Consider the following 55,619-nt stretch of genomic DNA (forward strand, 5'->3'; position numbering starts at 1 on the left):
GTCGTTGACGGCGACCAGGCGGGAATAGCTGCCGTGCTCCTCGAATTTGTTTCCGGTCTTCACCTTGACGATCTTGGTCATGAATTGAGGGTCTTTCGACGAAAGGTTGGCGGATGGCGGATCATGTCCGCCGGACGGGCCTGACGGCGGCTCAGCGCAGGGCCGGCTCCTCCCACAGGTTGAGCTTGACGCCGATGCCGCGCGCCACGGCATTGCGGTACACGATCGTTCCCCACGCGACGTCCTCGACAGCCATCCCGCCGACCGAGAGGATGATGATCTCGTCGTCGTTTCGTCGTCCGCTCGCCTGTTTCGCGACGATCTTGCCAAGGTCTTCGAGATCGTCGCGCGCGATCCTGCCCTCGTCGACCAGATCGAGGAAACGAACGCCGACGGCGGGGACGAAGCGGTGCGCGGGTTTGGGCAGTTCCTCGTGATAGGCGTCGTAGAGCGACGGATTATCGAGGACCTTGCGGATATCCGGGGCCTCCATGTCGCGATCGATGTCGCAGGGCGCGGGCATCGACAGGAACGTGCCGGGGCGGATCCAATCACGTTTCACGACCGGATAGAGCGATGGATCGCCGGTCGCGACGGAAGCGCAAAAGGTGACGATATCGGAATCGCGGACGACCGCCTCGTCGCTGTCCACCACCTCGACACGGCTGATCTGCGGATAGGTCTCGGCGAGCCAGGCGAGGAAAGCCTCGACGTTCCGGCGCCCCCTGCCCTTCAGCTTGACCGTATCGATATGGGGACACGTCGCGACGAAGGCCGCGAGCGAGGTTCGGGCCATCACGCCCGGCCCGACGATGCCGACCACGCGCGAATCCTTGCGGGCGAGATGCCGGGCGCCGACCCCTGGGACGGCGCCGGTGCGATAGGCCGAGAGCAGATTCGCCGACATGAACGCGAGCGGCGCGCCGGTGTCCGCGTCGTTGAGCACGAAGGTCAGGATCGAGCGCGGCAGGCCCTTGTCGCGATTCTCGATGTTCGAGCCGTACCATTTCATCCCGGCGGTGCGGAAACGGCCGCCCAGATAGGCCGGCATCGCCATGAACCGGCGGTCCGTGGTCGATCTCGGCATATCCGGGAAGGGCGACGAGTCGGGGAACATGACGATCGCGCCATGCGAATTGTTGTTCGCGCCGGCCATCCGGTAATCGCCGTGATAGAGCAGCGCGAACATCTCCTCCATGGCGTCGACGCAGGCCGCCATGTCGGTGACGCCCGCCCGGATCATGTCGGGCTCGGAGAGGTACAGAAAATCGATCCTGGTGGATGCTGTCATGTCAGTCGCGATACCCGCTAGATGATGGCGATCGAGCGCGGCGCGGGATGCGATGCCGCCGGTCCGACCGCCTCCGCCAACCGGCTTTGCCGGGGAAGCCATCCACCGAGCATCACGAAATCCCCACGCCCCGGAACGGGTCTTGCCCGTCACGATCGAACCATTGCACTTTGGCTTGGAAGGTGGTTGGGCGTAGATTGCAGAGTGGGATATTGGCTTTGCAAAGTCGGCCAATGCGAGGACCACGATGGCCGGAGGCTTGGATTCATCATGCAAGACGCCGTGAACGCGGGTGAGCAGGCGAGCATCCGTCTGCTGTTTCTGACGGCCCTGATCGACGCGCTGCCCGAAGCCGGCGCGCGGATCGATCCGCTGCTGCGCGAACACGGCTTCTCGCGCGCGCAACTGGCCAGCCCTTACGAGCGAGCGCCGCTGCACCGCTATGTCGCGCTGCTGGAGCATGCCGCCCTGAAGTTCGATCGGCCGTATCTGGGGCTCGACATGGGGATGGGTTTCGGCCTGGCCGAACTGGGTCCGTTCCATGCGCTGCTGACGGCGGCGGACACGTTGCGGACCGCGCTCGATTCGCTCGCCCGGTTCCAGACCCGCTGGCAAAGCCGGACGCTGCTGGATGCCGAGATCGGCCCCGAGACGACCATTTTCAGCTATCGCATCGAGGATCAGCGGATCTGGCCGCGCCGTCAGGATGCCGAATTCGCCATCATCGGCATGGTGACACTGATCAAGCAGCTTGCCCGCAACACCTGGTTTCCGGTCGAGGTTCGTTTCGAACATTCGATCGCCGGTCGCGAGGATCGCCTTGCCCGCTGTTTTCGCGCCCCGGTGGCCGGCAACCATGTGGCCAACCAGATCGTCGTCAGGAACGACGATCTCGATCGTCCGCTGGCCGGCGCGGCGCGATCGGAGGACCGGAAGCGCAAGGACATCCTCGAATGTCATCTGCTCGATCTTCTGCGGCCGGATCAGGAGCCGGCAAAAAGCCTTGCGGCGCAGGCGCTCGACCTCATCGCGCGCCGCCTCGGCCGCGCGCATGTCGATTGCGATTCCATCGCGGCGGAACTCAACCTGTCCGGCCGGTCGCTGCGCCGCCGGCTGCTCGAGGAAGGAACGTCCTTCCGCAATCTTTTGCAGGAGGCGCGTCAGGGCCGCGCGCGCGCCATGTTGCAGGCGTCCGACGTGCCCCTCTCGGTCGCGGCGGAACGGCTCGGCTATTCGGACAGCGCGACATTCTCCCGCGCGTTCAAGGACTGGACGGGAGTGTCGCCGGGCCGGTTCGCGCGCAAGACTGACTGAGACCGCCTGCCCGGCGCGATCCCGCGGCGATGGGATCGCAGAAAGCGGTTCGCGAAGCTAGAAGATGAAGCTCCGCTTGACGAACCAATAGGTGCCGATCGAGATCAGGAAGGCCGCGCAAAGGTCGACGGTAAGCCGGCGTGGAAGCGTCAAATGGAAGCGGCGCAAGGCCATCACCGTCAGCGTGAGCAGCGTCACCACGCTCAACTGCCCGATCTCGACACCGATGTTGAAGCCCGCCAGCAGCTTGGCCAGCTGCGCCGTGGGGATCGGTTCGCTGAGCAGATCGGCGGCGAATCCGAAACCGTGGATGAGGCCGAACACCAGCGTCACCACCAGACGCAGCCGCGCGGCGTCGCGCACGTGACCGGACACCATCAGGTAGTTTGACGCGAAGAGGCCGGCGCCGAGCAGCAGGAGCGGCGGCAACAGGCCGAATCCCGCGACCCGGAACGCCGCCATCGCCAGCAATGGCGCGGCGGTGCTCAGGGCCAGAAGGCCGGGCCGATGCGTCACCACGGATATGTTCTCGATGCCTATAAGCGCGATGGTGAGCGCGACGAGCGCGTCGATGAATTCCGCATGCGGACGAATGACGCCCGTCACCGCGAGCGCGAGCGTCAGGCTGTGGCCGAGCGTGAAGCCGGTGATGACGAAAGCGAGATCCTTGAACCGCTTCGAGATCAGCACGAGCCCCAGCAGGAACGACATATGGTCGACGCCCGTGAAGATGTGCATGATGCCCATTTCCACGAAGGTGAGGAATCCCGCGCCGGCAACCTTGCCCCGGGATTCGTCCATATCGATCGTGTGATCGTCCGAGTTCAGCACATATTCCGCGAAGTCCCCGCTGGCGGATTGGACCTCGGCAAGATTCACATGGGTGGGCACGACATCGTAGAAGGCGTTCGAACTCAGGACGATCCCGTTCGACGTCGGGCAATTGTAGAGGAACTCGACACGTCGATAGCCGGTTGCGGCGGCGACCGGCTTCGGCTTGTTCGCCAGCGGGCACTGCTTGCCCGCCGCGCTCGCCCCGACGCGCGGCAGCAGATAGGCGACGAGCGCCGGGTCGTTCGGCGGCCGGTGATCCGGCGTCAGCCGCCGCGCCTCGACATCGGATACGGAGAATGTGAGATGGACCGAGCTTCCGTCGACCAGCCAGTTGGAGTGGGACTCGCTGCGCGTATGGGCCAGGCCGGCGCTCGGCAGGCCGGCCAGGAACGCGATCAGCAGCAGTTGGAGCAACCGCCTCATTGGAGCGCCGACGCGATGCGGATGTCGGCCCGCTTGCGCAGGAAGCGCTCGTTGCCGGCCTGGAGCCGCTTCACCTTGTCGTCGAGGAAGTCGTGCAACACCAGATCCTTGGAATGATCGAACGATGCCGGCACCGGCGGCTGATTGTGCACCATGACGAGGATGTGGGTGCCGTCGGGCATCGCCACCGGGTCCGAGACCTGATGATCGCGCATCGACCTGGCGATCGCGAACAGGCGATCGCCCAGATGGACGCGCGCGGCGAAATAGAATTCCTCGCCGTCGTCCGTGCGGCCGCTCGACTTGAGCTTCAGCGAAGCGGGGCTGGCCCCTCCCCGCAGCTTCGCCACCAGCGCGGCCGGGTCGCCTCCGCCGGCGGGCACGATGAACTCCTGGACGGTCATCAGGCCCTGATTGGCGTAATTCGCCAGATGGGCGTCATACCAGGCGCGCAGTTCCTGATCGGTCGGCCGGGAGGTCATCGCATCCTGTGCCACCTGCCCTTCGGTGGAGGTGACCAGCGCCGCGCGGACATCGATGTCGTCGTTGGGCGCTCCCAGCTCCACGCCGCGCTGGACGTACAGCTCCTCCCGGATCATCTGGTCGAGGACCTTGGCTTTCTGCGCGCGCGTCGCGGAGCCTAGCCCGGCGTTGAAGCTGGACTGCAACTGCGCGTTGAAATCGGCCATCAGGATCGGAACACCGTTGACCAGCGCGGCATCTTCCGGCGGCACGCGGGCGGTGCGCGTGCCCTGCGCGGTAAACAATCCGATGCCTGCGATAATCAGCCCGATGAGCGCGCCGGCGCCGCACAATATCAACGATCGCCGGTTGGCGCGTCGTTCTTGCTCCGTCGATACGGGCGGGACGTCATTGGACACGGCTTGCCTCTTCGCAGTCATTGCACGGATGGCGATCGCCGGGCGAGATCGGCGACATAGACGGCTACGTCGCGCAACTCGGCCGGGCTGAGCTTGCGCTCGAATGCCGGGCTGATACCGGCCCGCCCGCGCGAAATGGATCGATAGATGTCATCATGGCTGCCGCCGTACAGCCATGTCGAATCGCTCAGGGTCGGCGAGCCCGTGGAGGAATCGCCCGAGGCATCGAACTGGTGGCAGTCCCAGCATCCGGCGGTCGAACGGAACAGCTTGTCCCCGCGATCGGCGGCCGCCTGATCCGTCTGGCGGCCGGTGAACGACAATAGACGCTGCGTCAGGTCCTCGATCTGCCGCGGCGACTGTGGCGGCAACGGCTCCAGCTTGTACGGGTGCGCGGAGGCATAGGCCGGCATGGATGCGAGGTTTCGCCCACGCCTGTTGCTGGAGCGGATGCCGAACCGCGCGATATCCTCGATCTCCGCGACCTTCCCCGAGCCGTAAAGGAAATCGTCGTCGGTCAGGTCCGGAACGCCAAGGGACTGGTCCGGCTTGCCATCGGGTCCATGGCAGGAGGCGCAGTTGGCGCGATACACCGCCGCTCCACGATCGAGCGCGAATGCCTTCAGGCGTGGATCGCGCATGATCGCCTCGGGATCGCTCCGGACGATTTCCGCCTGGATGCCACTGCGATGCGCTTCCACGGCAACCGTCAGCAGGAGGATGGCGGCCGCCGCCAGCGCCAACAGGGCATAAGGGTGGCGAAGCCGGTTCAGCATGGCGGATGCTTTCCGTCCGACCGTTCATGCGTCCCGTCTCGCGCGGACCGGGGGACGCGGCAGGGCCGGGCGACGATCAGGCCGGGCACCAGGCCGGTCCCGGCATGTCGCCGATGAGGAATGTGAAACGGTCGCACTGCTGCACCACCGGCCTGTCGTGAGTTGCTCAGGAGAAGGCGGAGATCGTGAACCCGATCCAGCGGCCGAAGCAGATCACGAGGATCCAGAAGCCGAGCGAGGCAAAACCGGCGATCTTCGCCGACATCGGCGGAGCCAGGGCGTCATCCCAATCGACGATCCTGCGATACGCCGTGAGATGGAACACCGCCATATTGATCCCGGCGGCCAGCATCGCCAGCATTTTATATTGGAACTGCGTGTTGTGGGAATATTGGACCGCGTTGGACGTGAACAGGAGGCTTCCGGTCACCACCGCGAGCGCGAATGCTCCCCATGTGAACGGCAGCAGGTCGATGATGAGCTGTCGCGCGCCGCGCCGGTGCGCCGGAAGTCCGACCAGGCGCAGGTCGACGATGCTGATCGTTCCGAACACCGTGGTTATGGCGAGGACGTGAAGCGATTCGATCCAGGGGAAGGTCGCATTGTTCTCGCGAATGGCCTGAGCGAGCGGCGAATCGTACAGCAGTTGGAAAACACTATCCAGGGTCACGGGCATCCCCCCTTATGAAGGCTAAGACGTTGGTTCGACGGGAGCGGATCAGGTGTAGGCGATCCAGCGGCCGCAGAAGATGATCGCCACCCAGATTATCAGCGACACCCATGCCAGCGGCTTGACGGCGGCGGACCAGGCGGCGTGCTCCACCCGGAACTCCGGATTGAGGATCGGCCGGCGGAACAGCATGGTCAGGACGAAGGCGGTCAGGACCAGCGTCATCTTGGTCCAGAAGACGGTGTTCGCCAGGGTACGGGCCGGCTCCGCGAGAACGAGGGTGGCGCCGGACGAGAGGAGGACGATAAGGGCGCCCCACATCCAGGGAAGATATCGGCGGACCACCGTGGCCGGCGTCTCGTCGGTCGCAAGAACACCGGCGAGACGAAGATCGGTCACCAGCGCCGAGCCGATGAGAACCCCGATCGCGAGAATGTGGATGCACTGGACCGACGGGATGATCCAGTCGACTTCCCGCAGCGCCGTGCTGACCTGGGTGTCATAGAGCCATTCTCCTACGCCTTGATGGGACATCCTGTTGCTACTCCTGTTGGCTGGCGCGATCGAAATCCACGGCACCGTCGCCGGGGCGACGCTGAAAATGGAAATGGCGCGATCGCCTTGACGTGCGCCTTGCCGTCGGCGCGGTCGTCATCGAGCCATTGAGTAGTCGGGGGACCGCTCCATGAACATTTTGAAACGGTTTGATACGGCAACAAACCCCGTAATGATTGCACGCATCCGGCCTGTCCGATCCGTTGCGCGGGACGGGAGATGGGCGGTCTTGCCGACCGCTCGCCCGTGAGCGTGACGGTCCGCCACGCCCCGGCGGCGGCGCTTCCAAACCGTTCCGAAACCGTAATCGCCTTTCGTTTCGCGACGCTTCGAGATCATCGAGCGCGCTTCCTTCCCGAAATCAGGCGTACCCCATGTGTCACAAGCGACTGCCGTTCGCGATCCTCGCGTCGACCGCCCTGATCGCCCTGCCCGGCCAGGCCCTCGGCCAGGCATCGGCCGACGTGGCGCAGCCTCCCTCGTCTCGACGCGCGCATGTCGATGATACGGCGAAGGAAGGGATGAGCACGAGCCCGGCACGCGAGGGCCAGCGGGACGTCATCGTCACCGCCTCCCGGCTGGACCTTCTCGGTCAGGCGACGACCGCGAGCCAGGGCGTCATCACCCGCAGCGAGGTCGAGCTTCGCCCGATCTACCGGGTCGGCCAGTTGTTCGAGAGCATTCCGGGGCTGGTGGTGACCGTCCATTCGGGCGAGGGCAAGGCCAACCAGTATCTGATCCGTGGCTACAATCTCGACCACGGCACCGATTTCTCCAATTTCATCGACGACATGCCGGTCAACCGGCCGACCAACACGCACGGCCAGGGTTATTCCGACCTGAACTTCCTGATGCCGCAGGTGGTGGCGCGGATCGACTATACCAAAGGCCCCTATTACGCGGCGGTCGGTGATTTCGGCGCGGTCGCCTCGTCGCATGTCTCGATCGCGAACGATATCCCCGATCAGGTGAGCGCCACGATCGGAACCGAAGGCTATCAGGAGGTCTTCGCGGGCGGCACCTACCGGCTGGGCGAATCCCGGCGCGTGATGGCGGCGGCCGACCTCAGCCATTATGACGGCCCCTGGCATCCGAAGCAGGATTTCCGGAAGATCAACATGATCCTGCGGTACAGCGAGGGATCGGCGTCGGACGGCGCATCGCTGACGGCGATGTATTATCAGAGCAGCGGCGGCCTCATCACCGATCAGCCCGAACGCGCGATCGAGCAGGGGCTGATCGGCCGCTTCGGCACGCTCGATCCGACCGACCACAGCCAGTCCCTGCGCTACAGCCTCTCGGGCCATATCGCGAAGCCGCTCGGCGCGGGGCAATGGTCGGCAAGCCTGTACGGCATCCGCAGCACGATGACGCTGTGGAACAACTTCACGCATTACCTCGACGATCCGGTCAACGGCGATCAGGAAGGGCAGAGCGAAGCCCGCACGACGCTGGGCGGGGTCACCGAATATCGCCAGCCCAACGATATCGGGGCGATCCACATCGACACGGTGATCGGGCTGCAAGGCCGGTACGACACCGTCTTCGTGGGACGGCAGCATACGCTTCACCGCACGACGGTGCTCGATTATTGCTCGCTCGATCAGGCCGACGGCTCGGTCACCACCTATCCCGCGGTCGGCTCCTATTGCAACGCGGACCGGGTGCATCTGCTCGATCTCGCGCCATATGCCCAGACGACGATCCGGTGGACGCCTTGGCTGCGCACCGTCGCGGGATTCCGGGAGGAATTCTACCACGCCAGCGACGTGAGCCACGTCACCGGCACATCGGGTCGCGGTCACCAATGGCTGGCCCAGCCGAAAGCCAGCCTGATTCTGGGGCCGTGGTCCAGAACCGAGCTTTATTTCAGCGCGGGACGCGGTTTCCACTCGGACGATGTGCGCGGCGTCTTCGGCACCGTGCCCGAGGAGGGCATCCCCCTCGCCGGCGGCAAGACGCCGCTGCTCGCCGCCACCTCAGGCTATGAGATCGGCTTGCGGACCGACATCATCCCCAGGCTCATGTTGCAGCTCGCGGCTTTCCAGCAGGATTTCCAGTCGGAGCTTACCTACAATGCCGATACCGGGCAGGATGAGGCCGGCGCGCCGAGCCGCCGCAAGGGAATCGAGATTTCGGGCCAGTATCGCCCCCGGACGTGGCTCGAGCTGAACGCGGACCTCGCCTTCTCCCGTCCCCGCTACCGGACCAGCGATCTGGCCGCCTTCGGGTTGACCGAACCCTATATCGCCGACGCGCCGAATTTCATCTATTCCGCCGGTATTCTCGTTGACAAGCTCGGCCCCTGGTCGGGCGGCCTGCAATGGCGGCGGCTCGGAACGCATTCGCTCGTCGACGGAAGCAAATATCCCTTGGATAACGGCTATAGCGAATGGAACCTCGACGTGGGCTACCGGCTGCCCCACGGCTTCAAGTTCCAAATCTCGATCTACAATCTCTTCGATTCCCGCGATGCGGCCGCCGATTATTATTACACCACGCGCCTGCCCGGCGAGCCGGCGGAGGGCATCGCGGGCTTCCAGACGCATCCGCTCGAACCCCGCTCCGCGCGGTTTACGCTGACCAAATATCTGTGACGCCGCGGTTCGTGGCGGGGTCGTCGCGCGGCATCTAGCCGAAGGTGAAGCTGAACGCCTGCACCCCGGAGTCGAGGAACTCGATCGCGAAGGTGCGATCGGCGATCGGCCCTTTCTGCCGCACGAGCTGGTAGAGGCGCTGGGCTGTTACCGTGCCGTTTCCGGCCGCGTCGGTATCCGTGCCATGATCGGCGCCCGGCGCCTTGCCGTCGACGGTGACGCGAAAGCGGATCGGGCGGCCGTCGGCGCCCGGACCCAGCACCAGATGAAGGTCGCGCGCATGGAAGCGGTAAAGGATGCGGCCGCCGGCCCGGTTCAGTGTCGCGTGTTCCTGACCCACCGTCCAGTCGCCGGCCAGCCCCCATTGGTTGAGGCTCACCGGATCGGCGTCATAGCTCGCTGGCGCGTCGCGGACGGTTTCCGGGCGGGAGACCGACCGCTCCGCTCGCCCATAGCCGATATAGGTCTCGGGCGAGCGCACGTTCCGGCCGGAGGCGGCTTCGACGCCGGCGCCGCTCACCGCGACCATCCCGCCCGGCACGGGCAAGCCGCCATGCGCCTCGGCGAGCAGTCGCTGGATCACCCGCTCGGAGCCGGCATAGTCGCCTTCGCCGAAATGGTGGTGGCGGATACGGCCCTGGGCGTCGATGAAATAATGCGCCGGCCAGTAATGGTTGTTGAAAGCCCGCCAGATCGCATAATCGTTGTCGATCGCCACCGGATAGCGGATGCCGAGATCGGCGACGGCCTTGCGGACATTGGCGATGTCCTTCTCGAAGGCGAATTCGGGCGCGTGCACGCCGATCACGACCAGCCCGTCCTTGCCGTATTTGTCGGCCCAGGCCTTCACATAAGGCAAGGCGCGCAGGCAATTGATGCAGCTATAGGTCCAGAAATCGACCACCACGACCTTGCCCCTTAGCGCCTCGCGGGTAAGCGGCGGTGAATTGAGCCAGGCCACGGCGCCGTCGAGCGGGGGCATCGGCCCCTCGTCGGCCAGGCTTTCATTCTCCTGCCGGGCCGGGCCGGCCATGTGGAAGCGATCGAGCAGCGCCTGCTCGACCTTGTTGGTGCCCGCGACCGAGGCGCGTGACAGGAAGCCGGTATCGGCGCCGAGCGCGATCGCGGCGACCGCCAGCAGCACCAGCGCGCCGATCGCGCGCCGCACCCATTCGCCGACGCCCAGCGAGCGCTTCATCGCCTTGAACAGCCCGCCGCCGACCAGCAGCGCCAGCGCCAGCGAGGTGGCGGCCCCCAGGGCATAGGCGAGCAGCAGCAGGCTGGTGCCGACGCTCGCGCCCTGGAGCGCGGCGGCGGTCAGGACAAGGCCGAGGATCGGGCCGGCGCACGGCGCCCAGAGCAGGCCGGTCGCGATGCCGAGCAGCAGCGAGGGCCACAGCCCCGATCCTTGCGCATCCGCTTGCTGCGACAGCCGGGCGCCAAGGCCGACCAGCGGCCGCATCAGCCGATCGGCGAAGGCCGGAAACAGCAGCGTCAGCCCGAACAGCGCGAGCAGCGCCAGCGCCGCGACTCGGCCGTACTGGTTGGCCTCCACCGCCCAGCCGCCGCCGGCCGCCGCCAGCGTCGCGACGATCATGAACATCAGCGCCATGCCCACCAGCATGGGCAGCCCGTTGCTCAGGAACGGGCGATCCGCCCGCGCGAAGACGAAGGGCAGCACGGGCAGGATGCACGGGCTGACGATGGTCAGCGCGCCGCCCAGATAGGTCAGGAGGTAAAGAAGCACGGCATGCGCCCGCTGCAAGGGAAGGTCGCACCGCTTTACGCCAGGATGCCGCCGCGAGTCACAACTTTATGCATCCGGGCGGGCGGCGGGCTACCGCCCATGAGCGCCGGAAGCACGGAAAGCCGCCATTTGCGGGCGGCCGGAGCCGGATGGCGCTACGGACCGGCGGATGACCGGAATCCACTCCAGCCTGGCGCGGGAGGTCCGAACGGTTTCATGCGCGCCGCTCCCCGTCGCGACATAATCGTTCCAGGCGATGAGAAAGCCCGCGCCGCTCGCGCGAATGGCGGGGGTGGACGCGCGGCCCTCGCTGTTTCCGAGCTGCCGTGGAGCGCCGAGCGCGCGGCCGGTCTCGTCGAAAAGCTCCGCGAAGACTTCCCTGCGGCCATATGGGTCGTCGCTCCACGCAAGTCCGAGCGTCGAACCGTTCCAGGCAAGATAGGCGCCGATCGATTCACCCCTGTCATGCGTGATCCGAACGGGCTTCGGGCCATTGGCGGCGCCGAGCGCATCGAGAGGCGCGACCTGGAGATAGACCTCGCGATTGCCATCCTTCTCGTCGAACCAGGTCAGGGCGGCCGTACCGTCCCGGCTCAACTGGAGGTCCGGATAGAGCGAAGCCTTTCCGTCGTCGGTGCTGAGCCGGACGCGGCGGACCGTGTCGCCCGTCACCACCAGCATCCGAAGCTCGTGCGCCTTCGTGCCCAGCGCCGCGTCATAGGTGATGATGAAGCTGTGGCCCGCGGTGGCCGCGTTGAGGTTCCAGGTGTCGCGATTCGCCTCGCCGATCATCCGCGCCGGCGCCACGGCCCCGCCGTCCGGCGAGAAGACTTGATACCAGACCCCGGCGCGATTGTCCGGACCGGGCGGGCCGGCCTGTTCGATCCACGCCACATGGATGGCGCCGCCGATCACCCGGACCACCGGGTTTCGCGACACCGCGCCGGCGGTTCCCAGCCGGACCCGCCACAGCAGGCGGCCGCGCGGATCCATCGCGGCCAGCCGGGCCGACAATGCCCCGGATGCCGGGTCCTTCTCATACCATGCCAGCACGAGCCGGCGGCCGGCAAGGATCAGGTCCGGCTCATAGGCCAGCCGCTTTCCGTCGCTCACGCGCATTGGCGCGCCGGTCAGTTGCGCGTGGCCGCCGACCCGCTGGACAAAGATCGCCGAGCCGGCGCCGGTGCCGCCATGCCACGCCGTGAAGGATTCGGCCGGCGATACGGCGAGGCTCAATTCATAGGCCCGCATCCCCTGCCCCGGCGGCGACGTCGGCGAGCAGCCGCCGAGCGGCAGCAGCAGCAAGGAAATCGCCCGGTGAAGCGCGGCGGCCCTCAAGCCGTCGCCGTCCGCTCGCGCCAACGCCACGCGGCGAGAAGCAGCGCGAGCAGCGCCGCGCTCCACAAGGCATCGACCAGCGACAGGGCCGAGCGGAACGACGCGCGCGCGGCCGGCGTCCTGATCGAGCGATCCTCCTCCTGCATGAGCAGGCCCTTGAGCGCCCCAGGCGTGGTTTCGGCCTTGTCGCCGGTCCGGGATTGCCGGCTCACGGCGGGCACGTCGCGCGGCGCGCTTCCGGTCCGCCGGGCGTCGGGTTTCGAAACCGTCATCCTGCCCGCGGCGCGTTCGGCGTCCTCGCGCGCGTCGTTGCGCCTTGCGAAGCCTTCCAGCTCGGCGGCGGCGGCGGCGATCGAACGTCCCATCGCCTTTTCCATCGACGCCCGGGCCCTGGCGATCACCGGCGCGGGCACGCCGCTCCTCGCCGCCTGCTCCATCACATAGCGAAGCAGCCGGGCATTCCCGCACGAGACATCGGTGCAGTTGACGCCATGCGCCGCGACGCTTTCGAGATATTCCCGCACCAGCGTCGCGCGGGTCCGCGCGTCCGCCTTCCAGTAATCCTTGCGGATCGTCTCGATCATCCGGGCGGTGATGTCCTGATAGGCGAAGGGGGACTTCCGCTCGAAGAACTGCTTCATGCCGAGCCGCTGGCTGTCCTCGACATAGGTCTCGTATGTCTGCTGCCACATCCTGTCGTCGATCGAATCCGGGACGGTCGCCTTCCAGCCCCACAGATATTCGACGAACTCGCGCATCGCCCCGGCGCCGGCATAACCCTCCTTCTGCATGCCCCTGATCCACGTCGGATTGACATAGCGGGATCGGAACTCGCGGCCGATGAACTCGTCGAGCGTCCGCATCGCGGGCTTGCCGGGATCGCGGCTGTCGGCGATCAGCGTCTCGGGGGTCTTCCCGTCGACATTGCGGATCGCGGCGGCGAGGCCGCCCAGGTACATGAACATGTCGTCGTTATCGAGCGCGCCGTAGAGAGCGGTCGAGCTGGAATGGACGGCCGTATCGGTGCCCGACAGCGCCATGCGGAACACGTCGGGCATGGGTTGTCCCCAATAGCCGTTGCCATAGCCGTTGCCCATCTTGCGGATATAGTCGTTCGCGAAGCCCGCCTCGCTGTCCCATGACCCGCTCCGGGCGACGATCGCCGAGGTGTTGAGGTCATAGTGGCCGGGCGGCTCGTCGAAGATGCGGACGCCGGCCATGCGGTCGGCCTCCCGCGCGTCCACCCCTTTCGCGACCAGCGCGGCCTTCGTCGCCAGATAATGCTGGCGCACCTGATTGTCCGCCTCGTCGAGCGCCTTCACCTTCTGCACCGCCTCGTCCATCAGGCGCGTGAGGTTGCTGAAAAGCCCTTCCGCGGCGGAGGCGATCACGATGTCGACGCGCGGCCGCCCCAGCCGTTCGCGCGGGATCACCTCGACACCCGTCACCTTGCCGCGCGCGTCCCAGATCGGTTTGGTGCCGAGCAGGTAGAAGATCTGCGATTCCAGCACGCCTTCGTGGCGCATGGTCTCGTCGCCCCAGATCACGAACGACACCTTTGCGGGATAGCGGCCATGCCTACGCCTGAAATCCCGCAGCATGTCCTCGGCCATGCGGGAGCCCATATCCCATGCCGCCGGCTTGGGGATCTTGTCGGGATCGATGCCGTAGAAATTGGCGCCGGTCGGATAGGCGTCGGGATTGCGGACCGGCTCGCCGCCCATGCCCGCCGGCACGAACCGGCCGCCGAGGGCCTTCATGAGGCCATCCAGCTCGCGCGGGCCGGATGCGACGATGCGCCGGGTCATTTCGTCGCCCAGGATCTTGCGCTGGTCCGGCAGCCGGGAGCGGTCGACGTTCACGATCGCCGAGACCGTGCTGGCGATCGCGTCCGGCTGCGGCACGCGGCCGAAGGCGTGCAGGCCGAAGGGGATGGTCTGGCCCTTCAGCTCGAGCAGATATTCCTCGACCCGGTGCAGTTGCTCGTCGGTCCAGTCGTGGGCGGGGTCGAGGCCGAGGTCCTTGGCGATGCCCATCTTGACGGCCGCCTCGCGCGCCTGCCTGGCATAGATCGCGGCCAGTTCCGGGTTCTTGGTTTCGTTCTGGCCATGGTCGTCGATCAGCTCGCCGATCTTCGCCAGGTCCTCGGTCAGGCCGCCCGCCACGAACGGCGGCACCATATGGTCGATGAGCGTGGCCATGCCGCGCCGCCGCGCGACCAGTCCCTCGCCGACGACATCGACGTTGTAGACATAGGCGTCGGGCAGATCGCCGATCAGGGCGTCCGGGGCGTCCTCCTCGCCGAGGCCGGCGTCGCGCCCGTCCAGCCACTCCAGCGTGCCGTGCGTGCCGAGATGGACCACCGCGTCCGCCTTGTAGCCGTTGCGCAGCCAGGCGTAGCCGGCGACATATTGGTGATGGGGCGCAAGGTCCCTGGCATGGTACAGTTTTTCCAGATCCTCGCCCCAGGCGCGCGCGGGCTGCGGCATCAGGACGATCTTGCCATGGCGCACGACCGGGATGATGTAGCTGACCCGCCCGTCCCTGCGCTCGGTCATGAGCCTGCTGTCCTCGGGCTTGCCCCAGTCCTTGAGGATCTTGTCGCGCAGCGGCGGCGCCAGCGCGTCGAGCCACTTGTGATAATCCTCCACCGGAACGCGCACCGCATCCCCCCGCGCCAGCATCTCCTCCAGCTCGCCCGGCGCGTCGCCGCCGACATTGCGCGCCTTGGTCGTGATCTCGGCGAGCACCTCGTCGGCGGTCGGCAGCCTGTCCCCGACGTCATAGCCGTCCGCCTTCATCCGGGTGAGAATGTTGACGAGCGATTCCGCGACATTGAGGTAGCTGGCGGAGATGCCCGCCTTTCCGGGGGGAAAGTTGTAATAGAGGATCGCGATGCGTTTTTCGCCATTGGGCTTGCGCGCGAGCGCCGCGTAGCGGAGCGCCCGCGCGACCGCCATCGAGACGCGCGACTGGATGGGGCTGGTGATAACCGAATTGAGGCTGGTCGCCGGATCGGCGATCTTCTCCTTCGTGCCGACCACGGTGGGCGCGATCGTCCCGGCGAGTTCAGGCGCGGCCAGGTTGAATGTCCCCTCGAAGGCGGAGAGGCCCTGCGGCGACGACCGCCACTCCTTCTCGCTGCGCCCGTAGAGCGTGATGAGGTTAATGACCGGGATGCCGACCTGTTCAAGAATGCCGGATGATTGCGTGTCGTTGAACTGGAAGAACAGGCCGAGGCCAGCATCGGCGCGGACGTCCTTGCCTTCGCCGAGGAGCTTCCGGAACGCTACCGCGCCCGGATAGCCGAAAACCGGCACGGCCTCCGCACCCTGCCGTTCGACCTCTGCGATCAGGGCATCGAGCAGCTTGGTGTCGCCGGTATAATAAGTGGCCTTGAAGAAGCCGATCGCGATGCGCGGCGCGCCGGGCCTGAGCTTGCCGTGCCGCGCCCGCCACGCCTCGAATGAATCCCAGTTGGGGAAGATTTTGTTGGTGTAGTAATAGCCGAAATCGAGGGATGGTTGCGGGTCCGGCAGCGTGAAGCCGGGGATGCCGGCACGGGCGAGGGCGAGCTCCATGAGCGCGAGCTGGTTCTGCGGCCCGCCATGCTCCCAATAGGCGCGGGCGCGCTTGTCCCAGACGATCCCCTGCGCCGCATAGGCCTCCTCGCCCTGCAACCCCTGGCCGACGCCGAGGACGGTGCCCCGCGCCCTGACCGCCGCGACGAGATCGACCTTCCGTTCGGCCCGGTAGCGGCGCATGAGCTGTTCGTTCATCACGTCGTAGATCAGGACGTCGCTCGCGCCGATCCGCTCCGGCGCCGTCTCGTCGAAGGTGGTTTCGGTCAGCAGCTGAAGGTCGACCAGCCCCTTGAGGTCCGGCCGCTCCGCCATCAGCCGGTGGTAGGCGGCGAGCGTGCCGGGGATGTTCCCATCGGAAAAGACATAGGCGAGGCGAACCCGGTGGAGGCCGGCCGGCACGGGCAAGGGCGCGGCCCCGCCGGCCTGCGCGCAGGCGGCCGACGGCCACAGCGCCAGCGCGAGGAGGAGCGCGCTAACGAGACGGAGCAGCCGCACTGGCCGGTGTTCCGCTTTTGCCGCCGGCCGCGTCCGGCACGTAGATGATCTGGCCGTTGGCGAGCCGGTAGGCCGCCCCGAGCCGCTCGCCGTTGCCCGTGCCGGTCGCGCCCGAGAGCTTGTAGGCCTTGATGGCCTGGCCCTTCTTGATGATGATCTCCTGCCGCCCCCGCGCGTCGGTCTTGACCATCGTGACCTCGCTCTGGCCGTTCATGAGGTCGCCCATGTTATAGACCGAGAACAGGGTTATCATGAGGCCGACGATGAACACGATCGAGGCGTCGAAAAGGTTGGCGACGCCCGCCAGCGGGTCTTCCTCCGCCGGTTCGTCGGGCGGCGCGAGCTTGATGAAGCGGCCCATCAGCGCCCCTCCATCTCGGCCACGACGACTTCGGCGAGATAGCGCTGCTCGCGGATCGACGCGCTGACCCAGCTCTGCCGGAGCGCGACGAGACCATAGGCGACGGTGCCGGTCGCGAGGCCGATGATGGTGCTGGTGAAGGCGACCACCATCTGCCCGGCCATCGCGGCGAGATTGCCGCCGGCCATCGCCGCGAGCGAGCTTCCCATCGGAATGAGCGTGCCGATTAGGCCGAGGCTGGGGCCGAGCTTCACCAGCGCGCGCGGGCCATCGAGGCTGTGGCGGAGCCGCTCCTCCGCCTCGGCGACGACATTCTCCAGGCCGCCGTGACGCAGCGCGCCGGCACGATCCAGCTCGCGGATCGCCGCGAGCAGCCGCGCCAGATTGCCCGGCAGCGCGGCGTCGCGCGCGTCGTCTGCCGCGCCGTCCAGCACGCGGCCCTGCTGGAGCCAGCGCTTCAGATCGAAGCCGGCGCGTTCGCGGCGCCGGGCGACGGCCTCGACGAGATAGCTTCCGACATAGAAAAGCGTCAGCGCGACGCAGATCCACAGCATCAGGATGACGGGCAGCCGCAGCACCTGCCCCAGCGCGAACAGCCCGTTTTCAAGGATATCCATGAACTTCATCGTCTGATCCAAAACCCCTTGATGACGCCGGCCGCGAGCGCGAGGGCGAGAATGGCGAGCGCCCAGAGCGGCGGCGCGAGCGCGTGAGGCGGCCCGGCGGCGCGGTTGAGCATGGTGGCCGATCGCCAGCCATAAGCGGCGTCTCCCGCCAGGCCGAATGCCGGCGCGGCGAGCGCGGCCACCACCAGGACGTGCTCGCGAAAGGCGACGCGTCCTCCCGGCGCGCGCGCCGGCGCCAGCCCCGCGCCGAGGAGCGCGACGAGGCCCAGCGCGCCGGCCACCCGATAATCGAGGCCGCCGGCGACCTGCAACGCGGCGGCAAGCGCCGCGCACGCCCCGGCGATGAGCGGGCCGGCGCGCGGCATCGGCCCCGCGATCAGCCGCCAGAACGCGGCGATGCCGATCAGCACCCCGACCCAATTGGGCTGCGGCGTCACCAAACATGCGGGCCAGAGGAGCAGCATATAGGCGGCCACGGCCAGCGCCGGCCCGGCGGGCGCGGGCCGCGCCGCCGCCATGTGCGCCGCGGCCGCCAGCATGGCGAGCAGCCAGATCAGCGACACCGACAGCGCGGGATTCACCACGCGCCTTCCTGCCCGCCGGGCGATCCCCGCCCCCGCTCGCGCGGCCCCGCGCGCGCATCGGGCCGATGCCGGATCGGGCCGGCGGCGATCAAAAGCGCGCCTTCACGCCGCCCGACACCAGCCGGCCGGGCGCGACATAGGACCAGACCTCCTCGTAGCGCTCGTCGAAGAGGTTGTCGGCGCGGACGAACAGCGTGAACTTCTCGCCGAGCCGGTATTCGGCATTGACGTTGACCACCGTATAGGGCGCCAGCCGCTCGAGCACCTGATAGGGCGGCGCGGGCGGAAAGGCATTGTCGAACTGGGAGCCGTTGTACCGCACGTTCAGGTTGAGGCGCAGCCGGTCGCCGGGCGCGCTCCAGTTGACGTTCGCGCTGGCGATGTTCCGGGCGCGGCGAACGGTTTGCGTGGGCGGCACGCCGTCGGTGCTGTCGAGATAGGTGTAGGCGGCGTCGATGGCCAGCCCGTCCGCCAGATGGATGTTGGCGAAAGCCTCCACGCCTTTCTGGTGCGCCCTGCCGGCGAGGTTGACCGGGGTCGAAACCGGAAAGCCCATTGACGAGATCTTGTCGGTGAGGACATTCGAGAAATAGGTGGCGCCGATCAGGATCGCCTTGCCGAGCAGCTTCTGCTCGATGCCGGCCTCCCAGCCTTCCGACTTTTCCGGTCGCAGGCCCGGATTGGCGAGGAACGTGCCGGAATAGCCGAACAGCTCGAACTGCGTCGGATACTGGATGCCGCTTCCGGCGGCGGCGCGCAGCCGCGTGCCGGTCGGGAAGCTGTGCGTCGCCTGCACCCTGTAGCTCGTGAAGCTCTTGAAGCGGTTGTTGCTGTCGTTGCGCACGGAAGCGCTGAAGGCGGTGTCCTCGTCGACGACGAGATCATAGACGCCGACGAGGCCGATCGTGTCGAGATCATGCCGGGCCGCGTCGTAAACCTGCTCGAACGTCTCGTGCTGGTAATCGACCGATGCCGTCAGCTTGTGCTTTATGTGATCGTCGCCGAACGCGATCGCCGTGACGAAGGCGGTTTTCACGCGCGTGCCCCGCGACGTGTAGGGCGACCCGAAGGAATAGGACGAGCTTCGCGCGTCCAGCCCCTCGACCGAGAGGTTGTTCGACCAGCGTCCGCCCAGCGCGTCGACCTGCAGCGCGAGCCGCCCGACGAGATTTTCGGCGGTGGCGTAATTGCCCGGCGTGTCGATCAGCGCGCCGTCGCTGTCGCTGCCGCTGTTGAAGTCGCTCCGGTTCCTGTTCCAGCGAACCACGCCGAACAGCCGGACGGTGTCGCTGAACGCATAATGCGCCTTGCCCGACAGGGTGTAGTTCCAATAGCCCAGGTCGCGGGTGCCGGTCCTGGTGTCGGTCGTCCCGTCACTGTCGTACGCGGTGAAGCTCGCGATATAGTCCGCCTTTCCGCTCGATCCGCCGGCCTGGAGATTGCCGGAGAAGGTGTTGAACGAGCCATATTCCAGCCGCGCGCGCACGCCCGGCGAGGTCCTGCCGTCCGGGGTGAAATACTGGATCACGCCGCCGATCGCCTGCGATCCGTAAAGCGCGCTCTGCTGGCCGCGCAGCACCTCGACCCGCGCGCCGTCCTCGCCGAGCATCGTGGAGAAATCGGCCTCGCGCGAGACCGGGCTGGCGAGATCGATGCCGTCGACGAGGACCAGCGTGTGATTCGCCTCCGCGCCGCGCAGCCGGACCTGGGTGGTGCAGCCGAGGCAGCCCGAGCGGCTGACCTCGACGCCGGGCACGTCGCGCAGCACGTCGGCGAGCTGGCGCGTCCCGCGCTGCTCGAGATCGTCCGCGCTGAGGGTGGTGATCGAGCCGCCGATCAGGTCGCGCGGCACGCCCTCACCGATGATCGACGCCGTTACGACGACATCGTCCGTGCCTGCCCCCTCGGGAGATTGCGCCAGCGCCGCGGAAGGCGCCATCAGGCCCAATATACAAAGATAACCCGCTCCAGCTCTCGTCATTCCGCCTTCGTCCCCTCGCTATCGCAGCGCGTTTTTCGCGTCGGGGGATGCTGGCGAATCGTTTGAATGCTATCCGGTTATTTACCGTTTCTGTAACCTTCGGGGAGGTTACCGCCCCGCCACGACGCCTGATGACGAGCCGGACCGTCGCGGCCGCGCGATCGGGAGCGAAAGGGGACGGGTGGGTATCGTTCGCAACTGTAACCCGCCTGTCCGCGCGGGCCGCCGCCCGCCAGGCCCCGGCTCATGCTCCGCCCCCATCGCGGGGCGCGTCGCACGGATCAAGCCGCCGGTATCGCCGCGTCCGCTCCCTTTGGGCCGGCGGCGCGGCGCCGTCGTCCGGCCTCCGCCCGGCGCGCGCCAGCCGAGGGCGCGGCGGACCGCTCCACCGCCGCCCGCAACGCCTCGTAGCTTTCGCGCAGCGCCTCGGCATAGGCCTGCGGATCGGGCATCATGTCGCGGTCGCTGGTGAAGCTGATCGCGATCGTGTCGCCGTAGCTGTAGACGGGATTGATCAGCCCCATGCCGTCGAACACCGGGCCGCTGCCGTACATGCCGACCATTCTCGCGCCGCAGAAATAGAGCGGCACGCGGCTGCCCGGCACGTTGGTGACGACGCAATTATACGCCGGCGCATGGGCGTTCGCCGCCCCCAGCCGCGTGTAGAGCCGCGCGCCCAGCCCGGCCAGCGCGCTGGGCATGAGCTGCGAATAATCCGACAGGGTCTTGGCCCCGACGGCGTTGGTCATCGCCTTCGAATTGGCCGCCTCGTCATGCACGAAGCGCAGCCGTTCCAGCGCATCCTTGATCTGCGTGCCGAGGCCGACCGTCATGGCGGAGACGAGGTTGCCCATCGCGGCCTTCTCCCCTTCCTGCCGGATCGAGATCGGGGCCATCGCGGTGAGCGTTTCCTTCGGCAGCTCGCCCTTCGCCTGGAGATAGCGGCGCAGCCCCCCGCCGACGATCGACAGCACCACGTCATTGACGGTCGCGTCGGGCACCGCCTCCTTCATGGCGCGGATCTCCCTGAGCGGGAAAGACACCGCATCCCACACGCGATGCGCGCCGACCTTGCCGTTGAAGCGCGTCCTGGGCGCGGGCCGGGTGCTGCGCAGCGAGACGTCGCCCTTCCCCACCTGCGCCGCGAGCCGCCCCATGCCGGGCAGCGAGCGGCCGATCGTCTCCATCACCCGCATCGGCTGGACGAGGCTGTTGAAATAGCTGCGCGCGAGCAGGTCCGCGACGTGCGGCATGTTCTCCGCCTCCCACGGATCGTCGCCCGGCGGCGGCGCGACGTCCGCCGAGATCGAATGGACGGCGGCCGACATCTCGACGCCGGACATGCCGTCGATCGCCGCGTGATGCACCTTGCAGACCAGCGCGAAGCATCCCGGCGGCAGGCCGGCGATATTGTCCAGCCCCTCGATCACGGTGAATTCCCAGAGCGGCTTGGTCAGGTCCATCGGCCGCGAGTGGAGCCGCGCCGCCTGGATGCAGAGCTGGCGCCAGTCGCCCGGCCTGGGCAGGGCGATGTGGCGGACGTGGAATTCCAGATCGAATTCCGGGTCCTCGATCCAATAGGGATGGTCGAGATCGAACGGCACCCGCACCAGCCGCTGCCGGAACGAGCGCGCGCCGCGCAATCGCGCCTCGATGAAGGCGAGGATATCCTTGAACCGCACGAACCCGCCCGGCGCGGTGGACGGATCATAGATCGCGACCGAGCCGATGTGCATCGGCGTGTGCGGCGTTTCCAGATATACGAACGAGGCGTCCATCGCGGATAGTTGCTGCATCCGTCCCTCTCCCTCGGGCGACGGGCGCTGCGTCGCCACCCCGCGATGCTGGACCGCCCGCCCCGGCGGCGCAAGCGATAAAGCGGGCCGGCACAATGGGCCTGACATGCGGATTCGGCACGCCAGCCGGAAATTTCCGTGCCGGCATGTCACATATCGGCTCGCTGCCTCGTCAAGCCTTCGTAACCCCGACGAAAGGAACGCGACCATGACCGCCCGCCTCGATCCCTATGCCGCCGCGCCTGCGTTGCTGAAGGCATGGCTGGACTTTTCCAATCAGGTCACCGCGAGCGGCTTGGAAAAGCCGCTGCTCGAGCTGGTGAAGATCCGCGCGTCGCAGATCAACGGCTGCGCCAACTGCCTCAACATGCACACCTATGAAGCGCGGCAGGCTGGCGAGACCGAGCAGCGCATCGCGGTGCTGGCGGCATGGCACGAGGCCCCCTGCTACACCGACCGCGAGCGCGCCGCCCTCGCCTGGACCGATCATCTGACGCTGGTTGCCGACCGGCGCGCGCCGCAGCATGTCTATGACGCGCTGGATGCGCAGTTCGGCAAGGAGGAACAGGTCCACCTGACCATGATGATCAACGTCATCAACGGCTGGAACCGGCTGGCGGTCGGCTTCGACCTGTACGCGCCGGAACTGGGCTGGAGGCAATGAGCGACGCCGCCGCCACTTTCGACGCGCTGCGGCCGCCGCTGCTGCGCGTCGCCTATCGCATGCTCGGGTCGATGGCCGATGCGGAGGACGTGGTGCAGGACGCATGGCTGCGCTGGGCGGACGCCGACCGGCAAGCGGTGCGCGTGCCGGAGGCGTTCCTCCGCCGCGTCGTCACCCGATTGTGCCTCGATCAGCTCAAGTCCGCGCGGATGCGGCGCGAGGCATATGTCGGCCCGTGGCTGCCCGATCCGGTGGTGGAGCCGGACGCGGTGGAGGACGTCACCCTGCCGCTGATGCTGGCGCTGGAGCGGCTCTCCCCGCTCGAACGCGCGGCGTTCCTGCTCCACGACGTGTTCGGCGAGAGCTTCGACGATGTCGCGGAAAGCCTCGGGCGCGATTCCGCGGCGTGCCGCCAGCTCGCCGCCCGCGCCCGCGAACATGTCCGCGCCGGAAAGCCGCGCTTCCCGGTCGAGCGCGCGCACGGGCTGGAGATCGCGCGGGCCTTCTTCGCCGCCTCGCGCGGCGGGGTGATCGGCCGGCTGGGCGAGATGCTGGCGGAGGATGTCAGCCTCTATTCGGACGGCGGCGGCAAGCGCCCGGCGGCGGCCCGCGTCATGCTCGGCTGGGGCGAGGTTACGCGCACCTTCGCCGCGATCGCCCGCCTCGCGCGGGGGCGGACGGGCGAGCTGGTCCGCTATGCCTATGTCAACGGCCTGCCCGGCTTCATCACGCGCGAGCCGGACGGCATCCTCCAGACCACCGCGCTGCTGATCGAGAACGACCGGGTCAGGGCGATCTACGTGATGCGCAACCCCGACAAGCTGCGCCATCTGGAAGAGCGGCTGAATTAGGTGCAAGCCATGCCGATGACGACCCACGGATGCGGCTCCCAGTTGAGCGTGGCGCGGCTTCTGCCGGCCGCGCGGCGCGTGGCGACGCCGTGGAAGAACGGCGGCGGCAGCACGTCGGAGGTGATCGCCTGCCCGGCGGGGGCCGACATGGAATCCTTCCTGTGGCGGCTCAGCATCGCCGAGGTCGGGACGAGCGGCCCGTTCTCGCACTTCGCGGGAATCGACCGCACGCTCGCGATCGTCGCGGGCGAGCTGGAGCTGGCGATCGAGGGGAATCCCGCACCGGTCCAGCTGGATCGCCACTCGCCGCCATTCCCCTTTTCCGGCGAGGCGCCCGTCATCGGGACGCCGGTGGCGGGGCCGGTCACGGACCTGAACGCGATGGTGCGGCGCGGTCGATTCCGCGCGGAGATGACGCCCCTGTCCGGCGGCGAATCGCTGGAAGCCGATGGCGGCACGATCGTGATCGTGGCCCTCGCCACCGTGGAATTGTCGCATGACGGGCGGACATGGCGGCTCGACCGGCTCGACGCTTTCTTCGCCTCCGCCGGTACGATCCGGATCGGCCGGGCCGGCGGATCGGAGCGCCTCGGCCATGCGGTCCGCTTCATCGCCACGGATTGAGCCGAAACCGGCACGCCTCACGCGCGTTCCTCGACGATCGACCCGGGCTGCCGTTGCGCGTCAGCCGTCACGCGAGAGGAATGCGGATGAGTCTGACGGATCGTCTCAAGCGGCTCGGCCCCGGTCTGGTCACTGGCGCCGCCGACGACGATCCGAGCGGCATCGCCACCTATTCGCAGGCCGGCGCGCAATTCGGCACCGGGCTGATGTGGACCATGACGCTGGCCTATCCGCTGATGGTCGCGGTCCAGCTCGCCAGCGCGCGGGTCGGGCGCGTCACCGGCGACGGGCTGGCGCGCGGCCTGAAGCAGGTGATGCCGCGCTGGCTGGTGATCGCGCTGATCGCGCTGCTGTTCGTCGCGAACACGATCAACATCGGCGCCGATCTCGCGGCGATGGGCGAGGCCTCCGCGCTGGTCGTCGGCGGCGGCTCGCACGTCTTCACGATCGGCTTCGCGCTGCTCTCGCTGATCCTGCAAATGTATGTACCCTATCATCGCTACTCATCGTGGCTGAAGTGGCTCACGCTGGTGCTGCTCGCCTATGTGGCGCTGCTGCTGATCGTGAAGGTGGACTGGGTTGCCGCCGCGCACGGGATGGTGATCCCCTCGATCACCGGCCGTGGCGCGGTCACCACGATCGTCGCGATCTTCGGCACCACGATCAGCCCGTACCTGTTCTTCTGGCAGGCGGCGCAGGAGGTGGAGGAGTTGGACCAGGTCGAGGAACGCGAGCCGCTGACCGAGAAGCGCGCGCAGGCGGACGACGCGCTCCGGCGCATCCGGTGGGACACGCTGGCGGGGATGGCGGTGTCGAACATCGTCGCGCTCGCCATCATCCTCGGCACGGCGACGACATTGCACGCCGCCGGCAAGACCGACATCCAGAGCGCGTCGGACGCGGCGCAGGCGCTGAAGCCGCTCGCCGGCAGCCTCGCCTTCATCACCTTCAGCCTCGGGATCATCGGCACCGGGCTGCTCGCCGTGCCGGTGCTCGCGGGATCGTCCGGCTATGCGGTGTGCGAGATCGGCGGCTGGCGCGCCAGCCTGGAGCACAAGCCGCGCCGCGCGATCATCTTCTATTCGGTGATCGCGCTCGGCATGGCGCTCGGCGTCGCGATCGACTGGTCGCCGATCAACCCGATGAAGGCGCTGTTCTGGAGCGCGGTCATCAACGGGGTGGCGGCGGTGCCGATCATGGTGGGCCTGATGCTGGTCGTTTCGCGGCGCGACATCATGAAGGAATTCGTCGCTCCGCCATCGCTGCGCTTCTTCGGCTGGCTGGCGACGCTGGTGATGGGCGTGGCGGCGATCGCGATGATCGCCCTGCCGGACTGACACGGGGCGACCGCATGACGTGGCTGCACCAGATCATCGGCCCCGACGACGGCACCGCCTCGATCGCGCAATTCTGCGCCCGCGCCGCGATCCTGTTCGCCTATGGCCTGCTGTGCATCAGGATCGCCGGGCGGCGCACCTTCTCCGACCTCAGCCCGCTCGACATCATCGTGTCGATCGTCGTGGGATCGAACATCAGCCGCACGATGACCGGGCGCGCGCCGTTCGTGCCGACGCTCGCCGCGACGCTCGTGCTGGTGCTGCTGCACCGGCTGGTGGTGATGCGACGGTGCGGTCGAACCTCCTGTCGCTGTTCGCCAAGGGCCGGCCGGCGGTGCTGATTCGCGACGGCAAGGTCTTTCGCAAGGCGATGCTGCGGCACGGGATCAGCGAGCAGGACCTGATGGAGGGGCTGCGCATGGAACAGGTCGACAAGATCGGCGATGTCGCGCTCGCCACGATGGAGCGCGGCGGGAAGATCAGCGTCGTTCCGAAGGAAGGCTGAGCGCTACACTCCGTAGCCCGCGCCGCGCGCGGCGATACGCAAATCCTCCCGGAAACGCGCCTCCGCCTCGTCGCGCCGGTCGTGCAGGCGGAGCAGGTAGCTGGGGTGAATCGTGGCGAGCAGCTTGCGCCCGTTCCACGACAGCAAGGCGCCGCGATCGTTTTTCAGCGAGACACCATCGAGCGCGCGCAGCGCCGTGCGGCCCAATGCGACCACGACCCTCGGCTTCACCAGCCGCACCTCCTCCTTCAGCCACCAGCGATAGCGGGCGATGTCGCCGGCGTTCGGCGTCTGATGGAGGCGGCGCTTGCCGCGCAGGGTGAACTTGAACCTCTTGACCGCATTGGTCACGAAGGTCGTCATCCGGTCGACGCCGATCGCGGCGAGATTCTCGTCCAGCAGATGCCCGGCCGGGCCGACGAAAGGATGCCCCGTCAGATCCTCCTGATTGCCGGGCTGCTCGCCGATCAGCATCAGCGGCGCACCCACCTCCCCCTCGCCGGGGACGAAAATGTCGCTGAAGCCGGGCGCGCGCAGCGCGTCGTCGGCCGCCTCGCTTCGGTAAAGCTCGGGCAGCGTAGAGAAAAGCTCGGGCAGCGTAGAGAAATGTCGTTCGGCCACGCTATCATCCCCGATCGCTGAAACCTCGCCTCGCGGCAGAACGATCAGCGGGGACGGAAGCTCCCTTCAGGCCGCCGTGAGGCGCGGGCCGGCCCTCACGGCCATCAGCCAGCGCACCGCGACGATCGCCACCACCGCCACCACCGCGCCGAGGATCATGTCGATCAGATAGTGCGTCCCCTCCACCGGCGTCGACAGCAGCATCGCCGCGTTCACCGCGACCAGCGGCGCGCGCAGCTCGCGGTGCGGCCAGGCGGCGCGGATGTAGAGCACCGCCGCGACCGTGTGGAAGCTCGGCGCGGACACCAGCCCACGAAGCTGCGCGAGATCGACATAATGCACCTGATGCGCGCGCAGCGCCGGGATCAGCGCCGCCTGCCACTCCTCGCTCTCGGGCAGATATGGCAGCGGACCGCGCCACAGATACGAGAGCGGCCCCACCGCCGTCATCAGCGGATAGAGCGCCAGCGTCAGCACCGCCGCCAGCCAGAAGGTCATCAGGAAGCGGTGCGCCGCCGCCCTGTCGCCCTTCCAGGCATACCAGCCGAGCAGGATCGCCGGGCTCAGATAGATGGTGCGATAGGCTGCCAGCCCGAGCCATTGCAGCGCGCGATGATCCGCGACGAGGCGATACCAGGCGAGCCAGTCGAACCCCAGCGCCTCGTCGATGCGTTGCAGCGCCGCGTCGTGCATCCCGCCGGTTAGCGCGGCGATCGGATAGCTCGCGGTCGCGCCGAGCAGCGAGACCACCGTGAACAGCCCGAAGAACTCCGCGCAATCGGCCAGCGCCCGCCCGTGGCGCGGCATCAGGCGCGGCGCCCACCGCCCCAGCGCCAGCACCACCAGCGCCGCGAGATAATAAGGCGCCGCGCCGCGCGACAGCGGGTCGATGCGCAGCCCCGCCAGGTGCATCAGCACGGAGAGCGTCGCGATACTGGCGAGCAGCCCGGCGAAGATCGTCCAGCCATAGCCGCGCGACCGCGACGCGGCTGGCGCGCCTCCTTCGGGCTGGACGACGGCGATTGTTGCTGCGGCGGAGCGGGATGACGTCAAGAGCGCGACCTTCAAAGAGGCCATTCGCCTCGCTTGTTTTTCCTTACGCGCGCCTGACTGACGCGTCGCGCGCGCGTTGTCATCCACCAAAATCGCGACGAAACGAAATTGCGCGCGGAGTGTGTGAATCGTGCATTAGCGGGCGATCCCGCGCGGCCGGAGCGATTAGCGCGGCCAACCAGCCACTTACAATAATGTCCGGCGACGGCATCGCAGGTGGGTGATGCGATCGTCGCGGTTGACTCCGCCGCGCGACCGTCGCAGGGGCGACACCGTTCCGGCGTATCCCCGCCGGGCGATCGGGAAACAACAGACGAAATGCCGAGCGACAGTAGTCGATTGAACGCGCCATCGGGGGCGCCCGCCCGGGCCTGATCGCATCAGTCTCGCCCGCGGGTGCCGCCGGTGGCGCCCGAACGAGGTGAGACATGGACTTCGTACCACAGACCACGCGCGGCCTGCTGAGCCTGTCGCGTCAATGGCGCGGCCGCGTCGCGCCGAGTTGGGCCGACGCGGTGGCCTTCCTGCTGCTGGCCGGCGCCGCCGTGCTGGTGATCCAGGGCGCCGAGGGGATGGCCGCGCCGCTCGCCCGGCTCGACATCGCGCCGGTCACGCTCGATCCGGCCAACCTGCCGGGCTATGCGCTGCGCACCACGCTACGGATGTTCGCCGCGCTGGCGGCGAGCCTCGTCTTCACCTTCGTCGTCGCGACGCTGGCCGCCAAGAGCCGGCGGGCGGAGATGGTGATCGTCCCCGCGCTCGACATCCTGCAATCGGTGCCGATTCTCGGCTTCCTCACCTTCACCGTCACCTTCTTCATGGGGCTGTTCCCGGCGCGGCAGCTCGGCGTGGAGCTGGCGGCGATCTTCGCGATCTTCACCAGCCAGGCGTGGAACATGGCGTTCAGCTTCTATCAGTCGCTGCGCTCGGTGCCCGGCGACCTAGAGGAGGTGGCACAGGGCTTCGCGCTGTCGCCGTGGCGGCGCTTCATCCGGCTGGAGCTGCCCTTCGCGACCCCCGCTTTGGTGTGGAACGCGATGATGTCGATGTCCGGCGGCTGGTTCTTCGTCGTCGCGTCGGAGGCGATCAGCGTCGGCAATACGCGGATCATGCTGCCGGGGATCGGATCGTATCTCGCGCTCGCGATCGAGCATCAGGATTTCCGCCATGTCGGCTGGGCGGTGGCGGCGATGGCGGTGGTGATCCTGCTCTACGACCAGCTCGTGTTCCGCCCGGTGGTGGTATGGGCGGACCGCTTCCGCTTCGAGCAGACCGCCAGCGCGCACCGCCCGCGCTCATGGGCCTACGACCTGTTCCGCCGCACCCGCCTGCTGCCAGTGATCTTCTCGCCGCTCACCGGCCTCGGCCGCGCGCTGATGGCGCTCGACCGGCGGCCGGCCCCGCGCCTGCGCAAGTCGCCGCGCGCGGCGGGCGGCGGGTGGCTGTGGACGGCGCTGGTCGCGGCGGCGGTCGGCTGGGCGGTGTGGCTGATCGTCACCTATGTCTCGCGCCACCTGGCGTTGGGCGACGTGCTGGGCGCCTTCGGCCTCGGCCTCGTCACGATGCTGCGCGTGCTGGTGCTGATCGCGCTCGCCAGCGTGATCTGGGTGCCGATCGGCGTGTGGATCGGCCTGCGCCCGCGATGGGCGGAGCGGCTCCAGCCGGTCGCGCAATTCCTCGCCGCCTTCCCGGCCAACGTGCTGTTCCCGTTCGCGGTGATCGCGATCGTCCATTGGCGGCTCAGCCCGGACATCTGGCTGTCGCCGCTGATGGTGCTGGGGACGCAATGGTACATCTTGTTCAACGTCATCGCGGGCGCGAGCGCGATCCCCAACGACCTGCGCGAGGCTGCGGGCATGTTCGGCGTGAAGGGCTGGCAATGGTGGCGCAGCCTCGCGATCCCCGGCATCTTCCCTTATTACGTCACCGGCGCGCTCACCGCCTCGGGCGGGTCGTGGAACGCCAGCATCGTCGCGGAGCTGGTGACATGGGGCGATCGCAAGCTGGAGGCGACCGGCCTCGGCGCCTATATCGCGCAGGCGACCGCCGACGGCGATTTTCCGCGCGTGACGCTGGGGATCGCGGTGATGTCAATCTTCGTCATCGGTTTCAACCGGCTGCTGTGGCGGCCGCTCTATGCCTTCGCCGACCGCCGCCTGCGGCTCGGCTGACCTGAGGAGACGCATCCATGGCCACCCTCGCCCGCCTTCCCGCCGCCGCCCCGCTCGTCACCGTCGCGGGCGTGCGCCACCATTACGGCAAGGGCGCCGGCGACCTGCTGGTGCTCGACAACGTGGACCTCGCGCTCAACGAGGGCGAAGTGGTCGGGCTGCTCGGCCGCTCCGGCTCGGGCAAGTCGACGCTGCTACGCTCGATCGCCGGGCTGATCGCGCCGAGCGAGGGCGAGATCCGCTTCGAGCCGCAAGTCGACGGCAGCGAGCCGACCGTCAGCATGGTGTTCCAGACCTTCGCGCTGTTCCCGTGGCTCACCGTGCTCCAGAACGTCGAGCTTGGGCTGGAGGCGCAACGCGTCCCCGCCGAGGAGCGCCGCACCCGCGCGCTGGCGGCGATCGACCTGATCGGCCTCGACGGCTTCGAGAACGCCTTCCCCAAGGAGCTGTCCGGCGGGATGCGCCAGCGCGTCGGACTCGCCCGCGCGATCGTGGTCAATCCCTCACTGCTGCTGATGGACGAGCCGTTCTCAGCGCTCGACGTGCTGACGGCGGAGACGCTGCGCACCGACCTGCTCGACCTGTGGTCGGAAGGGCGGATGCCGATCAAGTCGATCCTGATCGTCACCCACAATATCGAGGAAGCGGTGCTGATGTGCGACCGCATCCTCGTCTTCGCTTCCAATCCGGGACGCATCGCCGCCGAGATCAGGGTGGACCTGCCGCAGCCGCGCGACCGGCTCGATCCGGCATTCCGCGCCCTGGTGGAGGACATCTACGCTCGCATGACCGCGCGCCCGGCCCCCGCGCGCGACGGTCATTTCCCCGGCACGGGCATCTCGATGGCGCTGCCGGTCGTCTCGACCAATGCGCTCGCCGGGCTGATCGAGGAGGTGGACGCCACGCCGTTCGACGGACGCGCGGCGATGGCCGATCTCGCCGACCAGCTCCAGCTGGAGATCGACGACCTGTTCCCGATGGCCGAAACGCTGCAACTGATGCGCTTCGCCGACCTTTCCGGCGGCGACCTTCTGCTCACGCCGTCCGCACGGCGTTACGCGCAGGCCGATGTCGACGGGCGCAAGGCGATCTTCGCGCAGGCGCTGATCCAGCACGTTCCGCTCGCCCAGCATATCCGCCGCGTCCTCGACGAACGGCCGAGCCACACCGCCCCCGCGCGCCGTTTCCGCGACGAGCTGGAGGATCATATGTCCCCCGATTATGCCGACGAGACGCTGCGTTCGGTGACGCACTGGTGCCGCTATGCCGAGCTGTTCGCCTATGACGAGGATGCCGACGAGTTCAGCCTCGACAATCCGATCTGACGCCGCGCGCGATTGGCACCGAATCGGCTATATCGTGTCGTATTCGGGCCGGCGACCACCAGTTATGGTGTTCCCTCTGGAAAAATACGGCGAGCCGAACCATTTTCCGATTGGACGCGGACGCCGCCCGCGTTAAGCTCCATCCGGCCGGCGGAGTCAGGGGAACAGCCTCTGCCGGATCGGGGGACAGGTCATTGGCGAGACGATACAACCGATGACATGGCATGTCGCCATCATGTACGTGGTAGCAACGGTGTTCGCGCTGATCGGCGCGGGCCTGCTGCTCGCGCTGACGCGGCCGAGCGGACCGGCGAAGGTCTATGTCTTTCGCATGGCCGGCATCATGGCGCTCGCGGCGGGCGCGGTGCTGGCGATGAGCGCGACCGCGATATGGCGCGGGGGGCTGGAATGATGGAAGGTTTCATTCTTGGCGCTACGACAGTCATCGCTTGTGCAGGCTCCGGTCTCATCTTCGCACCGGCGCGGGTTTTCCAAAGTATCGGATTGCAGGCTCCAAATAGCCCGCAAGATCGACTCATCTATCGTATCGGCGGCTCCGTCTTACTCGGGCTTGCCGGCATCCTCTTGATTCAGCTTCTCCGGGAGTAAATTCGATGCCCCTTCTCCAGGCCTCCAAGCAATACAAGCCGTTCGAATACCCATGGGCGTTCGAATATTGGAAGCGCCAGCAGCAGCTCCACTGGTTGCCGGAGGAAGTGCCGCTGGGCGAGGATTGCCGTGACTGGGCGCAGAAGCTCACCGATCACGAGCGCAACCTGCTGACGCAGATCTTCCGCTTTTTCACGCAGGCCGATGTCGAGGTGCAGGATTGCTACCACGAGAAATACGGCCGCGTGTTCAAGCCGACCGAGATCAAGATGATGCTGACCGCGTTCAGCAACATGGAGACGGTGCATATCGCCGCCTACAGCCATCTGCTCGACACGATCGGCATGCCGGAAAGCGAATATGGCGCCTTCCTCCAATATGCGGAGATGAAGGACAAGCACGACTATCTCCAGCGGTTCGGCGTCGATAACGACGAGGATATCGCCCGGACGCTGGCGATGTTCGGCGGCTTCACCGAGGGCGTGCAGCTTTTCGCCAGCTTCGCGATGCTGATGAACTTCCCGCGCTTCAACAAGATGAAGGGCATGGGGCAGATCATCACCTGGTCGATCCGTGACGAGAGCCTGCATTGCGAGGGGATCATCAAGCTGTTCCACACCTTCGTGAAGGAGCGCGGCTGCCTCACCAAGGCGGTGAAGGACGATATCGCCGACCAGTGCCAGACGACGATCAGGCTGGAGGACAATTTCATCGACCTCGCGTTCGAGATGGGGCCGGTCAACGGGATGACTGCGAAGGAGATCAAGAAGTATATCCGCTACATCGCCGACTGGCGGCTGGGCCAGTTGGGGATGAAGCCGATCTACATGATCGACGAGCATCCGCTACCGTGGCTCACCCCGCTGCTGAACGGCGTCGAGCACGCCAATTTCTTCGAGACGCGCGCGACGGAATATTCGAAGGCGGCCACGCGCGGCCAATGGTCCGACGTGTGGGATTCGTTCGACAAGCGCCAGAAGGCGCGGGCGGGCACCGCAGCGAACGAGGATGCCGGCGAGAGCGAGCGCGACATGTTCTCGGCCGCCGGCGTCGCGGCGGAATAAACCCGCGCCGATGCGGCCGGTCTTGCCCGGCCGCATCGGTGCCCGCCCTTACAATTCCTTGAACGCAGCATTCCCCTCGAACCCCAGCCGCGTGATCCCGGCGCGTTTCACCACCGCCAGCACCTCTACGAACGGACCGTATCGGGAGTCCGCGTCGCTACGGATCACGAGCGAGGCTTGCGGATCGGCGCGCACCGCCGTCAACCGCGCCGCCAGCGTCTTCGCGTCAACCGCCACCCCATCGAGCAGCGTCGCTCCGTCGCGCAGCAATTCGAGGCGGTGAACCGTCACCGGCCGGCCGCGATCCGGCGCGGGCTGCGGCATTTCCATCGGCACCTGGTTCATCATCGGCGGGATGGTGATGACGAACATAATCAGCAGCACCAGCATCACATCGATCAGCGGGGTCGTGTTGATGCCGCTGATCGGCGCGTCATCGGCAAAGGCGGAGGCGGCAGGACGAAACCGGCGCACGACTCACTCTCCCGTTATGTGATGTAATACCATCACGCATTGAGCATCGCGTCAAGCCGCCTGTCGAAACCGCCCGGTAACCGATATTCTCCACGCACCCTTAACCATGCCGCGCCTATGATGCCGCCATGCTCCCCTCCCCGCGCCTCTTTCGCAGCCGGTGGTTCGCGCTCCTCTGGGCGGGCGGGATCATCTGGTTCGCGATCGATGTCGCCAGTTCGGCGCCGAGCGATACGCCCGCGAACAATACGGCCGCGTCGGCGAACCTGACCGACGCGACCGGCGCTCCGGTCGATCAGCACGATTTGACCTTGCTGGCGAACGTGCTCAGGAACTGACGGAAAGGGAGGAGCGAAACCGTCGCGGCCCCGCTCCTCCCACCATGCCCGCGCGTTACGCTACGTGCGCGGAAACCTGCATGACCTTACAAGCCTCCCCGAACGCGCGCGAGCAGTTTTTGTTGCATCGCAAAATAACATATCGGGCGATTTTCCCGCCGTCCGATTCGGCCTAGCCGCGCGTGCGGGTCGGCGCGTGGAAATCGGGCGGGCGCGATGCGATCCAGCGGAGGAAAGCGGCAAGTTCCGGCGCCTCGCGCAGCGCCGCCATCCCCTCGAACCGGGCCAGATCGGCATTGCTCCAGCGCGCGCGGATCGCGCGGTGGCAGATAGGGTGGAGCGCGGTGACTTCGCGGCCGCCCTCGCTGCGCGGCACAATATGATGCCACTCGACACGGGCGCCGAGCCGACGCCCGCATAACAGGCAGATCGCCGGCGCCACAGGCGTCGATGCGATCGCCACGGCAAGCATCGCCTTGCGCTTCACCCGTCCGGTCATGACCGCGGGCTAGCCCGGCCCGCTCCGGCCTGCACCCGTGAACCGCGACGCCGGGCGGGCGGCACCCTAGCTCGAGACGAACGGCCGCAGCGCCGCCGGCTCGTAGCACCCGCACGCGACGAAGCCGGTGTTGCGGAAGCCCGGCTTGCCATATCGGAAAGGGCGATTGTCGGGATCGAGCGTGATGCCGCCGGCCGCGCGCAGCACCGCGTCCCCGGCGGCCGTGTCCCATTCCATCGTCGGGCCGGTGCGCGGATAGACGTCCGCCTCCCCGCTCGCCACCAGCACGAACTTCAGGCTGGAGCCGACCGACACGCAATCGCAGATGCCCCCCGCGTCGAGCCACGCGGCGGTCGCCGGATCGGCATGGCTGCGCGAGGCGACCGCGCACGGGGGAATGTGCACCGCGCGCACCGCGATCGGCTTCACATCGCCACGCTCCGCGCCCGGCGCGCGATCGGCGCGATATGCCCGTCCCGCCACCGCATCGCCCCAATAGAGCGCCTTCCGCGCCGGGGCATAGACCACGCCCATCGTCGGCGCGCCTTGCTCGATCAGGCCGATGTTGACGGTGAAATCGTCGCCGCGTCGGATGAATTCCTTGGTGCCGTCCAGCGGATCGACGAGGAAGAACGCACCGTCCACGTCGGGCACGCGGCCGGCGGCGGCCTCCTCCTCCGCGACGATCGGAATATGCGGCGCGACCTCGCGCAGGCCGGCGAGGATCGCCGCCTCCGCCGCGTGATCGGCGGCGGTGACGGGGGATTCGTCGGGCTTAATCGTGACGGCGGCGCCCTCAACGAAATGCCGCCATACGATGTCGCCACCCGCCTCGGCCAGCGCGACCAGGGCGTCCATCAGCGTCGCGCGGTGCAGTTCATTCGGCATCTCGACCATCGTTCCCCGCGGCTATCGCCGTCATACATTGGCGGCCGAAGAATCCTTTGAAGATTGCGCGAGCGTTGAAAAGAAAAAAAGGCCACCGCCGGGCCTTCCGGTGGCGGCCTTCGATGACTTGGCATGGGATATCAGGCGAACCGGGCAACCGCCTTTTCGCGGCGACGCAAGCTGGCGCCTACCAGCCCGAAGCCCAGAATCATCATCGCCCAGGTCGCCGGCTCCGGAACTCCCGCGAATGTCGCCGCGCCGAGGAACAGGTTCGGCCCCCAATAACCATCGGTTACGTCATTCACGACCGAAGTATTGAAGGAGGGCATCGCGCCAGAAGTGGTCGAGAACCAGCGATTGTCGTTATACTGGATATTCGGATCGACCGTGAAGCCGGTGTCGTTCCAGGTATAGTTGTTGGTGTCGCTGACGCCCGAGATAAGATAGTCGCCCGGCGCAAGGGTCAGTTCGGGGACGGTGACGAACCGGAAATGCCCCTGAAGCGCATAGGTGTTGTCGACCGTCACCTGCGCGAGCAACGTTCCCGTCGTCAGGCATCCGGCAGTATCGCATTTGTAGAGCGCGACCGGGTTGGCGTCCACATTGCCGGTATTCGGATCAGCGTACCAGCCCAGCCCGCTCACGGTCACGGCATTGAGCACCGTGAAACTGTTGGCGAAATTCCAGCTACCGTTGGTGTAGCTGTTGCTGGCGCTGGTGAATTCCCACGCGGCACTCGCATAAGCTGGTGACGCGGCAACCGCGGCGGTCGCCGCGGCAATAGCAAGAAACCTCTTCATTTCGTTACCCCTGTCTGAATGAACGAAACGCTCGGCTTGCCCGAGTCGCGCAGACCCGAATGAAAATTACCAGAAAATTAATGATGGCAGAACCAACGCGCTTTCAAAGTTTTCGATCGTCCCGGTCCGGGACAAAATGTTCGGCAATCTCTTTGGCTGGACGGCACGCATGTCCGATGGTTTAGTGCGCGGAAGTTGCAGGAGAGGCACCATGTACAGCCATATGATGATCGGCTCGAACGATCTGGATCGTTCGCGCAAATTCTACGACGCGCTGTTCGGCGCGATCGGCGGAAAAGCCGCGATCCAGGACGAGAAAGGCCGCCTGATCTATCTCCACAACGGCGGGATCTTCATGGTCACCAAGCCGATCGACGGCCAGCCGGCGAGCCATGCCAACGGCGGAACGATCGGCTTCGCGATGAGCGACCCGGCGCAGGCCGACGCATGGCACAAGGCGGGCGTGGAGAATGGCGGGACGGCGATCGAGGATGCTCCCGGCGTCCGCAGCGGCAACGGGATGAGCATGTACCTCGCCTATCTGCGCGACCCGGACGGCAACAAGCTGTGCGCGCTGCACCGGATGCCGGCCTGATTCGGGCAAGGCCCCTTCCCGCCGACCGGGAAGGGGCCTTGTTCATGCCGCCCGGACCGCGCGTTCCGGCGTGAACTCCACCTCCAGCCGGCGCACGGCGTGGACGAAATTGTTCGGCGCGATATCCATCTCGCCCGTCCAGCGGATATCGGGGAAACGCGCGAAGAGCTGGCGATAGGCTTCCTCGAGCTGGAGCTGCGCGGTCATCCGCCCGATGCAGATGTGCGGGCCGTAGCCGAAGGCGATGTTCTTCTCGGCATTGGCGCGCGCGATGTCGAAACGGTCGGGATTGGGGAACATCGCCGCATCGCGATTGGCCGCGCCGTAGTACATGATGACCTTCTCGCCCTCCGCGATGCGCTGGCCGCCGACCTCGGTGTCGCGCGTCGCGGTGCGGCGCATGTAGATGACGGGGGAGACGACGCGGGTGATCTCATGCACCGCATTGGTCAGCAGGTTGCCGTCGGCCTGTAGCCGCACCTTCTGGTCCGGGTTCTCGGTGAACAATTTCATCGCGCCGGAGAGCGAGTTGCGCGTCGTGTCGTTGCCGGCGAACACAATCAGCAGCCACGCGCCGTCGAGATACGGATCGGGCAAAGGCTCGCCGTCGACCATCGCGTTGGCGATCGCGCTCATCAGGTCCGGCCGCGGATCGGCGCGGCGCCTGGCGAGCATGTAGCGGCCGTAATCGAACATCTCGGCGACGTTCTTGTTGAACAGTTCGATGAAGGCGGCGATCTCGGGGCTTGGTTCGGACAGTTTGTCGAGCTGGTCGATCTGCTCGACCGCCACCTGCTGCGCCATTTCGAGGAAATGGACCCACGCCATGAAGCGTTCGCGGTCCGCCAGCGGCACGCCGAGCATCTCGCACAGGGTGAAGATCGGCAGCCGCTGGCTGAACTTCTCCACCATGTCGCACTTGCCCAGCGGCGCCATCGCGTCGAGCAGCCGCGTCACCTCCGCCGAGACGCGATCGCGCAGGCCCTTGATGTAGGTGGCGGTGAAATAGGGCATATGCTCCTTGCGGAGCTGGCGATGCGGCAGGGCATCGAGGTTTATCATCGAATTGGTCGAGGCGGAGAACAGCGTCGGATGCCGCGTCTCCTCCGGCCCGAGCGCCATCAGGATGCCGCCCTTTTCGGAGCTGAACGTCTCCGGATCGCCGTTGACGCGCTTCACGTCGTCGAAGCGGGTGACGGCCCAGAAGCCCACGCCGTCGCGGCGCATCGGATGCCACATCACCGGCGCCTCGGCGCGCATCCGGGCATAATCGCCCCACGGCTGCCCCTTGGTGAAGGCCTGGATATCGCCCAGGTCCACGCCCTCCAGCGTGGGATAGACCGGCGGGAAGGTCGGCCCCGGCCGCCCCTCGATGATATGATCGCTGACCAGCCGCATCGTCATGCTCCTTCGTGCGCGAAGCGACGCGCGACCCAATCGAGGATCACGCGGCTCACTTCGTCGGGCTTTTCCTGCTGCGTCCAATGGCCCGATCCGGCGATCATATGCCGGTCGAGATCGGGGACGTATTTCTCCATCCCCTCCGCCATCGACGGCGGGAGGACGTGATCGCATTCGGCGGTTATCATCAGCGCGGGGCAGGTCACGCGGTCGGCGATGCCGGCGGAACGCTTCCAGTTGCGCGTGAAGTTGCGATACCAGTTGATCCCGCCGGTGAAGCCGGTGCGGGCGAAGGTATCGACGAAGGCACGGCGCTCCCCGTCGCTGAGCAATTGATGCTCGTCGCCCGCCGGGTCATATGCCTCCAACATCAGGCCCAGCGGGAAATTCCGCTGCTCCGCCGGCAGCGCGGCGAACTCGGCCGGCGTCATCGTCGGGCGGCGCATGAAGAAGCGAAAGGTCTTGTCGACGTCCCTGGCCAACGCGGCGTCCGCCTCGCCCGGTTTCTGGAACCAGACGATATACATGTCCTCGCCCAGCGCCATGCGCATCAGCGCGATCGGATCGGCGGAGGCGCGCGGGATGAACGGCGTGTTGAGGCCGATCACCCCCGCGACGCGATCCGGGTGACGCAGCGCCATCTGCCACACGACAAGGCCACCCCAATCGTGCCCGCAGAAGATCGCCCGCTCGATCCCCTTGGCGTCGAGCAGCCCGGCGAGATCGGCGCAAAGCTGCTCCATGTCGTAGCTCTCGACCGCCTCCGGCCGATCGGTCAGGCCGTAGCCGCGCTGGTCCGGCGCGAGCGCGCGATGACCGGCCTCCGCGAAGGCGGCGAGCTGGTGCCGCCACGAATAGGCCAGTTCCGGAAAGCCGTGGCAGAACACCACCGGCATCCCCTCCCCCGCCACGTCGTAGCAGGCCATGCGGATGCCGTTGGTCTCGACAAAAGTTAGCGGGGGCATCCCCGGCAACGCCTCGTCGCTCATGGCCGCACCACCACCTTGCATTGCGCCTCCGGATCGCCGAGCGCGCGGAAGGCTTCCGCCACGCCGTCCAGCCCGACCTCCGAGGTGATCGCCGGCAGCACGTCGATCGTCCCCTCGGCGATATGGTGGAGCGTGGCGGCGAATTCCTCCGGCGTGTAGCCGAGCACGAATTTCAGCTCGAGGCTCTTGTTGATGCACAGGAACGGCTCGATCGCGTCGGTCTGCATGCAGACGCCGACGATGAGGATCTGCGCGCCGACCGGGACCGCCTCGATCAGCGACTGGATCACGCCGGGCACGCCGACGCACTCGAACACGATCGCGCGCTTGCCCTGCCGGCCGCTCATCGCCAGCACCGATCGTTCGGTGCGCGAGTGCGGCACGCCCAGCTCGCTCCAGCGGGCATGGGGATTCTCCGCCGCTGGGTCGATCACGATATCCGCGCCGAACCCCTCCGCCACCCTGCGCCGGGCGGGCGAATAGTCCGATGCGATCACAGGCCCCAGCCCGCGCGCCTTGAGCGCCGCGATCACCGCCAGCCCCACGGGTCCGCAACCGACGACGAGGTTCACCGTATCCGGCCCGGCGTCGCTTTCCGCGACGGCGTGTTCGCCGACCGCGAACGGCTCGGTCATCGCCGCCTGCACGTCGCTCAGCCCGTTGGGCACGGGCAGCAGCATCTGCTCGGTCAGCACCATCGCCTCCGCGAAACCGCCGGGGAAGAGATTGGAATAGCCGACCGTCTCGAACCCGGCCGGCGAGGCGATCACCGGCACCGTCACGACGCGGGTGCCGGGCTTCAGCCGCCGATCGGTGCCCGGCCCGTGATCGAGTATCTCGGCGCAGAATTCATGGCCGAACACGATATCGCGCGCGGGGTCGATCAGCGCCGGCTCGCCGGTGCGGCGGCCAAGCTCGACCATCTTCTCCATCGAATGCACCGCGTGCAGGTCGGAACCGCAGATCCCGCAGCACAGGGTACGCGCCAGCACCTGCCCGGCGCCGGGCACCGGCTCAGGCAGATCGTCCAGCACCAGCGCCGGGCCGCGGCGGACGACGGCCTTCATTCCGCCGCGTCCGTCTTCTTGTCGAGGCCCATCGCGGCGAGGATTTCGGGACGGATATTCTCCGTCCCCTTCCGCTGGATATGCTGCGCGACGCGCGCGCCGACCGCCGCCTGCGCCTCGCCGATGAAGCGCGGGCGATTGTCGCGCGCCCAGGCCAGCGAGGCGTCGCGATTCCCGTTGGCGTCCTGGAACTTCGGCATCACGTAGCGGGCGATCAGTTCATAGGATTTCTTCTTCGCGTCCCATTCCGCCCAATTGGTGTCGAGCGTCAGGAACGCGCCGAACCCGCCCGACTGCTGCCGGAGCCGCTCGATCTGCGCGATCGCGTCATCCGGGGTGCCGACCACCGCCATGCCGTTGTTGACCAAGGCGTCGATCGGATCGCCCTCGGTCGGCGCGAGCGGCAGCGCGGCGACCTCGCGAAAATAATAGAGCCAGTCATCGATCCCGAAGCGCACCTGCGCCCGCGCCTCCTCGCGCGTCGCGGCGACGTGCATCGGGCCGACCAGCCGCCAGCCGTCGCGGTTCATGATGCGGCCGCTCTCCTTCGCGACCTCCTCCGCGATCGCCCAATTGGAGGCGAGCGCGTTGAACCCGCCCGCCTGGGTCGCGCCGATCGAGAGGATGCCGACGCCATGCCGCCCCGCCGCCTGCGCGCCGGTCGGCGAGACCTGGCTGGCCACCGCGATCTCCACCGAGGGCCTGCTATAGGGCATCATCTGGAGCCGCGCCTCGGCCAGCTCGAACCAGTCGGTCTTCTTCGTCACCGTCTCGCCGCGCAGCAGCGGGACGAGCGCGTCGAGCGCCTCGTCCATCCGGTCGCGCTGCTTCGCCACCGGGATGCCCATCATGAAGGCGTCGGAGGGCAAGGCGCCCGGCCCGACGCCGAACATCACCCGCCCGCGCGTCATGTGATCGAGCTGGTTGATGCGGTCCGCCAGCATCAGCGGATGGTGGTAGGGCAGCGAGGAGACGCCGGTGCCGAGCCGGATGCGCCTCGTGCGCTCGGCGGCGAAGGCGATGAACAATTCGGGGCTGGCGATCAGTTCATAGCCGGCGGAATGATGCTCGCCGATCCACGCCTCGTCATAGCCGAGCTTGTCGAGATGGACGACCAGATCGAGATCGCGCTCCAGCGCCTGCGTGGGATTTTCGCGCAACGGATGGAACGGCGCGATGAACGTGCCGAATCGCAGCTTCTGGCCCATGAGCCCGTCTCTCCTTGCTACGTAACTTTTGTTTTGCGGCGCAGGCTATGGGAGAGCGGCGGGAGAATCCAGCCCTATTCGGAGCGGCGCTTGCGACGCCGGAAACTGCCCCGCGCCACCCATGCGCCAAGCGCGAGCAGCAGGATCGGGGCGAGCCACAGCGGCAGGGTCGCGCCGGAGAGCGGAGGATCGTAGGTGATATAGTCGCCGTAGCGCGCGATCAGCCATTCGCGGATCGCGCGCGGCTTTTCCCCGGCGGCGATGCGCTGGCGGATCAGCGCGCGCATGTCCCCGGCCATGTCGGCGTCGCTGTCGGCGACCGACTGGCCCTGGCAGACGACGCAGCGGATCGTCTCCATCAGCGCCTTGGCCTCCGCCTCCTGCGCGGGATCGCGTAGCTGGGTATAGGCGAGCGCCGCCGGAGGCAGCCCCGAATCCGCCGCCACCGGCGCGGCGGCGGCGAGCAGCGCGAGGATCGCCGCGCGCTTCATCGCGCGTTCCGCCACGCCCGATAGATCGCATCCACGTCGTCGGCGCGGATGTCGCCGACGTGCTGCTTCACGATCTTACCCGCGCCGTCGACGACGAACGTCTCCGGCACGCCGGACGAGCCGAGCGAAAGCTGCACCACGCTCACCCTGTCGTCGCCGATCGCACGATAGGGGTCGCCGTAGTGCGCGAGGAAGCCGCCGACCGCCGGCCCGGTGTCGCGGATCGCGATGGCGTCGATCGGCACGCCCATCGCCTTCAGCCGCATCAGTTGCGGCGCCTCGGCGATGCACGGGATGCACCAGCTCGCGAAGACATTGAGCAGGCGTGGCTGGCCGGTGCGCAAGTCGGCGGCGGACAGCCCCGGCTTGCCCGGCACCAGCGGGGCGAGATCGAAATCCGGCACCGGCTGCCCGACCATCGCCGAATAGACGGTGCGGTCGGACGGCTTCATCAATTCACGCGCGGCGAAGGCCAGCACCACCAGCAGCAGCGCGAGCGGCAGCCAGAGCAGCCAGCGCCTCACTGGCCGGCGCTCCATTGGCCAGCATCCCACTGGAACGCCGCCTCATGCACGCGCCGCGCCGCGCGCCGCTCGCGCAGGATGTGCCCGAGCATCGACAGCGCCCCGCCCAGCGCGACCAGCGCGCCACCGAACCAGATCAGCGTCACCAGCGGCTTCCACCACAGGCGAAGCTGCCACCGCCCGGCGTCGTCCGGCTGGCCGAGCACGGTGTAGAGTTGGCCGTCGAGCACCGTCTGGATCGCGCTCTCGCTGGTGCTGGTCGGCGGATTGGAGAAGAAGCGCGATTGCGGGCGAAGGTAGAAGGTCTCGCCATCCTCGCCGCGCTTCACCGCCAGCCGCGCCTCCAGCGCCGACCAGTTCGGGCCGATCAGCGGATTCACGCCCTCGAAGGTGACGCTGTACGGCCCGACCCTCACCGGCTCGCCGACGCGGGCCGCGACCAGCCGCTCCTGCGTCCAGGCGGTCGAGGCGGCCATGCCGGCTAGGCTCACCGCGATGCCGAGATGCGCGATGACCATGCCGTAGAGGAACAACGGGGCGCGGCGCAGGTCCCGCTTCCGCAAGGGCGCGACGCTCGCCACCGCCAGCCCGGCCGCGAGCGACAGGCCGGCAAGCTGCATCCAGCCGATCCCGCCGGACAGCACCGCCACGCCGGCGGCGGTGAACAGCGCGGCGGCGATCGGCCACATCAGCCGCTCCAGCACCGCCTGCGCCTCGTCGCGGCGCCAGCGCAGCAGCGGCCCAGCCGCCATCAGCGCCACCAGCACCAGCGCGATTGGCCCGGCGGTCTTGTCGAAGAACGGCGCGCCAACCGAAAGCTGCGTCCCCATCGTCGCCGCGACGATCGGGTAGAAGGTGCCGATCAGCACGATGCCGAGGATCACCGAGAGCAGAAGGTTGTTGGCCACCAGCCCGCCCTCGCGACTCAACAACTCGAAGGTGTTGCCCGCCCGCACCGTGCCGACGCGCGTCGCGAACAGGATGAGCGCGCCGCCGATATAGATCGCCAGCAGCGCGAGGATGAACGCCCCGCGCTCCGGATCGACGGCGAAGGCGTGGACGCTGGTGAGGATGCCCGAGCGGACGAGAAACGTGCCGATCATCGACATCGAGAAGGCGACCACCGCCAGCATCACCGTCCAGGCGCGCAGCCCGTCGCGCGTCGCCAGCACCGTCACCGAATGGAGCAGGGCGGTCGCGGCCAGCCACGGCATCAGCGAGGCGTTCTCCACCGGGTCCCAGAACCACCAGCCGCCCCAGCCCAGCTCGTAATAGGCCCAGTAGCTGCCCGCCGTGATGCCGATCGTCAGGAAAATCCACGCGCCCAGCACCCACGGCCGCATCGCCCGCGCGAAGGCCGGGCCGACGTCACGCGTCACGAGCGCACCGATCGCGAAGGAGAAGGCCACCGACAGGCCGACATAGCCGATGTAGAGCGTCGGCGGGTGGAAGGCGAGGCCGGGGTCCTGCAATAGCGGGTTCAGCCCCTGCCCGTCCGCCGGCGCGGGATCGAGCCGCGCGAACGGATTGGAGACGAACAGCAGGAAGGCATAGAAGCCCAGCGCGATCGCCGCCTGCCCGCCGAGCGTCGCGGTCAGCGTGCGCTCGTCCAGCCGGCGCTCGAGCAGCGCTACCGCGCCGCCGGCCAGCCCGAGGATCGTCACCCACAGCAGCATCGAGCCTTCGTGGTTCCCCCACGCGCCCGCGAACTTGTAGAGCATCGGCTTGGCCGAATGGCTGTTCTCCGCGACCAGCGCGACCGACATGTCGGAGACGCAGAACACGGCGATCAGCGCCGCCATCGCCAGCGCCGCCATCGCTCCCTGCACCACCGCGACGGGGCGCACGGCGGCGAGCAAGGCCGCATCCTTCCGGCGCACCGCCAGCCCCGCCAGCGCCAGTTGCAGCGCGGCGAGCGCGGCGGCGAACCACAAGGCGGCAAGCCCTGCCTCGGCGGTCATTCGGGCCGCCTCCCCGCGGTCGTGTCGAGCGTCACCTGATCTCACTCATCCCGTGGCGGGCGCGCCCGCTTGTCCGCGCCGCTCTTGCGGCACGAACCGGCGCGACACAAGGCCGCGACGATGCGACCGATGCGGAAGGCCGGTCCAGCCCGGCGACGCCCGCGATCAATCCTGCGGCTGCGGGCTGGTGCCTTCCTGCTGGGCGCGCTTGATCGCCTGACGCTCAAGATACCATTGCCGCGCGTTCATCTGCGCGCAGCCGGTCTGCCCGCCGGAGCCGACCGCCGAGCAGGTATCGGGCAGGCCGCCGGCCGTGCGGCCGACCTCGTCCACATTCTGCGCGCGATTGACCCAGCTCTGGTTCTTCGCCGGAACCTCGGGCGGGCGGCGCAATTCCTTCGGCACGCGGAACTGCTCGTTCGGGTCGAGACGGTTGCACACCACCACCTCGTCGGAGGTGGACGGCGGGCATTTCTCGTTCCCCGTCAGCGTCACGCTGCGGATGCGGTGCGGCGGCTTGCCGGTTTCGGCCTGCGTCTCCTGATGCACGGTTTCGGCCGGCGGCGGGGAAGCCTGCTGCGTCGCCTGCGCCGCCAGCGCGGCCGCCGGCAAGGCGGCGAGCGCGACCGTTATCAGGGGGCGGAACATGGCCTTGTCTCCTCGGTATATGGTCAACGTCATCCACGCCGCTTGTATCCCGGCTGAACGCGCGACCCGATTACTTCATGTTTCCGCAGCGCAACAGTCGTTGCGATGCGGACGGAATGGAGTAAGGCGGCCGCGATGATCCTTGTCGTCGACAATTATGACAGCTTCACCTGGAATCTGGTCCATTACTTGATGGAGCTGGGCGCCGGCGTCGAGGTGGTGCGCAACGACGCGCTGACGGTGGCGGAGGCGCTGGCGACGGGCGCGGACGGCTTCCTGATCTCGCCCGGCCCATGCACGCCGAACGAGGCGGGGATCAGCCTCGATCTGGTCGCCGCCTGCGCGGAAGCGGGCCGGCCGCTGCTTGGCGTGTGCCTCGGCCATCAGTCGATCGGCCAGCATTTCGGCGGTCGGGTGGTGCGCGGCGGGCTGATGCACGGCAAGACCTCGCCGGTGACGCATGACGGGACGGGCGTGTTCGCCGGCCTCCCCTCGCCGTTCACCGCGACGCGCTATCATTCGCTGATCGTCGAGGATGTGCCGGAGGTGCTGGCGGTCAACGCCACCGCGCCGGACGGATCGGTGATGGGCGTGCGGCACCGCGCGCTGCCGATCCACGGCGTGCAATTCCACCCCGAGAGCATCGCCACCGAGCATGGCCACGCGCTGCTCGCCAATTTCCTGAAGCTGACGGGCACGGCATGACGGCTTTCTCGCCGCTGCCCGATCCCGCCGCACCGCTCGGCCGCGAGGATGCGGCGCGGGCCTTCGCCGACATCCTCGACGGCCGCGCCGGCGACGAGGCGATCGCGCAATTCCTGATCGCGCTCAGCGATCGCGGCGAGACCGCCACCGAAATCGCCGAGGCCGCCCGCGCGCTGCGCGACCGCATGATCCCGATCCAGGCCCCCGCCGACGCGATCGACGTATGCGGCACGGGGGGCGACGGGCACCATACGCTCAATGTCTCCACCGCCGTCAGCCTCGTGGTGGCGGCGTGCGGCGTGCCGGTCGCCAAGCACGGCAACCGCGCCGCCTCGTCCAAGGCTGGCGCGGCCGACACGCTGGAGGCGCTGGGACTCGACATGGAGCGGGCCGGCGCGATGGCGGAGGAGACGCTGGGCGAGCTGGGCATCTGCTTCCTGTTCGCCGCGACCCATCATCCGGCGGTGAGACGGATCACCCCGATCCGCCGCCGCATCGGCAAGCGCACGATCTTCAACCTGATGGGGCCGCTGGCCAATCCGGCGCGGGTCTCGCGGCAGCTCATCGGCATCGCGCGGCCCGATTATGCGCCGGTCTATGCCGCCGCACTGGCCGAACTGGGCGCGGAGGCGGCGCTGGTCGTCTCCGGCGAGGAAGGGCTGGACGAGGTTTCCGGCGCCGGCCCGACGATCGCGGTGTCCGTGGGCAAGGTCGCGCTGCCCGATCGGATCGCGCCGGAGGACGCGGGGCTGCCGCGCCACCCGATCGCGGCGATCCACGGTGGCGACCCGGCCTATAACGCCGATGCGCTGCGCCGCCTGCTGCGCGGCGAGCATGGCGCCTATCGCGACGCGGTGCTGCTCAATGCCGCCGCCGCGCTGGCGCTGAGCGGGGACGCGCTGCCGGCTGGCGCGGCGCGCGCCGCCGAAGCGATCGATTCGGGCGCGGCCGATGCGTTGCTCGATCGCTGGATCGCGTGGAAATGACCAATATTCTCGACCGGATCCTCGCCACCAAGCGCGAGGAAGTGCGCGAGCGAAGCGCCCGCGCCTCGCTCGCCGATCTCGATGCGCGCGCGCGCGAGCAGACGCCGCCGCGCGGCTTCCGCACGGCGCTGGATCGCGCGCCGGGCTATGGCCTCGTCGCGGAGATCAAGAAGGCCAGCCCGTCCAAGGGCCTGATCCGCGCCGATTTCGATCCGCCGGCCCATGCCCGCGCCTATCAGGCGGGCGGCGCGTCGTGCCTGTCGGTGCTTACCGACGCGCAATATTTCCAGGGGTCGGAGGATTATCTGGTCGCCGCGCGCGCCGCCTGCGACCTGCCGGTGCTGCGCAAGGACTTCATGGTCGATCCGTGGCAGGCGGCGGAGGCGCGGGCGATCGGCGCGGATGCGATCCTGCTCATCATGGCGGCGCTCGACGACGTGGCGCTGGCCGAGATCGAGGCGGCCGCGATCGAGCGCGGGATGGACGTGCTGGTCGAGGTCCACGATGCCGACGAGCTGGAGCGCGCGCTGAAGCTCAAGTCGCGACTGATCGGGGTGAACAACCGCGATCTCAGGGACTTCACGGTCGATTTTGCGCGCACTTATGAACTGGTCGGCCGCGCGCCGGCGGGCTGCACCTTCGTCGCCGAGAGCGGACTGAACAGCCGCGCCGATCTCGACGAGATGGCGGCGCGCGGCGTGCGCTGCTTCCTGATCGGCGAATCGCTGATGCGCCAGCCCGACATGGAGGCGGCGACGCGGGCGCTGATCGGATGACGCGCCTCACCCATATCGACGAAGCGGGCGCGGCGCGCATGGTCGACGTGGGCGACAAGGCGGTGACGCGGCGCGAGGCGATCGCGACCGGACGGATCGCGATGCAGCCGGAGACGGCGGCCGCGATCCGCGACGGCGCGGTGGCGAAGGGAGACGTGCTGGCGGTGGCGCGCGTCGCCGGGATCATGGCGGCGAAACGGACGAGCGAGTTGATCCCGCTCTGCCACCCCCTGCCCCTCACCCGCGTAACGCTCGACCTGTCGGTCGGCGAGGATCACGTCGAGGCGAGCGCCACCGTCGCGACGGACGGCAAGACCGGCGTGGAGATGGAGGCGCTGACCGCCGTTTCGGTGGCGCTGCTGACGATCTACGACATGACGAAGGCGCTCGATCGCGCGATGCGGATCGAGGGGGTGCGGCTGCTGGAGAAACGCGGCGGCCGGTCGGGAGAATGGCGGGCTGGCGACGGCGCCGCTTCCTGAGCGCTCCTCATCACCCCGGCGCAAGCCGGATCTCGTGCCTCAAGCGTGCCGCTCGTCGATAGCGATGCCAGCTTTCGCTGGCATGACGGTTTCCCTCAGCCCTCTCGCGCCGCCTCCAGCACCGCCGCCGCATGGCCGGGCACCTTCACCTTGCGCCATGCGCGGACCAGCTTCCCGTCCTTCCCGAACAGGAAGGTCGCGCGCTCGATGCCCATGTATTTGCGGCCGTAGAGCGATTTCTCCACCCACACGCCGAACGCCTCGCAGGCCGCGCCATCCTCGTCGCTCGCCAGTGGCACCTTCAGGTCGTATTTGGCGATGAAGTTGGCGTGCCGCTTCGGGCTGTCCTTCGACACGCCCAGCACCGTCACGCCGGCCCCGGCGAAATCGCCGGCGAGCGCGGAGAAGTCCTGCGCCTCGCGCGTGCAGCCGCTCGTATCGTCCTTCGGATAGAAATAGACCACCAGCGGACGCGGCAGCGCGGTGAGCTTCACCGGCGCGCCGTTCGGGTCAACCAGCGTCAGGTCGGGAATCGTGTCCATCAATCACTCCTAGCCACGCGGCGCGCACCTCCTGCCGCGCCGCGTCCAGCCCGGCAAGCACCGCCGCCCAATCCTTCACGCCGAGCGCCCGCGCCACCAAGGCGCGCGTCGCCGCCGCTTCCGGCTCCCGCGCGTCGGGCGCAACCAGCCGCAGCGTGACGAGCAGGCGCGTCAGCAATTCATAAGCCGCGCCGATACCCGCCGGCAGCAGCGGCCCGAGCAGGGCGATGGCGCGCGCCAATCCCGGATCGAAGCCGGTGCGATGTTCGAGCTGGAGCGTATGCACCGCGAACTCCAGATCGACGAGGCCGCCCGGCAGCAGCTTCGCGTCGAGCGGGCCGGCGGGCTGCTTGTGCGCGGCCATCTCGGCCCGCATCTTCGCGGCATCGGCCACGATATCGTGCCGCTTGCGCGCGCCGGCGAGCACCGCGTCGATCTCCGCGCGGAGCGCGGCGCGGGCGGGGGGAGAGCCGAACACCGGCCGGGCGCGGGTCAGCGCCATATGCTCCCACGTCCAGGCGTCCTCGCGCTGATAGCGGGCGAAGGAATCCATGCTCACCACCAGCGGCCCCTGCGCGCCGGACGGCCTCAGCCGGGTGTCGACCGAATAGAGCGGCCCGGCGGCGGTGGCGACCGACAGCGCCGCCGTCACCCGCTGCGCCAGCCGGTTATAGTAGAGCGTCGCGCCGAGCGGCTTCGGCCCGTCCGATTCCGCCGCGAAATCGCCGGTGAACAGATAGATCAGGTCGAGGTCCGAGGCATGGGTCAGCGCCCCGCCACCGAGCCGGCCGAGCGCGAGGATGACGAACTCGCTGTCCGGCACGCGGCCGTGGGCGCGGACGAACTCGTCGATCGTGGCATGGGTGAGCGCCTCGATCGCCGCCTCCGCGACGCGGGCATAACCGGCGGAGACGTCCAGCGGATCGGCCGAACCGGCGACGATCTGCGTGCCCAGTGCGAACCTTTTGTCGCCGACCACGCGGCGGACGTGATCGAGCTGCGCCTGATAGTCCGCGCCGCGCTCCCATGCCTCCATCTCCGCGACCAGCTCGGCGAGATCGCCGACCGGCGCCAGCGCGGTGGCATCGATCAGCCCGTCGAGCAGATCGGGGCGGCGCGCCAGTTCGTCGGCCAGCGTCGGCGCGTGGCTGAGCACCGCCGCGAGCAGGCTGGCGAGCGCCGGCCGCGCCTCCAGCAGACGAAAGACGTTGATCGCGCTGGGCAGTCGTTCGAGCAGCAGGTCGAGTCGTTGCAGCGCGGCCCGCGGCACCGGCGCGTCGGCGAAGGCGGCGACGATGCCGGGCAGCACCGCCTCCAGCGCGGCCTTCGCCGCCGGGCTGCGCAGCGCGGGATAGCGACCAGAGCGCCACAATGCGATCCGTGTCGCCGCGCCATCCGCATCGGCAAAGCCGGCGGCGGCGAGTTGCTCGACCAGCCGCTCGTGGTCGATGGAAAGCGCGGTGTCGGGCGGCGCGGCGAGCCGGTCGAACACCGTCGCGACGCGCTCGACATGCGGGCGCAGGTGATCGAGCAGCGCCGCGCCATCCGCCCGTCCGTCGAGCCGCGCGACGCGATCGAGCGCCTCGCCCGCCGGGAGATGATGCGTCTGCCGGTCGTCGATCATCTGCACGCGATGCTCGATCGTCCGCAGCGCGACATAGGCGTCGGTCAGCGCGCGCGCGTCGTCCGGGTCGACGCGCCCCGCCGCCGCGAGCGCGGCAAGCGCCGCGCGGGTATCGCCGACGCGTAGCGCCGGATCGCGGCCGCCGTGGATGAGCTGGTGAATCTGCGCGAAGAACTCCACCTCACGGATGCCGCCGCGCCCGCGCTTCAGGTCATAGCCGGCGCCGAACGCCTGACCCTGCGAATGATGGTCGCGGATGCGACGCGTGATGTCGACGATCTCCCCGATCGCGCCGAAATCGAGGCTGCGCCGCCATACGAACGGCCGGATCGCCTCCAGGAAACGCGCGCCGAGCGCCATATCGCCGGCACAGACGCGCGCGCGGATGAAGGCGGCGCGCTCCCACGGCAGCGCCTGCGATTCGTAATAGCCGATCGCCGCCTCGACCGGGATGACGATCGGGGTCACTTCCGGCGACGGGCGCAGCCGCAGGTCGATGCGCAGGACATAGCCGTCGCCGTCGAGCGCCTGGAGCAGTTCCACCACCCGGCGCCCGATCCGCACCGCCGCCTCGGCGGGGTCCTCGCGCGGCTTGGTCGGCAGGGTGAGCGGGTCGAACAACAGGATCGGGTCGATATCCGACGAATAATTCAGCTCCCGGCTGCCCTGCTTGCCGAGCGCGATCGCGGTGAAGCCGGCAGGCTCCGCGCCGGGAGTGCGCTCCTCGATCGCCGCGCGGATCGCGCGATCGAGCGCGGCGTCGGCGAAGTCGGAGAGCGCGTGGGTGACGCCGGTCAGATCCAGCGCGCCGGAAAGGTCACCGATCGCCGCCGCCAGCGCCAGCCGTCGCCGCGCGAGCCGCAATTCGCGCGCCGCCGGCCCGTCGCCGATCGTCGCCGCTTTGGCCAACGGCAGCGCGCCGCCTTCCAGCGCGGCGGCAAGGCCCGGCTCGCGATCGAGCAGCATCGACAGGAACGGCGCGTTGGCGCGCGCGCGCGCGACGGCGTCATGCGCGGTGGACTGTGAGGTGTCTGCGTCGGAACGGGCAAGGTCGGTCATGGCGGCGCCTACCTGCCGAGAAACTTCATCCGCGTTCAACCGTTTTCGTCGCTATGGAATATCCAGGTTCGTTTCGTGACGCCGACAATCCCGCTATCCAGATGGTGGCGAGGCCGCGCGCGAGCGATCCGATCGGCGAATCCCTGCGCGAGGCGTTCCGCGTTGTGGGCAAGGATGACGCGATAGGCGACCTGCTCATGCAACTGGAGCGAATCGCCTGACCGCGATCAGCGGTCGCGGCTGAGTTCGTCCACCTCGTGCATGATGGCGTCCAGCGTCGATCCGCCACTTTCGCCCTTGTGCCCGGTGCGCGAGGTCATCTCGTTGCCGCTCATAAGCGCCTCAAGCGCGACCCGGCCGCGCGCGACGCGGCTCTTGATCGTGCCGACCGCCACGCCGCAGATTTCCGCCGCCTCCTCATAGGCGAAGCCGCCGGCGCCGACGAGGATCAGCGCCTCGCGCTGCGGCTGCGGCAGGTGCATCAGGGCGCGCTGCATGTCGGCCAGTTCGACGTGCTTGTCCTGTCCGGCGGGCGCGGCGAGCAGCCGGTCGGCGACCAGATCGTCCCACTCGCCCTTGAAGCGCGCGCGGCGCATCTGGGAGAGATAGAGGTTGCGCAGGATGATGAACGTCCAGGCGCGCATGTTCGTGCCCGCCTGGAACCGCTTGCGCGCGGCCCACGCCTTCAGCAGCGTCTCCTGCACCAGATCGTCGGCGAGGTCGCGATTGCCGGAAAGCGAGCGCCCGAAGGCGCGGAGGTGCGGAATCACCTGCGCAAGCTGCGCCTTGAACTCGGGATCGGGGAGCGCCGTGTGCCCGGCCGGCAATTCGGCGCCCGCACCATCTTTACGCGATGGATCATGCGTCATGCTGTCGCGATCATTCCCCGGCCTCGGCCGGATAGCAGCCCGGCCAGTTTCAACAAGATACGGCTTATGAACGGGTTTTTCCACCCGCGTCGAAGCTGCGCTTCCGGTGCCGCCTAGAGTCGCGCAAGCACGAGGATCGCGAAGATCGCCACCACGAGGATGAGCGAAAAACCGAGGATATACCGCGTCATATGCGGTGTGGCCCCGGCCCTTGCCTCCTCCGTGCTGCGATGAATCTGTTCATGTTCGTCTGTCATTCCACCCCAACGAACAAGAACCGTTTTGGCTCCGTATCAACCGTTCAGCCCGCCGGCACGGTCGCCTGATCGAAGAACAGGGCCTGGCTGATCGCCGCCTTCACCGTCGAGCGCTGGAACGGCTTGGTGATGAGGAAGGTCGGCTCGGGACGCTCGCCGGTGAGCAGCCGTTCCGGGAAGGCGGTGATGAAGATCACCGGCACGCGGAACTCGGCGAGGATATCCTTCACCGCGTCGATGCCGGAGCTGTCGTCGGCAAGCTGGATGTCGGCCAGCACCAGTCCGGGGCGATCCTCCATCGCCAGCGCCACCGCCTCGTCGCGCGTCACCGCCACGCCGGTCACGTCATGGCCGAGGTCGCGGACGATCGTCTCGACGTCCATCGCGATGATCGGCTCATCCTCGATGATCAGCACGCGCGCGCGCGTCTGCTTCTCGATCTCGGCCATCGCCTCTTCGACCAGTTCCTCCACCTTGTCGGCGGAAACCCCGATCAGATAGGCCGTGTCCTCCGGCGTGAAGCCCTCCATCGCGGTGAGCAGCAGCGCCTGCCGCGACAGCGGCGTCATCCGCGCCAGCCGCGCGCGCGCCACCATCTCCTGCTCGTCAGCGTCGCCCGGATCGCGCGAATCATCGATATTCGACGACGACCAGATCACCTGGAACGTGCGGTACAGCCCGAGTCGCGGATCGACGTCGCGCGGGAATTCCTCCGGCGCCGCGACGATCGCCTCCAGCGTGGCACGGACATATTTATCGCCCTGCGACTGGCTGCCCGTGAGCGCGCGGCCATAGCGCCGGAGAAAGGGAAGATGCGGCGCGAGCTGTTGACCGAGCGACATGGGCAATGAATTCTCCGTACCAGACGAGGAAGGTTCAGGCGCCTCCCCCAACGATTTCAAACGCTTTAACCCGGCAACGCATTTCCGGCACGGCAACTTTGCACCCGCCCGACGATTTTGTCGCCGGTGGTGGAACCAACGAGCGTCTCTTTGGTTTCATTGATCTCCCCGGTTGCCATGAGCGACGGGGGCCTTGCGGTTTTTGCCAACCGCGTCTTTTAGGTATCCCGTGCGGTCGGGCGTTTCCGGGGGCAGGTGTTGAATTCGGGCGATCAGGCAACGAAACCGGATCGGAAGAAAGGCGCGACGAGGCCGGCGAAGGATCGCGACATGGGGTCTGCGTTGCGTTCGATCTATCAGAAGACGATAGAGGAAGACATTCCCGACGAGATGCTGACGCTGCTCGGGAAGCTGGATTAGGCGCGCCTGGCGAAATGGCTGGGAAAGTCGAACGTCCCGGCTCCGCATCCGCGCTGGCGGCGAGCTTCATCGTGCGCTGGCCGACCGGAGCCAAGCTGCTCCTGATCCTCAGCATCGCGCTGCTGCCGCTGGCGATCATCGCCGTGTTCGCGACGCTACAGACCACCCGCAACGCCGATACCGAGGCGCGCGCCGACCTGCGCCTCGCCTCCACCGAGAGCAGCCGGGCGATGACGATCGAACTGATCGGCGACATGACGGCGTTGCGCAGCACCGTCAACGCGCTGGCGGGCGACGCGCAGGATGCGCCGAGCTGCGCACGCGCCAAGGGCGTGTTCGCGCAGCAATCGGCCAGCGGCACGCTATTCGTGATCTTCAACCGACAGGGCAAGGTGTTGTGCGGCACGCCGTTTCCCGGCGCCCGGCGCGTCGCGATGCTGGCGAAGGGCGCGGCGGTGAACGCCCGTATCCAGCCGGCGCATGGGTTGTCGCTGGGCGTGGCGGCGGATCGGCGCGGCATGTTCGGCGCCGCTTTCTTCCCCACCGGCTTCCTCGCCGGCATCAGCCACCCCAGCGCCTTCGCGCACCGCTATGAGCTGACGCTGATCCAGGACAAGCGGCGCCTGACCATCGACGGCCTGCCGCGCGAATCGGCGCTGGAGCGGCGCACCACCAACCGCACCGATCTCGGCATCGCCGATCTCGCGCTGGAAATGCAGGTGCGCAGCACGCCGATCACCTCGTCGCTGGTGATCGCGCTGTTGCTGCCGCTGCTGATGTGGGCGGCGGCGGCGATCGTGTCGTGGTTCGTCGTCGATCGGCTGCTGGTGCGGCCGTTGCGGGAACTGCGCGCCAACATGGCCGCGCTGACGCCGGGCGAGGAGCCAGACCCGGCGCTGCTTCGCGCGCTGCCGGCGCAGGAGATCCGCGAGCTGGGCGACACCTTCCGCGCGCTCACCCGCACCGTTGCGCTGCACGAGGCGGGGCTGGCCGAAGGGCTGGTGCGCCAGACGCGGCTGACGCGCGAGGTGCATCATCGCGTCAAGAACAACCTTCAGGTCATCTCCAGCCTCATTAACCTGCATGCCCGCAGCGCGCGGACGCCGGACGCGTCGCAGGCCTATGCCTCGATCCAGCGCCGCGTCGATGCGCTGGCGGTGGTCCACCGCAACCATTTCGCGGAAATGGAGGAGAATCGCGGCCTCGGTCTGCGTCCCGTCATCAGCGAGCTTGCCACCAACATCCGCGCGACCGCGCCGGAGGGCAGCAAGCTCGGTATCGCGCTGGACCTCGATCCCTATTTCGTCAGCCAGGATATCGCCGTTCCCGTCGCCTTCCTGGTGACGGAACTGGTGGAACTGGCTCTGTCCTGCGACCCGCAGGCGCAGCTTCGCATCTCGCTCAAGCCGGCGCCGGGGCTGGAGGATCGCGCGATCCTGCGCGTCTCGTCATCCGCGCTGGGCGAAAGCGAGGCGCTCGGCACGCGCCTCCGCGAGCGTTACGGGCGGGTGATCGAGGACCTGTCCCGCCAGCTCCGTGCGCCGATGGACTATGATCCGGCCAAGGGCAGCTACGCGATCTCGATCGCGGTGGTGGGGCGGGAATGACAAAATGCGTTGCGGCACCGAACGCATTTTTTTCGCGACGAACGGAACCCGCCCCGTGGCGGATCGTTGAAAGACCCGGATAGCGAATTTTTGCCCCCCCGCTCTCGCTATCCAAGTCACAGGCCCGAAAGTGTCGTCCCCTCCCCCCCGGTGACGCTTTCGGGCCTTAACCTTTTTCAGCGCCGGCGGGTTTGCACTTCGCGATGAAATCGACCATTCCGGCCGGAGGAGGCCGCACCATGCGCAAGATTCTGGGAATGACGACGATCGCCGCCGCACTGCTGGTCGCGGGCTGCAACACGATCTCCGGGGTGGGCCGGGACGTTTCGTCCGTCGGCAAGACCGTTTCGAAGACGGCCGACAGCGCGAAGTAGCCGTCCGGCGATCACTCGCCGGCCACCACCTCCGTATCGGTTTCCCGCGCGCGGGCGCGCTCGGTGAACCAGATGCCGATCAGCGCCAGTTCGTAGAGCAGGCACAAGGGAATCGCGAGCAGGAGTTGCGAGCCGACGTCGGGCGGCGTCAGCACGGCGGCGATGGCGAAGGCCGCGACGATCGCATATCGGCGTGCGCCCTTGAGCTGCTGGCGCGTCACGATGCCGGCGCGTTCCAGCAGCATCAGCAGCACCGGCAGCAGGAAGGCGATGCCGAAGCCGAACAGGAATTGCATGACGAAGGACAGATAATTGCCGATCGCCGGCAATGCCTCCTGCGTCACCCCGCCGATATTGCCCTGAAAGCTCAGCAGGAAGTGAAGCGCCATCGGCACGGCGATGAAATAGGCCATCGACGCCCCGATCGCGAACAGCACCGGCGTCGCCAGCAGGAACGGCAGCAGCGCGCGCTTCTCCTTGCGATACAGCCCCGGCGCGATGAACTGCCATAACTGA

The 55,619-nt window shown here is 67.8% G+C and carries 56 protein-coding genes (2 of these 56 only partly in view); 21 read left to right on the forward strand and 35 right to left on the reverse strand.

Features of this window, described 5'->3' with window-relative positions; genetic code table 11:
• A protein-coding gene (locus tag F9288_RS17250; protein WP_174837922.1) for a Rid family hydrolase crosses the window boundary here: on the reverse strand, positions 1-81 show its beginning. Its footprint begins 345 nt before the window's first position; the window shows 81 of its 426 coding nt (coding positions 1-81); the start codon lies at positions 79-81; the stop codon falls past the left edge of the window.
• Between the two features lie 70 nt (positions 82-151).
• Positions 152-1,291, reverse strand: a complete 1,140-nt coding sequence (locus tag F9288_RS17255; protein WP_174837923.1) for a tyramine oxidase subunit B — start codon at positions 1,289-1,291, stop codon at positions 152-154.
• Between the two features lie 21 nt (positions 1,292-1,312).
• Between F9288_RS17255 and F9288_RS17260 the strand changes: the two genes are divergently transcribed.
• Positions 1,313-2,605, forward strand: coding sequence for an AraC family transcriptional regulator (locus tag F9288_RS17260; protein ID WP_254620926.1), 1,293 nt, complete (start codon positions 1,313-1,315; stop codon positions 2,603-2,605).
• A gap of 57 nt (positions 2,606-2,662) precedes the next feature.
• Here F9288_RS17260 and F9288_RS17265 read toward each other — a convergent pair whose 3' ends face one another.
• From F9288_RS17265 to F9288_RS17285, 5 genes are all read right to left on the reverse strand, one after another.
• Positions 2,663-3,862, reverse strand: coding sequence for a HupE/UreJ family protein (locus tag F9288_RS17265; RefSeq protein WP_174837924.1), 1,200 nt, complete (start codon positions 3,860-3,862; stop codon positions 2,663-2,665).
• Positions 3,859-4,743: a peptidylprolyl isomerase gene (locus tag F9288_RS17270; protein WP_254620927.1), complete on the reverse strand. Its 885-nt coding sequence runs from the start codon at positions 4,741-4,743 to the stop codon at positions 3,859-3,861. The genes F9288_RS17265 and F9288_RS17270 overlap by 4 nt, the downstream gene beginning before the upstream one ends.
• Before the next feature lie 17 nt (positions 4,744-4,760).
• A complete protein-coding gene (locus F9288_RS17275; protein WP_174837926.1) occupies positions 4,761-5,519 on the reverse strand; it encodes a c-type cytochrome in 759 nt (252 codons plus the stop codon).
• 166 nt (positions 5,520-5,685) lie between these two features.
• Positions 5,686-6,189, reverse strand: coding sequence for a DUF6644 family protein (locus tag F9288_RS17280; protein WP_217482550.1), 504 nt, complete (start codon positions 6,187-6,189; stop codon positions 5,686-5,688).
• 48 nt (positions 6,190-6,237) lie between these two features.
• Entirely contained in the window at positions 6,238-6,723 is a 486-nt protein-coding gene (locus F9288_RS17285; RefSeq protein WP_174837928.1) for a DUF6644 family protein, read from the reverse strand.
• 395 nt (positions 6,724-7,118) lie between these two features.
• On the opposite strand from F9288_RS17285, the gene F9288_RS17290 reads away from it, so the two are divergent.
• Positions 7,119-9,341 (forward strand): TonB-dependent receptor, encoded by a 2,223-nt coding sequence (locus F9288_RS17290; RefSeq protein ID WP_254620928.1) that lies wholly within the window; start codon positions 7,119-7,121, stop codon positions 9,339-9,341.
• 34 nt (positions 9,342-9,375) lie between these two features.
• Here the strand turns inward: F9288_RS17290 and F9288_RS17295 are convergent, their stop codons facing one another.
• The 8 genes from F9288_RS17295 to F9288_RS17330 all read right to left on the reverse strand — a co-directional run bounded on the left by F9288_RS17295 (position 9,376) and on the right by F9288_RS17330 (position 21,853).
• The gene (locus F9288_RS17295) at positions 9,376-11,088 is read right to left on the reverse strand and encodes a cytochrome c biogenesis protein DipZ (protein ID WP_174837929.1); all 1,713 of its coding nucleotides are present in this window, start codon (positions 11,086-11,088) and stop codon (positions 9,376-9,378) included.
• A 90-nt stretch (positions 11,089-11,178) separates the two neighbouring features.
• Positions 11,179-12,393: a hypothetical protein gene (locus F9288_RS17300; protein ID WP_174837930.1), complete on the reverse strand. Its 1,215-nt coding sequence runs from the start codon at positions 12,391-12,393 to the stop codon at positions 11,179-11,181.
• 29 nt (positions 12,394-12,422) lie between these two features.
• On the reverse strand, positions 12,423-16,505 hold the full coding sequence (locus tag F9288_RS17305) for a cobaltochelatase subunit CobN (protein ID WP_174837931.1): 4,083 nt from the start codon (positions 16,503-16,505) through the stop codon (positions 12,423-12,425).
• Positions 16,483-16,866: a DUF2149 domain-containing protein gene (locus F9288_RS17310; RefSeq protein ID WP_174837932.1), complete on the reverse strand. Its 384-nt coding sequence runs from the start codon at positions 16,864-16,866 to the stop codon at positions 16,483-16,485. Before F9288_RS17310 ends, F9288_RS17305 begins: the two co-directional genes overlap by 23 nt.
• Positions 16,866-17,483, reverse strand: a complete 618-nt coding sequence (locus F9288_RS17315) for a MotA/TolQ/ExbB proton channel family protein (protein WP_174837933.1) — start codon at positions 17,481-17,483, stop codon at positions 16,866-16,868. Before F9288_RS17315 ends, F9288_RS17310 begins: the two co-directional genes overlap by 1 nt.
• A 5-nt stretch (positions 17,484-17,488) precedes the next feature.
• On the reverse strand, positions 17,489-18,076 hold the full coding sequence (locus F9288_RS17320; protein WP_174837934.1) for a hypothetical protein: 588 nt from the start codon (positions 18,074-18,076) through the stop codon (positions 17,489-17,491).
• An 88-nt stretch (positions 18,077-18,164) separates the two neighbouring features.
• Positions 18,165-20,015: a TonB-dependent siderophore receptor gene (locus F9288_RS17325; RefSeq protein WP_174837935.1), complete on the reverse strand. Its 1,851-nt coding sequence runs from the start codon at positions 20,013-20,015 to the stop codon at positions 18,165-18,167.
• Between the two features lie 323 nt (positions 20,016-20,338).
• On the reverse strand, positions 20,339-21,853 hold the full coding sequence (locus F9288_RS17330) for a wax ester/triacylglycerol synthase family O-acyltransferase (RefSeq protein ID WP_174837936.1): 1,515 nt from the start codon (positions 21,851-21,853) through the stop codon (positions 20,339-20,341).
• A gap of 208 nt (positions 21,854-22,061) precedes the next feature.
• On the opposite strand from F9288_RS17330, the gene F9288_RS17335 reads away from it, so the two are divergent.
• Both F9288_RS17335 and F9288_RS17340 read left to right on the forward strand, forming a co-directional pair.
• Positions 22,062-22,517, forward strand: coding sequence for a carboxymuconolactone decarboxylase family protein (locus F9288_RS17335; protein WP_174837937.1), 456 nt, complete (start codon positions 22,062-22,064; stop codon positions 22,515-22,517).
• Positions 22,514-23,368: a sigma-70 family RNA polymerase sigma factor gene (locus F9288_RS17340; RefSeq protein ID WP_174837938.1), complete on the forward strand. Its 855-nt coding sequence runs from the start codon at positions 22,514-22,516 to the stop codon at positions 23,366-23,368. The genes F9288_RS17335 and F9288_RS17340 overlap by 4 nt, the downstream gene beginning before the upstream one ends.
• Here F9288_RS17340 and F9288_RS22225 read toward each other — a convergent pair.
• The gene (locus tag F9288_RS22225) at positions 23,365-23,517 is read right to left on the reverse strand and encodes a hypothetical protein (protein WP_254621230.1); all 153 of its coding nucleotides are present in this window, start codon (positions 23,515-23,517) and stop codon (positions 23,365-23,367) included. The two genes, F9288_RS17340 and F9288_RS22225, sit on opposite strands and share 4 nt — an antisense overlap.
• Here F9288_RS22225 and F9288_RS17345 point away from each other — a divergent pair.
• From F9288_RS17345 to F9288_RS17360, 4 genes are all read left to right on the forward strand, one after another.
• Complete coding sequence (locus F9288_RS17345) at positions 23,489-23,992, forward strand: HutD family protein (protein ID WP_254621218.1); 504 nt, start codon at positions 23,489-23,491, stop codon at positions 23,990-23,992. The genes F9288_RS22225 and F9288_RS17345 overlap by 29 nt on opposite strands.
• 86 nt (positions 23,993-24,078) lie before the next feature.
• On the forward strand, positions 24,079-25,329 hold the full coding sequence (locus tag F9288_RS17350; RefSeq protein ID WP_174837940.1) for an NRAMP family divalent metal transporter: 1,251 nt from the start codon (positions 24,079-24,081) through the stop codon (positions 25,327-25,329).
• Between the two features lie 14 nt (positions 25,330-25,343).
• Positions 25,344-25,670, forward strand: a complete 327-nt coding sequence (locus tag F9288_RS17355) for a hypothetical protein (protein WP_174837941.1) — start codon at positions 25,344-25,346, stop codon at positions 25,668-25,670.
• Positions 25,664-25,834 (forward strand): YetF domain-containing protein, encoded by a 171-nt coding sequence (locus F9288_RS17360; protein WP_174837942.1) that lies wholly within the window; start codon positions 25,664-25,666, stop codon positions 25,832-25,834. Before F9288_RS17355 ends, F9288_RS17360 begins: the two co-directional genes overlap by 7 nt.
• A 3-nt stretch (positions 25,835-25,837) precedes the next feature.
• Here the strand turns inward: F9288_RS17360 and F9288_RS17365 are convergent, their stop codons facing one another.
• Together F9288_RS17365 and F9288_RS17370 are read right to left on the reverse strand one after the other, a co-directional pair.
• Complete coding sequence (locus F9288_RS17365) at positions 25,838-26,455, reverse strand: UdgX family uracil-DNA binding protein (RefSeq protein WP_254620929.1); 618 nt, start codon at positions 26,453-26,455, stop codon at positions 25,838-25,840.
• Positions 26,456-26,521: 66 nt separating this feature from the next.
• The gene (locus F9288_RS17370) at positions 26,522-27,532 is read right to left on the reverse strand and encodes a phosphatase PAP2 family protein (RefSeq protein WP_174837943.1); all 1,011 of its coding nucleotides are present in this window, start codon (positions 27,530-27,532) and stop codon (positions 26,522-26,524) included.
• A 404-nt stretch (positions 27,533-27,936) separates the two neighbouring features.
• On the opposite strand from F9288_RS17370, the gene F9288_RS17375 reads away from it, so the two are divergent.
• From F9288_RS17375 to F9288_RS17390, 4 genes are all read left to right on the forward strand, one after another.
• Positions 27,937-29,679, forward strand: coding sequence for an ABC transporter permease subunit (locus F9288_RS17375; RefSeq protein WP_174837944.1), 1,743 nt, complete (start codon positions 27,937-27,939; stop codon positions 29,677-29,679).
• A gap of 17 nt (positions 29,680-29,696) precedes the next feature.
• Entirely contained in the window at positions 29,697-31,004 is a 1,308-nt protein-coding gene (locus F9288_RS17380; RefSeq protein ID WP_174837945.1) for an AAA-associated domain-containing protein, read from the forward strand.
• A 214-nt stretch (positions 31,005-31,218) separates the two neighbouring features.
• Complete coding sequence (locus F9288_RS17385; protein ID WP_174837946.1) at positions 31,219-31,416, forward strand: hypothetical protein; 198 nt, start codon at positions 31,219-31,221, stop codon at positions 31,414-31,416.
• 202 nt (positions 31,417-31,618) lie between these two features.
• Positions 31,619-32,677, forward strand: coding sequence for a ribonucleotide-diphosphate reductase subunit beta (locus F9288_RS17390; RefSeq protein WP_174837947.1), 1,059 nt, complete (start codon positions 31,619-31,621; stop codon positions 32,675-32,677).
• 48 nt (positions 32,678-32,725) lie between these two features.
• Here the strand turns inward: F9288_RS17390 and F9288_RS17395 are convergent, their stop codons facing one another.
• The gene (locus F9288_RS17395; protein WP_254620930.1) at positions 32,726-33,151 is read right to left on the reverse strand and encodes a biopolymer transporter ExbD; all 426 of its coding nucleotides are present in this window, start codon (positions 33,149-33,151) and stop codon (positions 32,726-32,728) included.
• A gap of 128 nt (positions 33,152-33,279) precedes the next feature.
• Here F9288_RS17395 and F9288_RS17400 point away from each other — a divergent pair, with 128 nt between their 5' ends.
• Positions 33,280-33,489, forward strand: a complete 210-nt coding sequence (locus F9288_RS17400; protein WP_174837948.1) for a hypothetical protein — start codon at positions 33,280-33,282, stop codon at positions 33,487-33,489.
• A 172-nt stretch (positions 33,490-33,661) separates the two neighbouring features.
• Here the strand turns inward: F9288_RS17400 and F9288_RS17405 are convergent, their stop codons facing one another.
• The 3 genes from F9288_RS17405 to F9288_RS22230 form a co-directional block, all read right to left on the reverse strand.
• Entirely contained in the window at positions 33,662-33,961 is a 300-nt protein-coding gene (locus tag F9288_RS17405; RefSeq protein ID WP_174839155.1) for an HNH endonuclease, read from the reverse strand.
• Positions 33,962-34,054: 93 nt separating this feature from the next.
• The gene (gene cysQ, locus F9288_RS17410) at positions 34,055-34,876 is read right to left on the reverse strand and encodes a 3'(2'),5'-bisphosphate nucleotidase CysQ (protein ID WP_217482551.1); all 822 of its coding nucleotides are present in this window, start codon (positions 34,874-34,876) and stop codon (positions 34,055-34,057) included.
• A gap of 140 nt (positions 34,877-35,016) precedes the next feature.
• On the reverse strand, positions 35,017-35,676 hold the full coding sequence (locus F9288_RS22230) for a PEPxxWA-CTERM sorting domain-containing protein (protein WP_254620931.1): 660 nt from the start codon (positions 35,674-35,676) through the stop codon (positions 35,017-35,019).
• A 211-nt stretch (positions 35,677-35,887) separates the two neighbouring features.
• Between F9288_RS22230 and F9288_RS17420 the strand changes: the two genes are divergently transcribed.
• Entirely contained in the window at positions 35,888-36,271 is a 384-nt protein-coding gene (locus tag F9288_RS17420) for a VOC family protein (protein WP_174837950.1), read from the forward strand.
• A 42-nt stretch (positions 36,272-36,313) separates the two neighbouring features.
• On the opposite strand, the gene F9288_RS17425 is transcribed toward F9288_RS17420, so the two are convergent.
• From F9288_RS17425 to F9288_RS17460, 8 genes are all read right to left on the reverse strand, one after another.
• Entirely contained in the window at positions 36,314-37,669 is a 1,356-nt protein-coding gene (locus F9288_RS17425; protein WP_174837951.1) for a cytochrome P450, read from the reverse strand.
• A gap of 2 nt (positions 37,670-37,671) precedes the next feature.
• Positions 37,672-38,661: an alpha/beta fold hydrolase gene (locus F9288_RS17430; protein WP_174837952.1), complete on the reverse strand. Its 990-nt coding sequence runs from the start codon at positions 38,659-38,661 to the stop codon at positions 37,672-37,674.
• A complete protein-coding gene (locus F9288_RS17435; RefSeq protein ID WP_174837953.1) occupies positions 38,658-39,728 on the reverse strand; it encodes a zinc-binding dehydrogenase in 1,071 nt (356 codons plus the stop codon). Before F9288_RS17435 ends, F9288_RS17430 begins: the two co-directional genes overlap by 4 nt.
• Positions 39,725-40,936, reverse strand: coding sequence for an LLM class flavin-dependent oxidoreductase (locus F9288_RS17440; protein ID WP_174837954.1), 1,212 nt, complete (start codon positions 40,934-40,936; stop codon positions 39,725-39,727). Before F9288_RS17440 ends, F9288_RS17435 begins: the two co-directional genes overlap by 4 nt.
• 74 nt (positions 40,937-41,010) lie before the next feature.
• Positions 41,011-41,427, reverse strand: a complete 417-nt coding sequence (locus F9288_RS17445) for a cytochrome c-type biogenesis protein (protein WP_174837955.1) — start codon at positions 41,425-41,427, stop codon at positions 41,011-41,013.
• Positions 41,424-41,951 carry a redoxin family protein gene (locus tag F9288_RS17450; protein WP_174837956.1) on the reverse strand — a complete coding sequence of 176 codons (528 nt, stop codon included), beginning with the start codon at positions 41,949-41,951 and terminating at the stop codon, positions 41,424-41,426. Before F9288_RS17450 ends, F9288_RS17445 begins: the two co-directional genes overlap by 4 nt.
• A complete protein-coding gene (locus F9288_RS17455) occupies positions 41,948-43,912 on the reverse strand; it encodes a heme lyase CcmF/NrfE family subunit (RefSeq protein WP_174837957.1) in 1,965 nt (654 codons plus the stop codon). The genes F9288_RS17450 and F9288_RS17455 overlap by 4 nt, the downstream gene beginning before the upstream one ends.
• A 165-nt stretch (positions 43,913-44,077) precedes the next feature.
• On the reverse strand, positions 44,078-44,560 hold the full coding sequence (locus F9288_RS17460) for a hypothetical protein (protein ID WP_174837958.1): 483 nt from the start codon (positions 44,558-44,560) through the stop codon (positions 44,078-44,080).
• A gap of 135 nt (positions 44,561-44,695) precedes the next feature.
• On the opposite strand from F9288_RS17460, the gene F9288_RS17465 reads away from it, so the two are divergent.
• The 4 genes from F9288_RS17465 to moaC are packed head-to-tail and all read left to right on the forward strand — an operon-like array spanning position 44,696 to position 47,509.
• On the forward strand, positions 44,696-45,265 hold the full coding sequence (locus F9288_RS17465; protein ID WP_174837959.1) for an aminodeoxychorismate/anthranilate synthase component II: 570 nt from the start codon (positions 44,696-44,698) through the stop codon (positions 45,263-45,265).
• Positions 45,262-46,251 carry an anthranilate phosphoribosyltransferase gene (gene trpD / locus F9288_RS17470; RefSeq protein ID WP_174837960.1) on the forward strand — a complete coding sequence of 330 codons (990 nt, stop codon included), beginning with the start codon at positions 45,262-45,264 and terminating at the stop codon, positions 46,249-46,251. The genes F9288_RS17465 and trpD overlap by 4 nt, the downstream gene beginning before the upstream one ends.
• Positions 46,248-47,027, forward strand: coding sequence for an indole-3-glycerol phosphate synthase TrpC (gene trpC, locus F9288_RS17475; RefSeq protein WP_174837961.1), 780 nt, complete (start codon positions 46,248-46,250; stop codon positions 47,025-47,027). Before trpD ends, trpC begins: the two co-directional genes overlap by 4 nt.
• A complete protein-coding gene (gene moaC / locus F9288_RS17480; RefSeq protein WP_174837962.1) occupies positions 47,024-47,509 on the forward strand; it encodes a cyclic pyranopterin monophosphate synthase MoaC in 486 nt (161 codons plus the stop codon). Before trpC ends, moaC begins: the two co-directional genes overlap by 4 nt.
• Before the next feature lie 95 nt (positions 47,510-47,604).
• Here the strand turns inward: moaC and F9288_RS17485 are convergent, their stop codons facing one another.
• From F9288_RS17485 to F9288_RS17500, 4 genes are all read right to left on the reverse strand, one after another.
• Positions 47,605-48,051: a peroxiredoxin gene (locus F9288_RS17485; RefSeq protein WP_174837963.1), complete on the reverse strand. Its 447-nt coding sequence runs from the start codon at positions 48,049-48,051 to the stop codon at positions 47,605-47,607.
• The gene (locus tag F9288_RS17490; RefSeq protein ID WP_174837964.1) at positions 48,020-50,734 is read right to left on the reverse strand and encodes a bifunctional [glutamine synthetase] adenylyltransferase/[glutamine synthetase]-adenylyl-L-tyrosine phosphorylase; all 2,715 of its coding nucleotides are present in this window, start codon (positions 50,732-50,734) and stop codon (positions 48,020-48,022) included. Before F9288_RS17490 ends, F9288_RS17485 begins: the two co-directional genes overlap by 32 nt.
• Before the next feature lie 227 nt (positions 50,735-50,961).
• Positions 50,962-51,603, reverse strand: a complete 642-nt coding sequence (locus F9288_RS17495; RefSeq protein ID WP_174837965.1) for a sigma-70 family RNA polymerase sigma factor — start codon at positions 51,601-51,603, stop codon at positions 50,962-50,964.
• Between the two features lie 301 nt (positions 51,604-51,904).
• Positions 51,905-52,702 carry a response regulator gene (locus F9288_RS17500; RefSeq protein WP_174837966.1) on the reverse strand — a complete coding sequence of 266 codons (798 nt, stop codon included), beginning with the start codon at positions 52,700-52,702 and terminating at the stop codon, positions 51,905-51,907.
• Between the two features lie 330 nt (positions 52,703-53,032).
• Here F9288_RS17500 and F9288_RS17505 point away from each other — a divergent pair, with 330 nt between their 5' ends.
• The 3 genes from F9288_RS17505 (at position 53,033) to F9288_RS17515 (ending at position 55,103) form a co-directional block, all read left to right on the forward strand.
• A complete protein-coding gene (locus F9288_RS17505) occupies positions 53,033-53,122 on the forward strand; it encodes a NepR family anti-sigma factor (protein ID WP_174837967.1) in 90 nt (29 codons plus the stop codon).
• Between the two features lie 14 nt (positions 53,123-53,136).
• Positions 53,137-54,729, forward strand: a complete 1,593-nt coding sequence (locus F9288_RS17510) for a sensor histidine kinase (protein WP_174837968.1) — start codon at positions 53,137-53,139, stop codon at positions 54,727-54,729.
• A 239-nt stretch (positions 54,730-54,968) separates the two neighbouring features.
• Positions 54,969-55,103 carry an entericidin A/B family lipoprotein gene (locus F9288_RS17515; protein ID WP_174837969.1) on the forward strand — a complete coding sequence of 45 codons (135 nt, stop codon included), beginning with the start codon at positions 54,969-54,971 and terminating at the stop codon, positions 55,101-55,103.
• 11 nt (positions 55,104-55,114) lie between these two features.
• Here F9288_RS17515 and tatC read toward each other — a convergent pair whose 3' ends face one another.
• Positions 55,115-55,619: the 3' portion of a twin-arginine translocase subunit TatC gene (gene tatC, locus F9288_RS17520; protein WP_174837970.1), read on the reverse strand. It continues 266 nt past the right edge of the window; the window shows 505 of its 771 coding nt (coding positions 267-771); its start codon lies beyond the right edge, outside the window — the gene reads right to left on this strand; its stop codon occupies positions 55,115-55,117.

The sequence above is a fragment of the Sphingomonas sp. CL5.1 genome, from assembly GCF_013344685.1.
In the GTDB taxonomy this organism is placed as follows: domain Bacteria; phylum Pseudomonadota; class Alphaproteobacteria; order Sphingomonadales; family Sphingomonadaceae; genus Sphingomonas.

Bases quoted from the DNA above. Each gene is read 5' to 3' on its own strand.
- F9288_RS17255 (WP_174837923.1), bottom strand. From the start codon at position 1,291: ATGACAGCATCCACCAGGATCGATTTTCTGTACCTCTCCGAGCCCGAC.
- F9288_RS17260 (WP_254620926.1), top strand. From the start codon at position 1,313: ATGATGGCGATCGAGCGCGGCGCGGGATGCGATGCCGCCGGTCCGACC.
- F9288_RS17265 (WP_174837924.1), bottom strand. From the start codon at position 3,862: ATGAGGCGGTTGCTCCAACTGCTGCTGATCGCGTTCCTGGCCGGCCTG.
- F9288_RS17275 (WP_174837926.1), bottom strand. From the start codon at position 5,519: ATGCTGAACCGGCTTCGCCACCCTTATGCCCTGTTGGCGCTGGCGGCG.
- F9288_RS17285 (WP_174837928.1), bottom strand. From the start codon at position 6,723: ATGTCCCATCAAGGCGTAGGAGAATGGCTCTATGACACCCAGGTCAGC.
- F9288_RS17290 (WP_254620928.1), top strand. From the start codon at position 7,119: ATGTGTCACAAGCGACTGCCGTTCGCGATCCTCGCGTCGACCGCCCTG.
- F9288_RS17310 (WP_174837932.1), bottom strand. From the start codon at position 16,866: ATGGGCCGCTTCATCAAGCTCGCGCCGCCCGACGAACCGGCGGAGGAA.
- F9288_RS17315 (WP_174837933.1), bottom strand. From the start codon at position 17,483: ATGGATATCCTTGAAAACGGGCTGTTCGCGCTGGGGCAGGTGCTGCGG.
- F9288_RS17325 (WP_174837935.1), bottom strand. From the start codon at position 20,015: ATGGCGCCTTCCGCGGCGCTGGCGCAATCTCCCGAGGGGGCAGGCACG.
- F9288_RS17330 (WP_174837936.1), bottom strand. From the start codon at position 21,853: ATGCAGCAACTATCCGCGATGGACGCCTCGTTCGTATATCTGGAAACG.
- F9288_RS17335 (WP_174837937.1), top strand. From the start codon at position 22,062: ATGACCGCCCGCCTCGATCCCTATGCCGCCGCGCCTGCGTTGCTGAAG.
- F9288_RS17340 (WP_174837938.1), top strand. From the start codon at position 22,514: ATGAGCGACGCCGCCGCCACTTTCGACGCGCTGCGGCCGCCGCTGCTG.
- F9288_RS22225 (WP_254621230.1), bottom strand. From the start codon at position 23,517: ATGTCGGCCCCCGCCGGGCAGGCGATCACCTCCGACGTGCTGCCGCCG.
- F9288_RS17350 (WP_174837940.1), top strand. From the start codon at position 24,079: ATGAGTCTGACGGATCGTCTCAAGCGGCTCGGCCCCGGTCTGGTCACT.
- F9288_RS17355 (WP_174837941.1), top strand. From the start codon at position 25,344: ATGACGTGGCTGCACCAGATCATCGGCCCCGACGACGGCACCGCCTCG.
- F9288_RS17370 (WP_174837943.1), bottom strand. From the start codon at position 27,532: ATGGCCTCTTTGAAGGTCGCGCTCTTGACGTCATCCCGCTCCGCCGCA.
- F9288_RS17375 (WP_174837944.1), top strand. From the start codon at position 27,937: ATGGACTTCGTACCACAGACCACGCGCGGCCTGCTGAGCCTGTCGCGT.
- F9288_RS17380 (WP_174837945.1), top strand. From the start codon at position 29,697: ATGGCCACCCTCGCCCGCCTTCCCGCCGCCGCCCCGCTCGTCACCGTC.
- F9288_RS17385 (WP_174837946.1), top strand. From the start codon at position 31,219: ATGACATGGCATGTCGCCATCATGTACGTGGTAGCAACGGTGTTCGCG.
- F9288_RS17390 (WP_174837947.1), top strand. From the start codon at position 31,619: ATGCCCCTTCTCCAGGCCTCCAAGCAATACAAGCCGTTCGAATACCCA.
- F9288_RS17400 (WP_174837948.1), top strand. From the start codon at position 33,280: ATGCTCCCCTCCCCGCGCCTCTTTCGCAGCCGGTGGTTCGCGCTCCTC.
- F9288_RS17405 (WP_174839155.1), bottom strand. From the start codon at position 33,961: ATGCTTGCCGTGGCGATCGCATCGACGCCTGTGGCGCCGGCGATCTGC.
- cysQ (WP_217482551.1), bottom strand. From the start codon at position 34,876: ATGCCGAATGAACTGCACCGCGCGACGCTGATGGACGCCCTGGTCGCG.
- F9288_RS22230 (WP_254620931.1), bottom strand. From the start codon at position 35,676: ATGAAGAGGTTTCTTGCTATTGCCGCGGCGACCGCCGCGGTTGCCGCG.
- F9288_RS17420 (WP_174837950.1), top strand. From the start codon at position 35,888: ATGTACAGCCATATGATGATCGGCTCGAACGATCTGGATCGTTCGCGC.
- F9288_RS17425 (WP_174837951.1), bottom strand. From the start codon at position 37,669: ATGCGGCTGGTCAGCGATCATATCATCGAGGGGCGGCCGGGGCCGACC.
- F9288_RS17430 (WP_174837952.1), bottom strand. From the start codon at position 38,661: ATGAGCGACGAGGCGTTGCCGGGGATGCCCCCGCTAACTTTTGTCGAG.
- F9288_RS17435 (WP_174837953.1), bottom strand. From the start codon at position 39,728: ATGAAGGCCGTCGTCCGCCGCGGCCCGGCGCTGGTGCTGGACGATCTG.
- F9288_RS17440 (WP_174837954.1), bottom strand. From the start codon at position 40,936: ATGGGCCAGAAGCTGCGATTCGGCACGTTCATCGCGCCGTTCCATCCG.
- F9288_RS17445 (WP_174837955.1), bottom strand. From the start codon at position 41,427: ATGAAGCGCGCGGCGATCCTCGCGCTGCTCGCCGCCGCCGCGCCGGTG.
- F9288_RS17455 (WP_174837957.1), bottom strand. From the start codon at position 43,912: ATGACCGCCGAGGCAGGGCTTGCCGCCTTGTGGTTCGCCGCCGCGCTC.
- F9288_RS17460 (WP_174837958.1), bottom strand. From the start codon at position 44,560: ATGTTCCGCCCCCTGATAACGGTCGCGCTCGCCGCCTTGCCGGCGGCC.
- F9288_RS17465 (WP_174837959.1), top strand. From the start codon at position 44,696: ATGATCCTTGTCGTCGACAATTATGACAGCTTCACCTGGAATCTGGTC.
- trpD (WP_174837960.1), top strand. From the start codon at position 45,262: ATGACGGCTTTCTCGCCGCTGCCCGATCCCGCCGCACCGCTCGGCCGC.
- trpC (WP_174837961.1), top strand. From the start codon at position 46,248: ATGACCAATATTCTCGACCGGATCCTCGCCACCAAGCGCGAGGAAGTG.
- moaC (WP_174837962.1), top strand. From the start codon at position 47,024: ATGACGCGCCTCACCCATATCGACGAAGCGGGCGCGGCGCGCATGGTC.
- F9288_RS17485 (WP_174837963.1), bottom strand. From the start codon at position 48,051: ATGGACACGATTCCCGACCTGACGCTGGTTGACCCGAACGGCGCGCCG.
- F9288_RS17490 (WP_174837964.1), bottom strand. From the start codon at position 50,734: ATGACCGACCTTGCCCGTTCCGACGCAGACACCTCACAGTCCACCGCG.
- F9288_RS17495 (WP_174837965.1), bottom strand. From the start codon at position 51,603: ATGACGCATGATCCATCGCGTAAAGATGGTGCGGGCGCCGAATTGCCG.
- F9288_RS17500 (WP_174837966.1), bottom strand. From the start codon at position 52,702: ATGTCGCTCGGTCAACAGCTCGCGCCGCATCTTCCCTTTCTCCGGCGC.
- F9288_RS17505 (WP_174837967.1), top strand. From the start codon at position 53,033: ATGGGGTCTGCGTTGCGTTCGATCTATCAGAAGACGATAGAGGAAGAC.
- F9288_RS17510 (WP_174837968.1), top strand. From the start codon at position 53,137: ATGGCTGGGAAAGTCGAACGTCCCGGCTCCGCATCCGCGCTGGCGGCG.
- F9288_RS17515 (WP_174837969.1), top strand. From the start codon at position 54,969: ATGCGCAAGATTCTGGGAATGACGACGATCGCCGCCGCACTGCTGGTC.